This is a genomic window from Streptomyces sp. SID10853, from assembly GCF_010548145.1.
Classification (GTDB): Bacteria; Actinomycetota; Actinomycetes; order Streptomycetales; family Streptomycetaceae; genus Streptomyces.
Window position 1 is genome coordinate 1 of sequence record NZ_JAAGLN010000003.1, and the last position, 56,743, is coordinate 56,743.

Below are 56,743 nucleotides of genomic sequence, written 5' to 3' on the forward strand. Positions count from 1 at the left end.
GTCCACCGGCTCGCCCGCAGGCTCGCACCCGGCCACCCGGCGGTCACCGGGCTCAGCACCGCCCGCACGCCGTCCCTGCGCCCCCTGCGGCCGGTCACCCTGGGCGCACTCGGCGCGGTGCTCGACGTGTCGGACGAGGAGCTGGCGTACGGCGTCGTCTACGACGAGCTCCAGACGATCGCGGCCGCCGCGCTGAAACTGCTGCCCGGCGACCCGCTCGACTCGGTGGCGTGGATCCTCGCCGCTGAGCCCGGGGCGGCCGCGGCGGTGGCCGAGGCCGTCGCCGTACGGACACCGGACGGACTGCCCGCCAGGGCGGGCCTGCTCACCGAAGGGTGGGCCCTCGAACACGACCGACGAGAACGGAGACTCTTCCTTGCCTGAGAACGCCCCCAGGTCCCTGCCTTCCCTGCCTCCCCTGTCGGAGAACGCCCCCGGGACCCAGCCGCTCAACCAGCACTTCAACGAACCGCTCAACCAGCCGCGTGCCCTGCGCCTCGGCGTCGCGGGCCCGGTCGGCACCGGTAAGAGCTCGATCCTGGCGACCCTCTGCCGTGCGCTCGCCGGTGAACTCTCCATGGCTGTGGTCACCAACGACATCTACACCGACGAGGACGCCCGCTTCCTGCGTTCTGCGGGTGTCCTGCCCACCGAGCGGATCCGCGCCGTGGAGACCGGCGCCTGCCCGCACACCGCGATACGCGACGACGTCAGCGCCAACCTCGACGCGGTCGAGGACCTCGAAGAGGCGTACGGGCCGCTCGACCTGGTGCTCATCGAGAGCGGCGGCGACAACCTCACCGCCACGTTCAGCCCGGCACTCGCCGACGCCCAGCTCTTCTGCATCGATGTGGCGGGCGGCGGCGACGTGGCCCGCAAGGGCGGCCCCGGCATCACCGGGGCCGACCTGCTCGTCATCAACAAGACCGACCTCGCGCCGCACGTGGAGGTCGATGTCGCGGCCATGGTCGCCGACGCGGAGGCCGCACGCGACGGCCTCCGGGTCCTCGCGCTGTCCAAGCACGACGCGGCGTCCGTGGCCGAACTCGCCGACTGGGTCAGGGCGTTGCTCGTACGCCACCGCTCCGGCACCCATGTGCCGACCGACCCGGGCCCGATGGCCCCGCACAGCCACGGCCCCGGCCCCGGCCCCGGTGACGGCGAAGGCCACAGCCACCCATGACCGGATCCGACGACGGCGGCGCCGACCCCACGGCCGTCGCCGTCGAGCGCGACGCCGATGGCCGCCATATCGCCCGCGAACTGCGCCCCGGCGCCTTTCTCGCGCCCCGCCCGCTGAGTCCGGCGTCCGACGGACTGCACCTCGCCCTGGTCGGCACCCGCGCCGGGCTCCTGGCGGGCGACGCGCTGACCCTGCACCTCTCGGTCGGCCCCGGCGCCCGGCTGCACATCGTCGAACCCGCCGGGCTCGTCGCCTACGACCACCGCGGCGGCGCATCGGCCTGGCGCGCCACCGTCGACATCGCCGAGGGCGGCGAGCTGACCTGGGACGCACAGCCCTTCGTGGTCGCGTCAGGGGCGAACGTCCGGCGCACCATGGACATCGCGCTGGCCGCAGGCGCCCGGATGCTCTGGCGCGACACCCTGGTCCTGGGGCGCTCAGGGGAACGGGGCGGCAGCATACGGGCGACGACCCGTGCCACGTACGACGGCCAGGACCTGCTGGCCGAGGACCTGGACCTGCGCGATCCGGAGATCCGGGAGCTGCCGGGCATCCTCGGCGCCCACCGGGTCATCGGCTCGGTCACCGCCCTCGGCGCCACCCCCGGCGGCCCCCGCCACCCGTACCGCACGGACCTGGCGGGCCCTGGAGCGCAGGTACGGCTCCTCGACACGGTGGCCCCGGCGATCGAAGCGGAGCTCACCGGGGTGTGGGAGCAGTGGCGCGGCGAGCGGAGTCCCGGCGCGTGACCCGGGGCTCCCTGCGTACCGGGCCCGGCGCGTACGGGACAATGGACCCCATGAGTCTTTTCCGTGACGACGGGGTCGTCCTGCGGACTCAGAAGCTGGGTGAGGCCGACCGCATCATCACGCTGCTGACCCGGGGCCACGGGCGGGTGCGCGCCGTCGCCCGTGGCGTGCGGCGTACGAAGTCCAAGTTCGGGGCGCGGCTCGAACCGTTCTCCCACGTCGACGTGCAGTTCTTCGCACGCGGCAGCGAGCTCATCGGACGCGGCCTCCCGCTGTGCACCCAGAGCGAGACCATCGCTCCGTACGGTGGCGGGATCGTCAGCGACTACGCCCGCTACACGGCCGGCACGGCCATGCTGGAGACGGCGGAGCGCTTCACCGACCACGAGGGCGAGCCGTCCGTCCAGCAGTATCTGCTGCTCATCGGCGGGCTGCGCACCCTCGCCCGCGGAGAGCACGCCCCGAATCTGATCCTCGACGCGTTCCTGCTGCGCTCGCTCGCCGTCAACGGCTACGCGCCTAGCTTCGAGGACTGTGCGAAGTGCGGCATGGAAGGGCCGAACCGGTTCTTCTCCGTGGCGGGCGGCGGGGCGGTGTGCGGCGACTGCCGGGTGCCCGGCAGCGTCGTACCCTCTGCGGAGGCCGTCGGGCTGCTCAGCGCACTGCTGACGGGGGACTGGACGACGGCCGACGCGGCCGAGCCGCGGCACGTCAGGGAGGGCAGCGGGCTCGTATCGGCCTATCTGCACTGGCACTTGGAGCGCGGGCTGCGCTCGTTGCGGTACGTAGAGAAGTAGTGAGAGGGAGACGAGCACATGGCACGACGCGGGATTCTGGGGCGTAACAAGCAGGAGTACAAAACCCCCGAACTGCACCCGTCGGGCGCCCGCCCGCCGAAGATTCCGGGCGAGCTGGTGCCGAACCACGTGGCGATCGTCATGGACGGCAACGGCCGCTGGGCCAAGGACCGCGGGCTGCCGCGCACCGAGGGCCACAAGGTCGGCGAGTCCACCGTGCTCGAAGTGCTCAACGGCTGTATCGAGATGGGCGTCAAGAATCTCTCGCTGTACGCCTTCTCGACCGAGAACTGGAAGCGCTCGCCCGAAGAGGTGCGCTTCCTGATGAACTTCAACCGTGACGTCATCAGGCGGCGCCGGGACGAGATGGACGAGCTGGGGATCCGGATCCGCTGGGTGGGCCGGATGCCCAAGCTGTGGAAGTCGGTCGTCGAGGAACTCCAGGTCGCCCAGGAGCAGACCAAGGACAACGACGCCATGACGCTGTACTTCTGCGTCAACTACGGCGGGCGCGCGGAGATCGCCGACGCGGCGCAGGCCATCGCCCGCGATGTGGCGGACGGCAAGCTGGACCCGTCGAAGGTCAACGAGAAGACCTTCGCGAAGTACATCTACTACCCGGACATGCCGGACGTCGACCTGTTCCTGCGCCCCAGCGGCGAGCAGCGCACGTCCAACTACCTGATCTGGCAGAGCGCGTACGCCGAGATGGTCTTCCAGGACGTCCTGTGGCCGGACTTCGACCGCCGTGACCTGTGGCGGGCCTGTCTCGAATTCGCCCAGCGGGACCGGCGGTTCGGCGGCGCGATCGAGGAGACGACCGGCTGAGGGAAGGCCGACCGGCCCTGCGCCGAGCGGCCGCCGGCGCAGGGCCCCGGCAGCGCAGGGCCCCGGCAGCGCAGGGCCCAGGCAGCGCAGGGCCCAGGCATGCGCAGGGCCCCGGCACCGCAAGGTCCAGGCATGCGCAGGGCCCCGACGACCCAGGGCCCCGACAACCCAGGGCCCCGGACGCGCTGGGCGTTCCGGGGCCGGGGTCTCAGCTCTCCGCGGCGGATGCCGCGCACTCCGCGCAGGTCCCGAAGACCTCCACCGTGTGCGCGACGTTCACATAACCGTGCTGTGCCGCGATGGACTCCGCCCACTTCTCCACCGCGGGCCCCTCCACCTCGACGGCCTTGCCGCAGGTGCGGCAGACCAGATGGTGGTGGTGCTCACCGGTCGAACACCGCCGGTACACCGACTCGCCGTCGCCCGTGCGCAGCACGTCGACCTCGCCCGCGTCGGCCAGCGACTGGAGCGTGCGGTAGACGGTGGTCAGCCCGACCGAGTCGCCCCGGTGCTTGAGCACGTCGTGCAGCTCCTGGGCACTGCGGAACTCGTCCACCTCGTCGAGCGCCGCGGCCACCGCGGCCCGCTGCCGTGTCGACCGGCCTCGTACTGGTGCTCCCGCAGTCACAGGTGCCTCCTCGCCGTGCGTCGCCCGCCCATGTGTCGGGCCATTGTGCCAGCTCCGTCAGGCGCCGGCCGATTCCGCGGGCCGCCGCGCCGCCGGAAGGCCGGGCCCGCACTCCGCCTCGGCCGCCTCCGCGGCCCGTGCCCGCCGCCTCGCCAGCGGTGCGGCGAGCGCGGTCAGCGCCACGAAGACCGCGATGGCCAGCAGAACAATGGTCGCTCCGGGCGGCACGTCCTGGTAGTAGGACGTGACCGTACCGGCGAGCGTCACCGCGGTGCCGATCACCACGGCCACCACGAAGGTGACCGCGAACGACTTCGTCAGCTGCTGCGCCGCCGCGACCGGGACCACCATCAGCGCGCTCACCAGGAGCAGCCCGACCACCCGCATGGCGACGGTGACGGTGACGGCGGCCGTGACCGCGATGAGCAGGTTCAGCACCCGCACCGGCAGCCCGGTGACCCGGGCGAACTCCTCGTCCTGGCTGACCGCGAAGAGCTGCCTGCGCAGCCCGAGCGTCACCAGGACCACGAAAGCGGCCAGGATGCAGATCGCGGTGACATCGCTCTGCGAGACGGTCGCGAGCGAGCCGAAGAGGTACGACGAGAGGTTGGCGTTGGAGCCGGTGGGGGAGAGGTTGATCAGCAGCACCCCGCCCGACATACCGCCGTAGAAGAGCATCGCCAGCGCCACGTCCCCGCGCATCCGGCCGTAGCTGCGGATCAGCTCCATCGAGACGGCGCCGACGACCGAGACCAGCGTCGCCATCCACACAGGGCTGGAATTGAGCAGAAAGCCGAGGCCGACCCCGGTCATGGCGATGTGGCCGATGCCGTCTCCCATCAGTGCCTGGCGGCGCTGGACGAGGTAGATGCCGATGGCGGGTGCGGTGATGCCGACCAGGACGGCGGCGAGCAGGGCCCGCTGCATCAGGGCGCTCTGGAGAAGTTCCATGGTCAGCTCAGCAGTCCTGTCCTGGCCGGCTCGGCCGGCGCGTGCGGGTGTACGTGGTCGTGGCCTGGCAGGGAATGCTGGCCCAGCGCCTCGGGAGGCGGCCCGTCGTGTGTGACGCAGCCGTCGCGCAGCACGACGGCGCGGTCGATCAGCGGCTCCAGCGGCCCCAGCTCGTGCAGCACCAGCAGCACGGTCGTCCGGGCGGCCACCTGCTCGCGCAGGGTCGAGGCGAGGATCTCCTGGCTGGCCAGGTCGACCCCGGCCATCGGCTCGTCCATGATCAGCAGTTCCGGTTCGGACGCCAGCGCCCGGGCGATCAGCACCCGCTGGTGCTGGCCGCCGGAGAGCGCGCTCACCGAGTCGCCCGCGCGGTCGCTGAGCCCGACCAGCTCGATGGCGCGGGCGACGGCCGCCCGGTCGGCCTTCGACGGCCACCGCAGCTTCGTACGGGCGAGCCTCCCGGACGAGACGATCTCGCGCACCGTCGCCGGCACTCCGCCCGCCGCCGTGGTGCGCTGCGGTACGTAACCGATGCGTGCCCACTGCCGGAACCGGCCCAGCGGGCTGCCGAAGAGTTCGATCGAGCCGCCGGTGAGGGGGACCTGGCCGATCACCGCGCGTACGGCGGTCGACTTGCCCGAGCCGTTGGCGCCGAGCAGGGCGACGACCTCGCCCCGGCCGACCCGGAGGTCGATACCGCGCAGCACGGGGCGCGAGCCGAGCGCGGCGGTGGCGCCGCGCACCGAGATGACGGGTTCCTGTTCCATGTCCATGGCGCGTGCCTCCGGTGCGGTCGCAGGTGCGGTCTCAGATGCGGACGGGCCTGTGCGGGGTGCGGTCACTTCGCGCCGAGGGCCTTCTGGAGCGCGACGAGGTTGGACCGCATGACCTGGATGTAGTCGCGGCCCCTGGACTTGTCCGTGATCCCTTCCAGCGGGTCCAGGACGTCGGTCTTCACATGCAGGTCGCCGGCGAGGGTCTTGGCCGTGTCGGGGTTCGCGATGGTCTCGAAGAAGACCGTGTTGACGTGGTGCTTCGCGGCGAGGCTGTGCAGGTCCTTCATGCGCGAGACGCTGGGCTCGCTCTCCGGGTCGATCCCGCTGATGGCCTCCTCGGTGAGGCCGTACCGCTCGGCGAGGTAGCCGAAGGCGGCGTGCGTGGTGACGAAGGTGTCGGACGTGCGGTGCTTCAGCCCGTCCGCGTACTGCTTGTTGAGGGCGTCGAGCTTCTTCACCAAGGCGTCGGTGTTCCTGCGGTAGTCCGCCTTGTGCTTCGGGTCCGCCGCGGCGAGCGTCTTGTCCACGCCCTTGGCGACCTGGGCGTAGCGCACCGGGTCGAGCCAGATGTGCGGGTCGAGTCCGGCTTCGCTCTCCGAGTGGGAGTCGTTGTCACCGGTCGTGTGGTGCCGGCCGTCGACCTCGGTGCCGTGCTTTTCGAGCGTGGTCATCGAGGCGGCGTCGGCGGTGTACTTCACACCGGACTGCTTGATCGCCTCGTCGACGGCGGGCTGGAGGCCCTTCAGATAGACGATCGCGTCCACGTCGGAGAGGGCGACGGTCTGCTTCGGGCTGAGTTCCAGGTCGTGCGGCTCGACGCCGGGCTTCGTCAGGTTGGTGACGGAGACATGGTCGCCGCCTATCTGCTGCGTCAGGTACTGGAGTGGATAGAACGACGCCACGACACGCAGCTTTCCGTCCTTGTGGTCGGCTGCGGAGGAGGAGGCGGAGCAGGCGGAGAGGGCGACCAGTCCGGCGGCGACCGCTGCGGAGACAGCTGTGGCGGGTATGAGGCGTCGTACGTTCATGACAGTCATTTTCAACGAAAGTGGAAACCATTGTCAACAACGGTTCGGTGTGACCCTCCGGAACGGCTCGGTGCGACCCCTCCGGCGACCCCGCCGCCCGGCCGTCGTGAAGGGGATCTCCGGCCCATCCCGGCAGGAACCGGTAACCGATTTGATCCGGGGGGCCCAGCCGCCGGTAACCTGAGGTATTCCGCTGTTCGCAATCGTCGTAATGAAGAGAGCACCGTGGCCGCCGACAAGATCGACACCATCGTCAGCCTGAGCAAGCGCCGTGGCTTCGTCTACCCCTCCAGTGAGATCTACGGTGGTCAGCGTGCCGCCTGGGACTACGGGCCGCTGGGTGTCGAGCTGAAGGAGAACCTGAAGCGCCAGTGGTGGCGTTACATGGTCACCGCGCGCGAGGACGTGGTCGGTCTCGACTCGTCGGTCATCCTGGCCTCGGAGACCTGGGAGGCGTCCGGTCACGTCGCGACCTTCTCCGACCCGCTGACCGAGTGCACCTCCTGCCACAAGCGCTTCCGCGCGGACCACCTGGAGGAGGCGTACGAGGAGAAGCACGGCCACGCGCCCGCGAACGGCCTCGCCGACCTCAACTGCCCCAACTGCGGCAACAAGGGCACCTTCACCGAGCCCAAGAACTTCTCGGGCCTGCTCTCCACCCACCTCGGCCCGACCCAGGACAGCGGCTCCATCGCCTACCTGCGGCCCGAGACGGCCCAGGGCATCTTCACCAACTTCGGCCAGGTGCAGCAGACTTCGCGCAAGAAGCCGCCGTTCGGCATCGCGCAGATGGGCAAGTCCTTCCGGAACGAGATCACTCCGGGCAACTTCATCTTCCGCACCCGCGAGTTCGAGCAGATGGAGATGGAGTTCTTCGTCAAGCCGGGCGAGGACGAGCAGTGGCAGGAATACTGGATGGAGCAGCGCTGGAACTGGTACCGCGACCTCGGTATGCGCGAGGAGAACATGCGCTGGTTCGAGCACCCGAAGGAGAAGCTGTCCCACTACTCGAAGCGCACCGCCGACATCGAGTACCGCTTCCGCTTCGGCGGCAGTGAGTGGGGCGAGCTGGAGGGCGTCGCCAACCGCACGGACTACGACCTCGGCGCGCACTCCAAGGCATCCGGCACCGACCTCTCCTACTTCGACCAGGAGAAGGGCGAGCGCTGGACGCCGTACGTCATCGAGCCCGCGGCGGGTGTCGGCCGGGCCATGCTGGCCTTCATGCTCGACGCGTACATCGAGGACGAGGCGCCCAACGCCAAGGGCGTCATGGAGAAGCGCACCGTGATGCGCCTCGACCCGCGCCTCGCGCCGGTCAAGGTCGCGGTCCTGCCGCTCTCCCGCAACCCGCAGCTGTCGCCGAAGGCCAAGGGCCTGGCGACCGACCTGCGCCGCAACTGGAACATCGAGTTCGACGACGCGGGCGCCATCGGCCGCCGCTACCGCCGCCAGGACGAGATCGGTACGCCCTTCTGCGTCACGGTGGACTTCGACACCCTCGACGACAACGCGGTGACGGTCCGCGAGCGCGACACGATGAAGCAGGAGCGTGTCTCGCTGGACCAGATCCAGTCGTACCTCGGCGGCCGGCTGCTGGGCTGCTGACCCGGCGCGGTTACTGCTCCACCCCCGCGTCGTTCTGACGCGACAGGGCCCCGGTCCCGCTTCGGCGGGGGCGGGGCCCTTCTGTTCTGCCCTGAATGTTCTGTGCTCTGTTCCGCGCTCTCTTTCCGCGCTGCGGTCGGCTCCGGCGGCCGGACGCCGGAGCGCCATGAGGAACCGCTCATTCCCTCTCGCGGTGCCGACCCATTGACGCGAAATCCTTGCGCGCCCTACGCTGTTCGAGATTACAGACCACGTCCGAAATCTCGAACAGGACTTCCATGGACAACACTCGAAGCTTTCTGCGGCAGCGCGGCCTGCTGCTGTCCGACGACGTGACGTTGCCGGCGAGCGAGGTGCGCTTCCCGGACGGCGGCCAGTACCGAGTCGAGATCCCGAGCGTCGAGGGGCCTGACGTCATGGCCGCCGTCATCGAGGAGGCGCAGCGGCGCGGCGTACCGCTGCACCGGCTCTCCCAGGGCAGCGGCGGTCTGCTGACCACCCAGGGCGAACTCGCCGACTTGGCCGGCATGGGGGCAGCACACTCGGTCGAGGTCTCCCTGTTCGTACGCCCGCTGGCCGGATGGGGGATCGGGGCCGGCGCCCTCGCACCCCTGGGGACGAGCGCGGCTCAGGCGCGGGGAGCGGATCAGCTCGTACACAACCTGGAAGACCTCCGCCGTATGACCGACGCCGGTCTCAGGGGGGCTCTGATCACCGACCTCGGTGTGCTGGAGGCCGCGGCGCTGATGCGCAGCGAAGGCGAACTGCCGCCGCGCGTGCGGTTCAAGGGCAGCGTCCAGATGGGCCTGTCCAATCCGGTGTCGATCGGCATGGGCGCACGCTGTGGTCTGGACAGCTACAACGTCCCGCCGGATCTGACCGTCGCTCATCTCGCCGAGATCCGCGCCAGGACCGACATGCCACTGGACATCTACATCGAGTCCCCGGACGACGTCGGCGGCTTCGTGCGCTACTACGAGATAGCGGAGATCGTGCGCGTCGCGGCCCCCGTCTACCTCAAGTTCGGCGTCCGCAACGCACCCGGCCTGTACCCCAGCGGCGCACATCTGCGGGACACCGCGGTCGCGCTCGGGCGCGAGCGGGTCAGGCGGGCGGACATCGGCCTGGAATTCCTGCGGCGTTACTACCCGGACGCGGTCGCGTCGGCGCCGGGAGCGCCGGATCTCGGGATTCCCGAGATCAGCGAGCGGGCGGTGGTCGCGTGAACCCGGCTGCACGGCTGACCCCCGAACGACTGCTGGCCGAAGGCGAATTGATTCTGCCCGCGGCGCCGGCGCCGTCCGGCCGCTACCGCCCGGCCAGACGGACGGGCGCGTTCCTCGATATCTCCGGGCAGGTTCCGCACCGTGACGGAGTGCTGACACGGACCGGCCGGGTGGGAGAGGACATCCACACCGACGAGGCCATCGCGCTGGCGCAGCTCTCCTGTCTGAACGCACTCGCGGTAGCACGCGCCGAGAACGGCACGCTGGACGGCGTCTTTGTCCACCGCGTCCGGGTGTTCGTGGCCTGCACGCCCGACTACGACGAGCAGCATCTCGTGGCGAACGGCGCGAGCGAGTTGCTGCTGGCGGTCTTCGGCGATGCGGGTGAACACGCCCGCACCGCGATAGGTGTCTGCGCGCTGCCGCTCGGTGCTCCGGTCGAAGTCGAGATCACGCTGGCTCTCGACGAGGTGAGCGCGGCGGAAGGCGCGGCGGCTTTATGAGGCGTACCGGTGCCGGAATTTCTTGCAAACCTCTGAACGCGTCGCACCACAGCCACGCCGGACCGGCTGCGCACAGCGTTGTCACACTCCTCGGAGAGCAGCATGAAAACAGACCCCACGCTCTACAGCGATGACTTGGCACCTGCGACCGACCGCAAGTGGAAGACTTTCGACCTGAGTTCGATGTGGATGTCCGTCATCCACAACCTGGGCACGTACACCCTTGCGGCCGGGCTCTACGTACTCGGCCTGACACCGGTGGAGATCTTCTTCGCGTACGTCGTCGCCTTCGCCATCACGCTGGTCGCGTGCAATGCGACCGGCCTCATCGGCCAGCGGCTCGGTGTGCCCTTCCCTGTCATCGCCAGGCTGAGTTTCGGGGTGTACGGGGCCCGGATCCCGGCGATGGTCCGTGGCGTCATCGCCATATTCTGGTACGGAATCCAGACGTATCTCGCCGCGATGGCATTGATATCCGTGCTGAAGGTGATGTCTCCCGGTATCAGCGGGTGGGAGGAGCGCACACCGTCGTTCCTCGGTCTTTCGCTCCTCGGCTGGATCTGCTTTCTCGGGGTGTGGGGGGTCCAGCTGTTCGTGGTCACCCATGGCATCGAGCGCATCCGTAAGTTCCAGAATCTCGCCGGCCCCGCGATCTGGATCGTGATGCTCGCGCTTTCGATCACGCTGCTGGTTCAGGCCGGAGGCCGGATCTCGTGGACCGGGACGACCGTGCCCGGACAGAGCGCGGGCGCGACTGTCAAGCTGTTCATGGTGGCTGTCTTCACCATCGTGGCATCACTGTCCACCCTCATTGTGAACGTCAGCGACTTCACGCGGTTCGCAGCGGACGAACGTTCCGTGAAGCGGGGTAACTTCTGGGGGCTGCCGATCAACGGCGCCATGTTCGGCGTCGTATCGGCCATGTGTACCGCGGGTGCGATCGCCGTGTACGGAAAGGTGTTCACCGACCCCGCCCAGCTCATAGCTCAGCAGAACAACAAGATCCTGCTCGTCGTCGGCGCCGTGCTGTTCCTCGGCGCCACCATGGGAACCAATATCTCGGCCAATGTCGTATCGGCGGCCTACGACCTGGCCAATATGTTTCCGAAACGCCTCAACTTCACTCGTGGTGCACTGGTGGCGTCCGGTATCGCCGTCGTGGTCCTGCCGTGGAAGATGTACTCGACCCCGGCGATCATCGTGTACTCGCTCGGAGGGATAGGTGCCTTTCTGGGCCCGCTCGTCGGAATCATTCTGTGGGATTACTACCGAGTGCGGAAAGGGGCGGTGGTCGTCGACGAGCTGTATGTGAGCGACGGTTCGTCCAGGTACCACTACAGCTCCGGCTACAACTGGGTGGCGCTCACGGCCTTCGCGGGAACATCCGCGGTCACGGCAGTCATCGCTCTGGTCCCCTTCTTCGATGCTGTCTCCGCCTATTCCTGGCCTATGGGAGTGGTGCTCGGCGCCTGTGTCTATGCGGCAGCGCTCACGCTTCTCGATCGCCGTACGGGTGTTTCGGAGGAGAGAGCAGAAGAGGTCCCGGGCGGGACGCATGCGAAAACCCTGTAGGTCTGTCCCTCTGTCCCTGAGATCTTCCACTGTAGTAACGGCGATTGGCAGGTAACCCCGTGGCGCGGAAACTGATGGTGGCGGCGGCTCAGATGGGGCCCGTCCCGCTCAGCGAGAAGAAAGAGGAAACCGTCGGCCGGCTGATCGGCATGCTGGTCGAGGCCGCCGCACGCGGCGCCAGGCTCGTGGTCTTTCCGGAAGCCGCGCTGACTCCCTTCTTCCCGCACTGGCTGATCGATGACGAGGCCGAGCTCGACAGTTACTACGAGACAGCCATGCCGAGTCCGGTGGTCGCCCCGCTGTTCGAGATGGCACGCGAGCTGCGGGTCGGCTTCTATCTGGGGTTCGCGGAACTCACCCCGGACGGCAGGCGGTTCAACACATCGATCCTGGTTTCGGAGCAGGGCGAAATCATAGGGAAGTACCGCAAGATCCATCTGCCGGGATATGCGACCCCCCGGCCGCACGAGCCGGTCCAGAATCTGGAGAAGCGGTACTTCGAGGTGGGCGACCTGGGATTTCCCGTATGGGACGGATTCGGCGGCAGAGTCGGTATGTGTATCTGCAACGACAGGCGATGGCCGGAAACCTACCGGGTGATGGGGCTGCAAGGGGTGGAACTCGTCATGGTGGGCTACAACAGCCTGCTGAATGTCCCCGCCATGGCGGAAGTGGATCACCTGCAGTCGTTCCACAACCATCTGTCGATGCAGTCCAACGCCTATTTCAACGGCACCTGGGTGGTGGCGTCGGCACGGGCCGGTGTGGAGGAGGGAATTCCCCAGCTCGGCCAGAGCGTCATCATCGCCCCGTCCGGTGAGATCACCGCGCAGGCGTACACGAATGGCGACGAGGTGATCGTCGGGTCGATCGACCTGGACGCGTGCAACATATTCAAGCGCTACATGTTCAATTTCAGGCAGCACAGGCGCCCCGAGCACTACGGGCTGATCAGCGCGCCGGTCGAGCAGTCCTGGGATTCAGGCCCTTTGCTCGGAGACTGATCCCTCGCATCTGCACCTGCCATGACGGCAGAGAAGCACACCGCACATGACTGGAAGCAAGTGGAGGACAACAATGGGCAGCTTGTTGCTCAAGGGCGGCACGGTCTGGACGTCCGAATCCGTCGTCGAGGCCGACGTCTTCGTCGACGGGGGAATCGTACGGGCCATCGGCAGCGGGCTCTCCCAGCAGGCCGACAGGGAGATAGACGTAGCGGGCCGGATCCTGATTCCCGGCGGTGTGGACGTACATACACATCTGGACGCGCCGGTCGGCGGCACCACAACGGCCGACGACTTCGAAAGCGGCACGACAGCCGCCGCCTGCGGCGGAACCACCACTATTGTCGACTTCGCGACGCAGGCGAAAGGGCAGACCCTCCAGGAGACCGTCGACACATGGCACCGTAAAGCCACCGGAAAAGCCGTTGTGGATTTCGGGTTCCACTTGTCCATCACCGATCTCTACCGGGACGCGATCGCGGATCTCGGCACTGTTGTGCGCGGTGGTATCACCAGCTTCAAGGTGTTCATGGGCTATCCGGGAACACTCATGCTGAACGACGGTGAGATCTACCGTGTGATGCAGGCGGGTGCACGTCACGGGGCTCAGGTGTGCGTCCACGCGGAGAACGGGTTCATCATCGACCGGATGGCCGAGGACCTGATGGCACAGGGCAAGCGGGGCCCCGAGTCGCACGCCCTGTCGCGGCCTCCGTCGACCGAGGCCGAAGCGGTCAGCCGCGCGATCCGTATCGCCCGCATGGCCGACGCACCGCTGTACTTCGTGCACCTGTCGACCGAGAGCGCGGCGCTGGCGCTCAGCGAGGCTCAGGCCACCGGGATGCCCGTGGCGGGCGAGACCTGCACCCACTACCTCACCCTGGACGAGAGCCTGTACCGCGCACCGGGCTTCGAGGGGGGCAAGGCAGTGCTCACCCCGCCGCTGCGGGGAGCCGTCGACCGGGACGCTCTCTGGCGCGGTCTGCGGACCGGGTCGCTGAGCGTGGTCAGCTCGGACCACTGCCCGTTCTGCTTCGCCCAGAAGAAGGCCGGCATCGACGACTTCAGACTGATCCCCAACGGGGGACCGGGTATTGAGCACCGTCTGCAGCTCATGTACGCGGAAGGCGTCGTCAAGAAGCGGCTGACGCCACAGCAGTTCGTCCATCTGACGTCGACATCGCCGGCCAAGGCATTCGGTCTGTACCCGGAGAAGGGCACCATCGCTGTCGGGTCGCATGCCGACATCACCGTGCTGGACCCGGACGGCAGCACCGGTATCTCACGGGACACACACAACATGAACGTCGACTACAGCCTGTGGGAAGGCTGGAACCTGCCCGGACGCGTCGACCGGGTGTTCCTCCGGGGCGACGAGATCGTCCGGGACGGGAAATTCCGGGGCCGCGCCGGAAGCGGACAGTACCTGAGCCGGAAGACGGTGTAGACGGATGAGGATTCTGGTGGTCAATCCGAACACATCACCGTCGATGAGCGCCGCCATCGCGACGGAGTGCCGGGGAGCGGCGCGTGCGTCGACAACCGTCGATGTGCTGAACCCGCGCCGTGGCCCGCGCTCGATCGAGTCCTACACCGAGGACTGCCTCGCCTCTGCCGCGACCGTCGAACTGGTCATGGAGCACCGCGACGCGTACGACGGCTATGTCGTGGCCTGTTTCGACGACCCGGCGGTGCGTGCGCTGCGCGAGCTGGTACGGGGCCCGGTGATCGGTATCGCTGAGGCGGCGGCCCACATGGCGTCGCTGGTCGCGGCGAAGTTCTCCGTCGTCACGGTGATGCGGCGCTCCAAGCCGCGCCTGGCCGAGTCCATCGAGCGGGCGGGGCTGGCCGGCCGGTGTGGTTCCGTACGGGCGGTCGACCTGTCGGTGCTGCAGATCGAGGAGGACCTCGACGCGACGAGGGCGATCATCGCGGCGGAGGCGCGGCGGGCCATGGAGGAGGACGACGCGGAGGCCATCTGTCTGGGCTGCGCGGGGCTCGGGCCACTCGACAAGTCCCTGCAGGCGGAGCTGGGAATCCCCGTTCTTGACGGTTGCGGATGCGCGGTCAAGCTGGTCGAGGCGTGTGTCGAATACGGCATCACGACCAGCAAGTACCTGTCCTACGCGGCCCCGCCGGAGAAGGAGTACGTGGACTGGCCGGTCTTCGACACGGCCGGGGCGGGGCAGCACTGACCGGACCGCGTTGACGGGACCGCACTGACGGGGCAGCACTGACGGGGCCGGGCCCGCCGTGACCCGCTGACGCGACTTGCTGACGCGGCCCGCCGAAGTGGCCCGCCGAAGGGCCCGCCGGAGTGGCCTGCTGGGCAATCAAGTGACCTCAGGGTCGGAACGGAATGGCGATCATGCAGGAATTCGAGGCCGGCGGCATGGGCGACGACCCGTGGGCAAGGGGCCGGGACGAGGCAGGCACCCTCGACGACTGGCGGGACCGCGGGCTGAACGTGACAGCCGGGGACCTCGGCTTCCCGGCTCTCGTGCTCAAGCGCAGGGAAGTCCTGCACAACATCGCCGCCATGGCGAAGTACTGCACCGCACAGGGCGTTTCGCTGAGCCCGCACGGCAAGACATCGATGATGCCCTGGCTGTTCCGCCGCCAGCTGGAGGCTGGGGCCTGGGCGATGACCGCGGCGACCCCGGCCCACTGCAGGACGTACCGGAGGTTCGGGATACCGCGGATACTGCTGGCCAACGTGCTCGTCGACAAGGACGCGATCGCATGGGTGGCGGCCGAACTGGACCGGGACCCGGATTTCGGATTCCTCTGCTACGCCGACAGTGTGGAAGCGGTCCACCTCATGGAGCGCGTACTCGCCGAGGTGAAGCCCCGCCGTCCGGTCGAGGTCCTGGTCGAAATCGGTTACAGAGGAGGCAGGACAGGCTGCCGGTCGCTCGACGACGCGCTGGCGGTCGGATCCGCGGTCAACGAGGCACGGTTCCTGCGTCTCACCGGAGTCTCCGGCTTCGAGGGGTTCTTGTCCGGCGACGCGTCGGTGGACGTGACCGACCAGTGCCGGAGCTATCTGGGTGAGGTGGCCGACGCCGTGCGCGCCCTGCGGGCGAAGGACTTGTTCGAGTCCGCGGAAACCATTGTCTCGGCGGGCGGCAGCGCGTATTTCGACACCGTGGTGGAGGTGCTGGGCCCCGACCGGTTCGACTTCCCCGTGCGCACCGTGCTGCGCAGCGGATGCTATGTGGCACACGACGAGGAGATGTACGGACCGACATCGCCGCTGGCCGGCCGGAGCGACCGGGCGCCCGAAGACCGGCTGGCCCCCGCCCTGGAGCTGTGGGCGACCGTCTGGTCACGGCCTGAACCCGGCCTCGTGATAGCCGGTTTCGGCCGGCGCGACGCACCGTACGATTTCCGGCTGCCCCAGGTGAAATCGGTCCACAGCGCGGCGGGCCCGCCCCGGGACGTCACGGGGCGTTTCCAGGTGACCGCCCTGAACGACCAGCACGCGTACGTACGGGTTCCCGAGGACGACTCCGTAGCGGTGGGCGACCAGTTGGTGTGCGGGATCAGCCATCCGTGCGGGGCGTTCGACCGCTGGCGCTGGATCCCCCTCGTCGATGACCGTTACGACGTGCTGGAAGGGCTCGGCACGTACTTCTAGGCCCGACAGCGGCATTGATACCTGATGACGGAGGGGAAGAATGACGACCGTAGTGTCCACCGATGCGCGCACCGGCGCGGTGACCCGGCTGGAAGTGACGGAGACCGGGGTGGGCGAGGTGGCATCGCTGACCGCCGCGGCGGCCCGCGCGCTGCCCTGGCTGGCCGAGCAGGGGCGGACGGGACGAGCCGCGCTGCTCGACGCCATCGCGGACGGGCTGGAGGCCGACGCGGAGCGGATCACTGCCGCCGCCGACCGGGAGTCCGGCCTCGGGCTGCCCCGGCTGACCGGTGAACTGGCCAGAACCGCCTACCAGTTGCGGTTCCTGGGTGACGTCGTCAGGGACGGCGGGTATCTGGATGCCGTCATCGACCGACCGGTGGCGGAGACCCCGGCCGGCCCCCGCCCCGACCTGCGCCGGATGCTTGTCCCGCTCGGCCCGGTGGCGGTCTTCGGCGCGAGCAACTTCCCGCTGGCCTTCGGGGTGGCGGGTGGCGACACCGCGTCGGCACTGGCCGTGGGAGCCCCGGTCGTGGCCAAGGCGCATCCGGCGCACCCCGAGACCTGCCGGCTGGTGGGCGCGGTGATCGCCGCGGCGGTACGCGAACGCGGCGGCCCCGCCGGTGTGTTCAGCCTGGTGTTCGGCCGGGACGAGGGAACCGCACTGGTCACCGACCCACGTATCACCGCGGTCGGGTTCACCGGCTCACTGCGCGGTGGCCGCGCCCTGTACGACCTGGCCTGCGCGCGTGAGACACCCGTACCGTTCTACGGGGAGCTGGGCGGGGTCAATCCGCTGGTCGTCACAGCGGCTGCGGCCGCTGAACGCGGGCCGGAAATCGGCGGCGGACTGGCCGGCAGTGTGTTGCTGGGGCAGGGCCAGTTCTGCACCAAGCCCGGGCTGATCCTGTTGCCTGCGGGCGCGGACGGCACGGAGGCCGTCACGGCGCTCGCGGCGGCGGTACGGGCGGCGCGCCCCGGCCACCTGCTCACCGCGTCGATCGCGGCCGCCTTCGCCCGTGAGACGAAGGGCATCGGTGAACTGCCCGGGGTGACCGTACTGGCGGCGACCGAAGGCGCGGACGGCACGACGGGCGCGCTGGTGGTGGAGGCGGATCCGGAAGCGCTGCTGTCCGGTGGGTCCGAAGCCCTGCTCGCGGAGCACTTCGGGCCGTTTGCCGTGGTCGTCCGGTACGCCGACCAGGCGCAGCTGGCCGCCGTGCTGGCCGCTGTCCCGGCCGCGCTGACCGGGACGGTGCACGGCGCCACCGAGGCCACCGACCCGGACTTCGCGGCGGCATTCCGGATGCTGGCGGCGCGGTCGGGCCGGGTCGTGGTGAACGGCTACCCCACCGGCGTCGCGGTGAGCTGGGCGATGCACCACGGAGGCGGCTACCCGGCGACCACGGCTCCGGGCGAGACCTCGGTCGGCGCGGCGTCGGTACGCCGCTGGCTGCGGCCGGTGACCTTTCAGGACGCGCCACAGGCCCTGCTGCCTGCCGAACTCGCGGACGGGCCGGTGCCGGGGCTGCCCCGCCGCATCGACGGGGTGCTCACCATCGACGGGTGCTGACCATCGGTGGGAGCTGACCAGCGACGGGGTGCTGCCCGTGTGGAATCCGGTGTTCTCCGAGGACATCGGGGGCCCGGACTCCGGCACCGGCCCTGCGGCGTTCAGAACGCCAGCCGGCTCCGTACGGTGGCTGCCAGCTCCCTGTCGGGCGGCAGGGGATGGTCCCGCAGCCCGGATTCAGCGACCTGGTCCAGGAGTCTGTCGAAGCCGAACAGGAACGACCTGTTTCCCAGGACCCGGTCGAACTTCTCCGCATTGGCGATGGACGCGTCGAACAAATCCCCCGATGCGAGGTCGATCCGGGGGAACTCCGGATTGGCCTGGTCCTGCGAGAGCCATTCGATGTGGGTGTGCAGATGGCCCTGCCTGACGAATGACTCCATATAGGAATCGGACACATTCACTTCGGACTGTGTCGTATGTACGCGCACCCGCTCGTCCAACAGCTGGAGTACGTGGAGGTTCTTCAGAGCGAGGTGCGCGGAGTCCATCACCGGCCACGGCAGCCCCGAGTTCTTGATGAACGGCACCATGGAGAGGAACGCGATGTGATCGCACACGCACTCCTCGATGAGCGGGCTGGACGGTGTCAGCCCGTCCACGAATCCGCTCAGGTCGAAGAAGGAGGGGGTGTCGGCGGATCCCGCGGAGAACCTTCCTGCCCATTCCCGTACGACGTCGAGCGAGTCCTTGCTGCTCCAGCCCGGCCCGGCCTTTTCCCTCTCGTTGCGCAGCAGGATATGGCACACCTCGTGCGCGATGGTGAACAGCTCCTGCGCGAGCGCAAGGGTCCAGGTGGCCTTCGACGGCGCGGGGACGGGAGCGCAGCGGTCGCGCAGGATGTTCTGGGCGATGGAGATGTAGTACGCCGAGTCGAGATGGCCGGTGAGGTAGAGCCGGTGGCCCGTCAGCCGGTACAGACAGGCCAGGACCTGGTCGGGCTCCGCCTCGTTGAGCGCCAGGTTGGTCAGGGCGCTGAAGATCCGGCCGAGTTGCTGGTCGTAGACCACGTACTCCCCGGACGGGCTCACGAAGTGGGACGGCCGGGCGTGAAAGGAATCGACGACCACGAAGGGAGGCGCAGTGCTGTCCACCTGCAGCAGGTTTGCTTCTTCCTCCCAGAACAGATGGAAGTAGTTCTCGTAATTCTCCGACCAGGCGGGCAGCACCCTGTCGAAGCAGTCCGCCCCGTACAGGGTCTTCAGATAGGCGCTATCCATCATGGCCGGGCGCCCCTTCGGGGATCTCGGCGATTTTCCCCTGCACGCGGTCCAGGATCCGGTTCACTTCTTTCTCCGTGTAGCCGCTGAGTTCCAGGCCGTCGACCACGACTTTGGTCTCTTTCCGCTGATCGGCGCGTGAGCGGATCCACGTCCTGAAGTACGGGAAAGTGGCCACGCTCAGCGCGATGAGCATCTGGAGAGCCGCCTCGCCGTCGAACGGCCGCTGCTCCGTCCGTTCCCCAGCCGTGGTGATGCCGTGGGCAAGCACTTCGAGCTCGTCCGCGGCCTGCGGCTCATTGCTGTTGATGGCTACAATGATGTGGATCGGCATGGATCCCTTCCGGGTGCGTTCGCGTCGGAGGTGACGTCAAGTCGGCGCCTGGGCAGGGTGGTTGGGCGCCGCAGCCAGAGTAGGCAGGTACGGGCCTCCGGGGCCGCGTCAGGCCGGGCCGTTCCCCCGCAGAGGTGAATCGGCGGCGAATTCGCGTGCGGGGCAAGGGCGGTGACCGAGCAGCGGAAAAGGGGGCGCCGCTTCGGCTCAGGGCTCAGCGGTCGAGTGTTCCGCGGCCGATGCCGGTGGTGCGGAGCGCGATGACGGAGAACGTCACGTACAGCAGGGCCAGGCAGAGCGGGAAGACCCGGTCGCGGCCCAGGGAGTCGATTTCGTTGTGCAGGGACAACAGCGAGGTCGATGCCGCCACAGCGCCGATGAACGCCGGTCCGGCCATGGTGGCCCGCAGCCGGGCCGGTACCGCCTCCGCCAGGGCCGCCACCGCGCCGGGAAAGAGGACAGCGACCAGGACCGCATCGGCGCACCGCAGCACCATGGCCACCTGGTACGACGCAGGCGTGGTGAGGGACACGGCCACTTCCAGTGCGGCGAAGGCGCCGCCGCACACGGCGAGTACGACGGGCCTTCGGCGGTCGGAGAGCCGTCCCAGCAGGGGAAACAGCAGGACCGCGAGCCCGGCGGGCAGCGAGGAGTGCCTGAGTTCTCCGGTGGAGGTGCGCATGGTGGCGTCCAGCCCTGAGCTGACTGTCCATCCGGCTCCCAGGGCGAGGAACCCGACCAGGACCGACAGCCGCTGGTGGTGGCGGAACGGCTCGTAGAGTGCGCGCGGCGGCGCATCGGACTGCTCCGCGCTACGCGGCTCCCACAGCCTCCGCCGTAACGCCAGCCCCAACAGAGCCAGCACCACGGCGGCCACGGCCGGTGCATCCCGCAGACCGGTGCCCCGGGCTTCGGCTCCGGCGACGCCGGACAGCGCCTCCGCCGCGTACAGGCCGCCGAAGTACCAGCCGAACAGCGCGGCCCTTCGGCCGGGCGCCGCCGTCTCCGCCAACAGCGTCACGGTCACGCCGAGTTCACCCCCGACGGCCAGGGACATCAGTAATCCCGAGGGGATCAGGACAACGAGCCCGGCCCCGGCCGTGAGCGGCAGAGCGGCGAGGGCGAGGAGCCCGGCCGTCAGCAGACCGGCCGGGCGACGACCCCAGCGGTCCGCGGCCGCGCCCGCGAGAACCGCACCCGACAACTGTGCGGGGATGCTCAGTTGCCACGGATATCCCGGCCCGTCTCCCGGCGCGGCGGGAGCGGCCGGGAGCAGCACGAGCATCAGCCCTTGCAGGGAACCGCACAGCAGGGCGGCCGCCAGTGCGCGCGCCCGCATCCGCCGGGTGGGCGACGATTCCTCGTCCGAGTGGAGCCCCAGCCGGGTGAGGACCGCGCGGAACCGCGTGTACAGCTGGAGCCTGATGTCCTCGCCGCCCCTGTCATGGAACCGGCCCGCGGTCTTCCTGAGATCCAGGGGGAGGAGGGAAGGCGTCCAGTCGTCGGCGAAGACCACCAGGGCCCGCAGGGGGTAGCCGTCGGCGTCCGTGCCCCGGCCCCGGCCCTCCGGCCCGGCCAGGTCGGGCAGGCGACGCCCTCCCGGCAGCAGGTGGTCGGCGACCTTGCGGAACTCGGCGTACTCCGCGGGGCTGGAGTAGACCAGCAGGACCAGTTCGGCCGGGTCCCGGCAGCACACCGCCTGTCCGAACTCCCAGAGCGTGCCGCGGGCCGGCCCGGTGCCCAGGACGACAAGCCGGGCCTGCCGCAGCAGAGCCAGGACGGTCGGCTCCCAGTTGTTCCACGGCAGATAGACCCGGTCGGCACCGGGCGGCGGGAGCGCTTCCTCCGGGTGCCCGACCGCCAGCAGGCGACCGGCGTGCCGCACCGACCAGGACAGCAACTCCTCGACGGTCAGGGTCGATCCGGTCAGATTGAGATAGCGGGGCTTACGAGCGAGACCGACGGGATAGGACGCGATCGGATCGTCCTTCCCGAACGGGCGGAGATAGAGCACATACGGCTCGCCCAGGCAGGCGGACAGCGAGTCGGGGACACCCACCCGATGGCGCCGCCCGCGCCTCAGGAAGAACGGCGCGGCCGTCTGCGCACCGGCCGCGAGCAGCAGAAGCCCGGTCGCCTGCACCGCAGCCCCGACATCGGTGCCGAGACGGTACTGGGCCTGGAGCACCACCTGGGCCACCCGTCCGAGCCCCGCCGTGTACGCCGAGACCGCGAGGACATTCCACCCGACACCGGCGACGATGAGCGCTCTCCCCAGGACCGGCCGCTGCCGGCGCCCCGGCCTCCCGAAGGCCGGGGTGTCACCGGCCGGGACAGCGAGGTCCGGCAGCTCGGGTGCGACGGGTGCGGGACCGGACGGGCGCACGACCGACATCACGTGACGGCGGTCGGCCCACCAGCCCACGTACCGCACGGCCAGGGCCACCGTCAGAGCACACACCGCGCCGAGTGCGGCGCGGGCCGGTAACGCCGCGGTGGCAGAGGTGGAGTCCAGGACCCTTCCGGTGCCGAGCGACCGTCGGGTGACCGGGTCGAGCAGCGGGGCGGTGACCGCGCCGATGAAGATGTCCGTCACGCATACCACCCAGCAGCTCCACCGGATCAACCGCAGGACCACTCCGACGCCGAGCCACCCGGTCACAACCCCCATGGCTCCTCGATACTCCGGGCACGGCACGACGTCCAGCCCCGGGGCGGGGGGAGGACAACGGCGACCAATTTTCAATCACTGATTGAGAATTGTCGTGAGCTGTGCTGTCATGCGGTGCCATGGCGACTGACACCACCCGGGCGCGACTGCTGGACGAAGCCGAACGGCTCTTCCTCGAACGGGGCTACGAGCTGGTCTCGATGCGCGCGGTCAACGCCGCCGCAGGCATGAATCCCGCCGCGGTCCACTACCACTTCGGCTCCAAGGAGGACCTGGTCGTGGCCCTGTTGCAGAGCCGTCTCGGTCCGCTGTGGGCCGACCGTCTCGCCGTCCTGACACGGCGCAGGGACGCCGGCTGGACCCCCGGCGCGGCCGAACTCGTCGACGTCGTCGTCCGCCCGCTGGCCGAACTGGCCGCCCGCCCCGAAGGGCGCATGCTGCTCCACCTGCTGGCCCGCACGGTGCTCCGCGACCGCGACCTGCCGTTCGACGACCCGTGGTTCCGGCACCAGCCCTATCGCGATCTGCTCGCCGCGGCCCGGCCTGACCTGCCGGCCCAACAGGTCGCCGACCGCTGGCGCCTCGCCTTCGATCTGCTGCTGCAGCTGTACGGAGAGCCCGCGGCGAACGTCGCCGACCTCGGCGCGGCACAGCCCCCGCCGGTCACCACGGTGATCGCGTTCATCACCGCCGGCCTGGACGCCCCGTCGGCCGGTCCCGAACCTCACGAAGGGTGATCCCCATGGCCAAGCCCCTTCCCCACCAGGCGCCGGACGTTCTCGCCCCGGCCGAGCTCGGTCCGCTCACGTTACGCAACCGGATCATCAAGGCGGCCACCTTCGAGGGCTGCACCCCCGACGCCCTGGTCACCGACGAGTTGATCGAGTACCACCGTCGGCCGGCCGCAGGCGGCGTCGGCATGACGACGGTCGCCTACTGCGCCGTGGCGCCTGAGGGGCGCACCGAACGTGGCCAGATCTGGATGCGGCCGGAAGCGATACCGGGGCTGCGGAGGCTGACCGACGCGGTCCACGCCGAAGGCGCGGCCGTCTCCGCCCAGATGGGCCACGCCGGACCGGTCGCCGACGCCAAGTCCACCGGGCTGCCCGCGCTGGCGCCCGGCCGCCTGTTCAATCCGCTCAGCATGCGGATGACCAGGCCCGCGACCCCGCACGACATCGACCGCGTGACCCGGGCCCACGCCGAGGCCGCGCGTATCGCCGTCGAGTCCGGCTTCGACGCCGTGGAGATCCACTTCGGCCACAACTACCTGGCCAGTTCCTTCCTCAGCCCGAAGATCAACCGGCGCAAGGACGATTACGGCGGCAGCCTCGACCACCGGGCCAGGGTGGCTTGGGGCATCGCACGGGCCGTACGCGACGAGGTCGGCGACCGGATCGCGATCACCGCCAAGCTCAACATGAAGGACGGCGTCCGCGGCGGCTTCGGCATCGAGGAGAGCATTCAGGTCGCCCGGCGGCTCCAGGACGACGGCTCTGTCGACGCGCTCCAGCTCACCGCGGGCAGCTCGCTGCTGAACCCGATGTACCTCTTCCGCGGCGACGCCCCGGTCAAGGAGTTCGCGGCGCAGTTCCCGCAGCCGCAGCGGCTGGGCATTCGGCTGGCCGGCAAACAGGTCCTGCGCGCCTACCCGTACCGGGAGGCGTACCTGCTGGAGTTCGCCCAGCGCTTCCGTGCCGCCCTCGACCTGCCGCTGATCCTGCTCGGCGGCATCACCCACCGGGAGACGATGGACCTGGCCATGGCCGAGGGCTTCCAGTTCGTCGCCATGGCCCGGGCCCTGCTGCGCGAGCCGGACCTGATCGCCCGGATCACGGCCGCCCCCGACACCGCCTCGCAGTGCACCCACTGCAACCTCTGCATGCCCACCATCTACACGGGTACGCACTGCCCGTTGGTGCCCTGACCCGGCTGCCTGTCGGGTCAGGCAGCCGCAGGCGTATCCCGGTGGACCGCGACCTCCAGATGCTTCAGGCCCCGCAGCCCGTTGTTGATCAGTGGTGTCGAGCTGAGGGTCTCGAAGCGGGCCACCTGGTCGGCAAGGCGCTCCAGGAGCGTGCTGAGTTCGAGCCGCGCCAGGTGCATGCCGACGCACACGTGCTCTCCGCGTCCGAAGGCCAGGTGGTCAGAGGGGCGGCGGGTGATGTCGAACCGGGCCGGGTCGGGATAGTGGCGCCCGTCGCGGTTGGCAGAGCCGTAGAGCAGGGCGACCCGGGAGCCTGCCGCGAGAGGGATCCCGTCTATCTCGTGGTTCTCCGTGAGCACCCGGCTGAACTGCGGGACCGGGGACTCAAGGCGCAAGGATTCGTTGATCGCGTGCGGGATCAACGACCGGTCGGCCCGCAGCAGCCCCCACTGGTCAGGGTGTTCCGCGAAGAGCGCGATCATGTTCGTGATCGCCAGGATCGTCGTGTCGAGGCTCGGAGTGACGTAGTCGAGCATCAGCGCCGGGCACGTCTCCTTGGATATCTCACCACGGTCGGCGGCCTGATAGAGATGAGCGGCCCAGCCGCCGGGGTCAATTTTCCCCGGCACCGCGTCATTCGCGGCGAACGCGAGGAACTCCTCGACCACCGGCATCGCTTCCGTGAACCGTGTGTTGGCCGGCCCCTGCACGTTCCAGATGGCCGCGGCCCACTCCAGCATCTTGGTGCGCCCCCGGTCGGGGAGACCGACCAGGTCGGACACGACGGTCATCGGCAGATGCTCGGCCAACTCCGTGGCGGCGTCGAACCGTCCGCGCTCCACCAGTTCTGTGACGACGCGGTCGGCCTCCGCCTCAAGCCGTGGCGTGACGTCGCGCATACGGTCCTGACGCAGGGGCCGGCCCAGTACCGACCGCAGCGCCGTGTGGTCGGGAGGGTCGCTGCACAGCGTGATGCCTTCGAGTTGGGCATTCATCAGCGGGTCGACGAATACGCTCCGCGCCGACGAGAAGGTCTGCCAGTTCGTGAGAGCCGCCCGCACGTCGTCGTAACGCGGCAGCGCGTAGAGGTCGTAGCGGGGCAGGTACACCACCGCTCCCGTCTCGCGGAGTTCCTCGTATATCGGGTACGGATCAACGCGCGCCTCTTCGGTATAGAGGTCGACATCACTGACTGGCATCGCGGACAAGGCATCTCCTGGGTACGGTCGGCTCCGAGGCCGGAGGCGACGGTTTCTCGGCTGTCTCGGCTGTCTCCGGTTTGATGACATCCGCGGTGTGTTGGTTCACCGGCAAGGGGGCGGCGGCGGATCGGCGGTCTGCCGAGCCGCGATGCCGTCCCAGGCGACCTCGTAGTACTTGACCCGCTCGTCCTGCCCGGTCAGCGTCATGCCGACGGCAGTCATCACGCGGTGGGACGCGGCGTTCTCGTGGTCGGCGTCCCCCTTCACTCGGGTGAAGCCCCTTGCTCGGGCGGAGTTGAGCACCGCCCGGACCGCCTCGGACGCGTACCCCTTGCCCTGCGCGGCCGGGACCAGGCCGTACCCGATGGTCAGGCTGCCCTCTTCGTCGGGCGGGCCGTGGAAATCCACACCTCCGATCGCGTATGCGTCGCCGCGCCGCCGGATCTCGTACGCGCCCGGGTGCGGAGCCCCACCCGCCGCGCAGGCGGCGAGGAACCGCCGGGCCGCGGAGATGTCCCCTGCCGTGGGGTATGCGGCTGCCCACCGGTCGCCCTCGGCCGCTCTGCCCGCCACCAGCCGCTCGGCTTCGTCGACGGTCAGCGGATGCAGCACGAGCCGCGCCGTCACAAGGTCCCCGGTGGAGGGGGACACACCGCCGTGACGGTCGAGTTCAGCGGCTGCCATCGGCCTTCATTGCCGCGAGGAAGGCGGTCCAGGCGGTGGGGGAGTGGTACGTGGTGCCGTACGCGGGGCGTTTGCTGTCCCGGACGGCGCGGCTGCCGTCGAGCGCCCCGGCCGCCTCCGCGCACTCTTGCCCGTCCGTGGACGAGCGGAAGGAGCACGTCCTGACAGGTGTCGCGATTCGCTTGTCGGCCATGGCGTTTCGGCTTCCTCGGGGATGCTGTTCAGCCTCTTCCGCGCGAATTCTATGGTCTGCGCGGGAGCCGGAGCAGTGGAACGGTGGAACGGTGGAACGGTGGAACGGAGAGTCTCGAACGGTTCCGGTGAACCTTGGCGGACGGCATGGGGCCGGTGGGCGCGGATTCCCGCATCACCGCAGCGAAGCGGGTCCTGGCACCCGGAGAGCTTCTCGCATCGGTGATCGATCCCGTGGCTACCCACCAGCCCCGACCGCGCGCCGGCAGCCCCGGGCCTGGAGCAGGGGCCGCAGGGAAGTAAGGTAACCCTAACTGGCTGGTCAGTGTCCCGCTGTGGCAGCCCTCTCACGGTACGGAGCACCCCCTTGTCGTACGTCGCGTCCCCGCCCGCCTCGCAGGCAGCGGTCCCCACCGCCTCGCCGGCCGCCGGCCGCACCGCCCTGGATTCGCTCGCCGGGGCCGTGCCCGTGCGGTCGGCCGATGAGCTGCGCGGCATCCTCGGTGTGCCCCACCCCATCGTCATCGACAAGGTGCACGACCGGCTCATCGACGAGGATCTGGACCTGCTGGCGCGTTCGCCCCTCTGCGCCCTCTCCACCTGCGACGCGGCGGGGAACTGCGATGTCTCCCCGCGCGGTGACGCCGCCGGTTTCACCCACGTACTCGACGACCGCACTCTCGTCCTGCCCGACCGCCCGGGCAACCGGCGGGGCGACAGCTTCCACAACGTCCTGTCCAACCCGCATGTGGGCCTGCTCTATCTGATACCCGGCGTGATGGACGTCCTGCGCGTCAACGGCCGCGCCCAACTCCTCAGGGACGCGCCGTTCTTCGACGCGATGACCGTGAAGGGGCGGCGGCCCGAACTCGCGCTGGTGGTCGAGATCGAGGAGATCTTCCGGCACTGCCCGGCATCGCTCCGCCGCTCGGGCGTGTGGTCGCCGGAGACCTGGGAGCGCGCCACCGGGACCGCGTCCGACTGACGCCCGCCCCTCTACCTGACGCGCCCCCCTCGCGCCGCTACCCCCTCGCCGCCGTTCCCCCGCTACCTCTCCCCCCTCGCCCGCCACAGCAGCCACCCGAAGTACGGGGCGCCGATCACCGCGGTGACGACCCCCACGGGGATCTGCGCGGGCGCGATCACCGTGCGGCCGACCATGTCCGCCACCACCACCAGCAGGGCGCCCATCAGCGCGGCCACCGGAAGGACCCGGGCGTGCCGCTGGCCCACCAGGGCGCGTGCCGCGTGCGGGGCCACGAGGCCGACGAAACCGATGACACCGACCGCGGCCACCGCCGCCGCGGTGAGCACCACGGACACCCCGAGCAGCGCCAGGCGCGTGGTGCCGAGCCGGATCCCGAGCAGGCGCGGTGTGTCGCCGTCCAGACCGATGATGTCGAGGTCGCGCCGCAGCACCGCGAGGACCGGCAGGCAGACGACGAGAGCGCCGAGCACCGGAAGGACCTCGGGGAACGTACGCCCGTACGTCGAGCCGGAGAGCCACACGAGCGCCTTGGTCCCGTTGTTCGGATCGGTCAGCACGATCAGCAGGCTGACCAGCGCGGCGGCCCCCGCGGACACCCCGATACCGATCAGCACCAGCCGGTTCTGCTCCAGGCCGTGCCGGGCCGCGAGCCCGAAGACCAGCGCGGTGGCGGCCGCAGCCCCGGCCAGCGCGGACCCGCTGATCAGCCAGAAGCTCGCGAGCGGCACGGCCGTCAGCGTGATGACGGCGCCCACCCCGGCCCCGCCGACCACGCCGAGGATGCCCGGTTCGGCGAGCGGGTTGCGCGAGACGGCCTGCACCACTGTGCCCGCCGTGGCGAGCGCGGCCCCGGCGAGCAGCGCCGCGGCGATCCGCGGCACCCGGGTGTCGAGCACGAACGTGACGAGCCGTCCGGACCGGCCGGTGAGCCAGTTCCCCACGTCGCCGAGCAGCAGGGTGGTGTCGCCGACGAGGGTCGCCGCGACCACCGCGGCGACGAGAGCGACGGCCGTCACCGCGAGGGTCAGGACGAAGGCGCGGCGGCCGCGCAGCCGGGCGAAGGCCGCGTCGGGACGGGTGGAGCCGCCGTCCCGGGACCGGTACGCCAGGAAGACGAGCACCACGGCGCCGAAGAAGCTGGTCACGATGCCGGTCGGTACGGCCGTGCCCGCCTGGGCCCCGAAGAGGGCGCGCAGCAGGACATCCGCGCCGAGCACGACGAATACGCCCGCCAGCGCGGACGCGGGGATGAACACCCGGTGGCGCAGGAGCGCCGGTACGCGGGCACCGATGAGCCGTACGATCGCGGGCGCGCACAGCCCGACGAAGCCGATGGGCCCGGCGACGGTGACCGAGACGGCGGAGAGGACCACGGCGAGGACGACGGCGACGGTCCTGGTCAGGCGCGGGTTGACGCCGACCACTTGGGCCTCGTCGTCACCGAGCCCGAGGATGTCGAGCCGCCTGCCGAGCGCGATCAGCCCGAGCAGCGCCACGAGTGCGACCGGGGTGAGCGGGCCGATGGTCTGCATACCGATCTGCGCGAGCGAGCCGTTGCCCCACGCGTAGAGGCCGCTGGTCTGCTGGGTGCGCAGCAGGAGCAGCATCTGGCTCAGACCGCTGAACCCGAGCGTGAGGGCCGAGCCCGCCAGGACGAGCCGGGTGGAGCCGGTCCCTGTCCGGGCGAGGCCCAGCACGATGGCCGCCGCGAGCAGCCCGCCGACCAGCGCCGTCCCGCCCGCCGGGAAGGCGGGCAGGGTGACACCGAACGCGGCCACGGCGACGACCGCCAGATACGCGCCCGCGTTCACGGCGAGCGTGTCGGGCGAGGCCAGGACGTTGCGCGACACCGACTGCAGTACGGCTCCGGCGGCCCCCAGGGTGCAGCCCACGACCAGCCCGGCGGCGAGCCGCGGCAGCCGGGAGGCCACCAGCACGGCGTCCGCCCGGTCCGTACTGCCGTTGCCGGTCCACAGGGTGGTGACGGCGTGCCAGAGGGCGTCGGGCCCGACGGCCGCCGTGCCCTGACCGATGTGCACGACCGCCAGGGCGAGCAGCGCGAGGAGTGCCCCGAGCGCGAGCAGGACGAGAGTGCCCCGGTGCGCGGGCCGTCGGCCGGTCCCGGGGGATGACGGCTCCTGCACCGGGGCGCTCGACGGCGTACGTACGGTCTCCGCCGGGCGAGTGGACACGTTCACTTGGTCAGCGCGTGCACGACGGCGTCGACGTACTGCGTCATCGACGCCGTACCGCCGAACATCCAGATGCCGTCCGGGAGGCGGTGGACGTCGCCCTTCTTGACGAAGGGCAGTGACTTCCACACCGCGTTGTCCTTGAGCCCGTCCGCGAACGGGTCCTCGCCGTCAGTGGTGTTGGTGATGTAGAGGAACTGGGCGTCGCCGATCCTGGTGAGGCCCTCCACGTCCGTCGCCGCCAGGCCGTAGCCCTTGTCGCCCTTCATGGTCCACGGGCTGACCAGGCCGAGTTCGGTGTTGATGTCGGTGAGCAGCGAGCCCTTCACATAGGGGCGCACCGAGACCTGGCTGCCTTCCTTCCACCCGTCGGCGAAGGCGACCTTCTCGCCCTTGAGCCCGGCGGCGGCGAGTTCCTTGCGGCCCGCGGCGATCTTGCCGCGGAAGGCGGCGAGTTCTGTCCTGGCCCGGTCCTCGGTCCCGGTGGCCTTGGCGATGAGGTTGACGTTGTCGGTCAGCTGGTCGATCTGGCGGCTCGCGTCCGCAGCCCGTACCACGATGAGGGGTGCCACCTTGGAGAGCTGCTTGATGGCCGAGTCCGACAGGTCGTTCGTCGCGACGATCAGGTCGGGTTTGAGGGCGGCGACGGTGTCCACGCTGGGCTCGCCGCGGGTGCCTATGTCCTTGACGCCGCTGGGCAGCGGCGCGGCGGTGTCGTACGCCTTGTACCCCTTCACATCGGCGGCGCCGACCGGGGCGACCCCCAGCGAGACGAGCGATTCGACGACGTCCCATTCGGTGCCGACGACGCGCTTGGCCGGTCCGTCGAGTGTCACCTTCTTGCCGCGTGAGTCGGTGAGCGTCAGCTTGGCGGCGGACGCGGACTCCTTCTTGGGCGCCTCGGATGTGCCGCAGCCGACGAGGGAGATCGCAGCGGTCCCGACGAGCAGGGACCATGCCCAGCGCTTTGCTGTCGGGGGCTTGGTCGCCAGGGGCTCGGCCGTTGTGGGCTTGGTCGTCATGAGGTGTTTCAGGGCCTTTCGGGGCGAAGGTGGTGTCTTCCCACCGCGCGGGTGCGGGGGATACCGGTGGCGGGGTCGGGTTCGACCTCGATACGGATGCCGTAGGTGTCGGTGAGCAACTCGGCGTCGTACACCTGGGCTGGGGTCCCGGCCGCGGCGACGCGGCCCGAGGAGAGCAGGACGACCTGGTCCGCCACGGCGGCTGCCTGGTCCAGGTCGTGCAGGACGACGCCGATGGTCACGCCGTGCGTGTCGGCGAGTTCCCGGACGAGGTCCAGGATCTCCACCTGGTAGCGCAGGTCGAGATAGGTCGTCGGTTCGTCGAGGAGCAGCACCTCGGTGTCCTGCGCCAGGCAGCAGGCGAACCAGACGCGTTGGAGCTGTCCTCCGGAGAGGCTCTCGACGCCCCGGTCGGCGAGTTCGGTGGTGTTGGTGACGGCCAGGGCGTGCTCGACGAGCCGCGCGCCGTCCGGGTCGCTTCCCCGCAGCCGGCTGCGGTACGGATGCCGCCCGAAGCCGACCACTTCGCGGACGCTGAGACCGGCCGGGGTGGTACGGCTCTGGGCGAGCAGCGTGATGCGCCGGGCGAAGTCCGTACGGGAGAGGGCGAGCGCGTCGATGCCGGTCTCGCTGTCGGCGCCCAGGGCCACCTGACCGGCGCGGGCCCGGTGCAGGCGGGCGACGGCCCTCAACAGGGTTGACTTTCCACTGCCGTTCGGGCCGATGAGCGCGGTGACCCGGCCGGGCGGCAGGCGGAGGTCCGCTCCGTGTACGACATCGGCGCCGTCGTAGGCGACCGTGATGCCGGTGGCGGCGAGGCCGGACGGCGTGCGGGTGCCTTCAGTGCGCACGGCGGACGTGGCGCTCTCGGCGCTCTCGGCGGGCGTGGCGGAACTCTCGGCAGACGTGGCAGACGTGGCGCGGGCATCTGCCGTGGCGCGTCGGGGCCGTTGGGTGTCTTCTCGGTCGGGTGCAGTCGCGGTCACCCGGTGAAGGTTAGCCTAACCTAAGTGATGGTCGACAGTCGGCCCCGATCCAGGCGCGATGGCCGGAAATAGACCCGGTGGGAAGGCGGACTCGCCTTCCCACCGGGTGCGCCGCGCCCCGGCCGACGGGCGCAGGGCGCGCGCTCAGGGTGCGCGCTCAGAGCGCGTGCGCAGGGCGCGTGTGCCGAGCGCGTGCTCAGGTTGCATGTTCAGGTTGCACGTTCAGAGTGCGGGCTCCGTGTTCGGCCGGGGCTCCGGGGTGGTGGCCGGCGGTGCGGTCGGCAGATCGCGGGAGCGGCGGATCGGGGAGAACCAGAGGAGTGAGGCGGCGAGGGGGATCCCGGCGATGGTGATCCACAGGGCGGTACGCGTCCCGAGCCCCTCGCCGAGCGCGCCGCCGATGACCGCCCCGAGCGGGATGGTGCCGTAGTTGAGAAACGCGGCCGAGGCGGAGATCCGGCCGAGCATCTCCTTGGGGCAGTACTGCTGGCGGAAGGTCGAGGCGAGGATGTTCCCGGCGATCACCCCGAAGGACACCGAGGTGTAGCCGGTCACGAAGAGCACGAGGCCGAACCCGGCCGTGGTCAGCGGGATCAGGAGTGCGAGCGAGGGCACTGCCACCTGGAAGAAGATCAGGGCGCGGGCGCTGCCCATCCGGGCGGCCACCCGGCGGGCCGCGAAGGCGCCGATGATGCCGCCGATGCCGCCTCCGGTCATCAGCGCGCCGATGACCCCCGACGAGAGGTGAACCTCGCGGACCAGGAAGACCACGAGGATCGACTGATACGCCATCAGCGCCAGATTGGAGGCGCCGCCCGCGACGGCCATGGCGCGCAGATACGGGTCGCCGAAGGTCAGCCGCAGGCCCGTACGGATCTCCCGGCCGAGCGCTCCGCGCGAACGCACCGTCACCGGGCCGCGCTCCTCGCGGTGGGTGATGCGCAGGACGCAGAGGAAGGACACCGCGAACGTCGCCGCGTTCACGAACAGCCCGTTGGCCGCGCCGAGCGCCTGCACCAGGAAGCCGCCCGAGCCGTTGCCGGCGAGCTGGGCCGCCGACTCGCTGCCGTGGAGCTTGGAGTTGCCCTCGGCCTGGTCCTCGGGGGCGACGAGGTGCGGGAGCAGCGCGGTGTACGCGGTCTGGAAGAAGACGGACGCCGTGCCGGCCAGCACCGCTGTGACCAGCAGATAGCCGATCGAGAGCAGCCCCAGCCAGGCGGCGACCGGTACCCCGGCGAAGAGCAGCAGCGCGGCGGCGTCGGCGGTGAGCATCACCGGGCGGCGCGGCAGCCGGTCCACCCAGGCACCCGCGGGCAGGCCGATGAGCAGCCAGGGCAGCCAGCTCGCGGCGGTGAGCAGGCCCACCTGGAGAGTGGAGGCGTGCAGCAGGGTGACCGCGAGCAGAGGCAGGGCGACGGAGGTGACCGAGGCCCCGTACTTCCCGGTGGTCGACCCCGTCCAGAGGAGGCGGAAGTCGCGGTTGCGCAGCAGGAGGCTGCGAGGGGTGGAGCGCGCTGGCGTACCCGGAGTCGGCATGCGTATGAAGATAGCTTGCAGAGAACTCTCTGCAAAGGGGTTTGCAGAGAGTTCTCTGCAATATGAAGAGCTGCTGGGGGCCGCGCTTACGGCCTCAACTCCTGCCCTCGTGGCGGGCGAAGGACTGGAGCTGCACGCTGACCGGCAGCGATCCCGGTGCGGCGGCCTCGCCCTCCGCCGGGTAGTACTTGTCGATCACGGCCATCAGCTCGTCGTTCAGCTCCCGCAGCCGCGTGGGAGTCAGCCGCAGATCGTCCCAGTTGGCGATGGTGCCCGCGCTCTCCCACTCGGCGGGCCACTCCTGCGCGGCGTACGCGGACGCCCGCTGGAAGTAGAGCTGGATGAGCTCCTGGACATACGCGTCCACGGCGACCCGCGCCGAGGGGTCCTCCTTGCTCAACTGCGCGGTGTGCAGCACCTGTCGGTCCTCCACTGCCCGCCACCAGCGCTCCCGCTTGGTGCCCCGCTCCACGTCCTCCTCGATGAAACGGTGCTCGGCGAGCTGCCGCAGATGCCAGCTCACGGTGCCGGTGCTCTCGCCGAACTCCCCGGCCAGCGTGGTGGACGTCGCGGGTCCGTCGCGGCGCAGCGACTCCATGATGCGCACCCGCAGCGGGTGCGCGAGGGCGCGCAGACTTCGGGCGTCGATGGTCCGTACGGGCTTGTGGCTGGCCATACCGGCAGCGTAACCGGCCCGGCGCGCGGCCCTGCCGGGTGCTGGGTGGCGCCGCAACCGCCGTCGCCCTCGCGGCCCCCGCCCAAGGAGGCGGGCCTCTCGGCGGGCCCCTCGGTGAGCACCTTGCTGAGCCGCTCGATGAGCCCCTCGATGAGAACTTCGGCGGGTTCCCTCGGAGAGCCGGCGAGCTTCGCTCAGCGGGCCCTGAGTCCGCTCAGCAGCAGGTTTCGTACGGCGGCGAAGTCGTCCTCGATGCCGGGGCGGCCCCACTCCGTCGCGTACGCCGGGTCGTGGAAGCGGCCCGTGGCCTGGAAGACCGCGCGGGCAGTCGTCGTGAAGTCGGTTGCGGGCGGGGTGAATTCGCCCTGGCCGCAGCCGTCCTCGATGATCCGGGCGAGTTGTGCGGTCAGTGCCTCGATGTGGCTGTCGACGACTCCGCTGTTCTCCTCGGCCAGCACGTCGAAGGTCGCGAACAGCTCGGGGTCGTCGCCCGCCTTGTGGCGCTTCGCCGAGAAGAGGGCGGCGAGCCAGTCCTCGAGACGGGCGGTCGCGGAGCCGGCCCGGTCGTCGGCGAACCGGGCCAGCTCGGTCTCCGACCGGTCAAGCCAGCGCTGGGTGACGGCCTCGCGCAGCGCCGCCTTGGTGCGGAAGTGGCGGTAGACGCTGCCGTGGCTGACCCCGAGCACCCGTGCCACGTCGACCACCGTGGCCTTGGCCGGCCCGTACCGGCGCAGCACGTCCTCGGTCGCCTCAAGAATGCGCTCGGGTGTCAGGGCTTCGGGCGTCATCGCGTCTGCGCTGCCTTTCGGTGCTGCGCTGCCTTTCGGAGGACGCGCTGCCGTGCGGGGGAGTGGAGCGCCCCCGACGGTACCGGGGAGTCAGCGCTCGCTGTCCAGGTGGGCCATCTGATCGGCCGCGTAGCGCTCGCCCGCGGCGGATCCGGCCGGGACGGCCTCCTCGATGGCGGCGATGTCGGCTGCGTCCAGCGTGACATCGAGGGACCCGATGGCCTCGGCCAGCCGGTCGCGGGTACGGGCGCCGATCAGCGGGACGATGTCGTCGCCCTGTGCCGACACCCAGGCGATCGCGGTCTGAGCGACGGTGGCGCCCTTCTGGGCGGCGACCTTCCGCAGTGCGTCGGTCAGTTCGAGGTTGTGCCGGAGGTTGTCGCCCTGGAAGCGGGGGCTCATGCTCCGGAAGTCGCCGGGGCCCAGCTCCTGGTCCCGGGTGAAGTGCCCGCCGAGCAGACCGCGGGAGAGCACCCCGTACGCGGTGATACCGATGCCCAGCTCGCGGGTGGTGGGCAGGATCTTCGACTCGATGCCCCGGGAGATCAGCGAGTACTCGATCTGGAGGTCCGTGACCGGCGCGGTGGCGGCGGCCCTGCGGATGGTCTCGGCGCCCACTTCGGAGAGCCCCACATACCGCACATGGCCCGCTTCGATCAGTTCGGCGATGGCGCCGACGGTCTCCTCGATCGGCACGTCCGGGTCGACACGGGCGATCCGGTAGATGTCGATGTGGTCGGTGCCGAGCCGCTGGAGTGAGTACGCGGCGAAGTTCTTGACCGCGTCCGGGCGGCCGTCGTAACCGGTGAAGGCCCCCTCGGGAGTCCGCAGCGCGCCGAACTTGACGCTGGTGAGGGCCTGTTCGCGGCAGGAGGCGGGGGCAGTGCGCAGGGCTTCGCCGATCAGCAGCTCGTTGTGGCCCATGCCGTAGAAGTCGCCGGTGTCGAGCAGAGTGACCCCGGCGTCGAGGGCCGCGTGGATGGTCGCGATCGACTCGGCGCGGTCGGGGGTGCCGTACACCGGGGACATCCCCATGCAGCCGAGGCCGAGGGTGGAGGTCAGCGGTCCTGCGGTGCCCAGCGTGCGGGCGGGAACGGGAGTGGCGGCCATTGAGGGCTCCTTCGCCGGAAACGGAAGCTGGCTGACGGAAGTCGGCGCACGGCGACTATGGCATGACGAATGACAGATTTCAACATCTGTCATTCGTCATGCGTTCGTCCGTCGTGGTCGCTTCCGGCCTCCTCCGGCTTCCGGCCTCCTCCGGTACTTCCCGTGCTTCCGGCACCTCTCGTCCCGGGCGGTGCGGCCTAAGTGGGTGAGCCCGAGCTGAACCGGCGTACCAGCGGCGACAGTACGAGGACGGACTTGGTGCGTTCGACGAACGGCTCGCCCGCGATGCGCTCCAGCACCCGCTCGAAATGGCGTACGTCCTCGGCGTAGATCTGGATGACCGCGTCCGCGTCGCCGGTGACGGTCGACGCGGACGCCACCTCCGGATACCGCGCCATGCCGCGGCGGATGTCGTCGGGTGAGGTGTTGTGGCGGCAGTGGATCTCGACGAACGCCTCGGTCTCCCAGCCCAGTGCGGCGGGATCCACCCGCACGGTGAAGCCGGTGATGGCGCCGGATGCGAGGAGCCGGTCGACTCGGCGTTTGACGGCGGGCGCGGACAGGCCGACCCGGGTGCCGATGTCGGCGTAGGAGCGGCGGGCGTCCTCGGCGAGGGCGTGGACGATGCGTTCGTCGAGATCGTTCAGTCGCAAGGCGGGTGGATCACACTTCTTCTCGGGCGGTCACTTGGCGGGCGGCCACTTGTCTGGCGGTCACTTCTCCGGCGGGCACTTCTCCGGCGGTCGCTCCGTGGTCAGTTCTCCGCGGTCGCTTTCCCGTGGTCACTTCTCCGCGGTCACTTCTCCGCCGGCGAGGCTTCGCGGGCGAGCTGGGAGCGGCGCATGCCGTAGCCGAAGTACAGCACGAGCCCGGCGGCCATCCAGATACCGAACCACACCCATGTCTGCGGGCCGAGGCTCGTCATCATCCACAGGCACAGCGCGAAGCCGATGGCAGGAGTCACCGGCGAGAACGCCACCCGGAAGTTCCGCGGCATGTCTGGCCGGGTCCGGCGGAGCACGATGACCGCCACATTGACCAGGGCGAACGCGAAGAGGGTGCCGATGCTGGTGGCGTTGGCCAGCTCGCCCAGCGGGACGACAGCCGCGAGGACCCCGCAGAACAGCGAGACGATCAGCGTGTTGGCGACCGGGGCGCCGGTCCGCGGGCCGACCTTGGCGAACACCTTGGGCACCAGCCCGTCGCGGGCCATCGAGAACAGGATGCGGGTCTGCCCGTAGAGCACCGTCAGCACCACACTGGCGATGGCGATGACCGCCCCGGCGGCGAGCAGCACGGCCCAGAAGCTCTGGCCGGTGACGTCGCGCATGATCTGGGCGAGGGCGGCGTCCGCGTTGTGGAAGTCCTGCCACGGCATCGCGCCGACGGCGATCAGGGCCACCAGGCAGTAGAGGGCGGTGACGATCAGCAGTGACAGCATGATCGCGCGCGGCATGTCGCGCTTGGGGTTGCTGGCCTCCTCGCCGGCGGTGGAGGCCGCGTCGAAGCCGATGTACGAGAAGAAGAGGCTGGCGCCGGCCGCGCTCACGCCGGTCATGCCGAGCGGCATGAACGGCTTGTAGTTGCCCGCCTTGATGCCCGAGGCCGCCACCGCGCAGAACAGGATCAGCGAGGCGATCTTGACGACCACCATGATCGTGTTGGCGCGGGCGCTCTCCTTGGCGCCGCCCAGCAGGAAGGCCATCGCCAGCAGGACGACGAGCAGCGCGGGGATGTTGACGATGCCGCCGTCGCCGGGTGGCGCGGACAGCGCGGTGGGGATCGTGACCCCGATCGTGCCGTCCAGGAACTCGTTGAGGTACTGGCCCCAGCCGACGGCCACCGCCGCCACGGACACGCCGTACTCCAGCATCAGACACCAGCCGCAGATCCAGGCGACGAATTCGCCCATCGTGGCGTAGGTGTACGAGTACGAGGAGCCGGCGACCGGAATGGTGCCCGCCAGTTCCGCGTACGACAGCGCGGAGAAGAGGGCGGTGAGCCCGGCGATCACGAAGGAGATGACGACGGCGGGCCCGGCCTTGGGGACCGCCTCGCCGAGCACCACGAAAATGCCGGTGCCCAGGGTGGCCCCGATGCTGATCATGGTCAGCTGCCACATGCCCAGCGAACGCCTGAGCCGGCCGCCCTCGCCCTGCCCGCCCTCGGCGATCAGCCGCTCGACGGGCTTGCGGCGCATCAGCCGGGAGCCGATACCGGGACCGACACCCCCGCCGCCGCCCTTGCCCCCGCCACCGCCGGACCCGGGACCGCCGCCCGGGCCGGCCCGGTCCCGGGTGTTCGGCGCTGCGTCAGGTCGTGCCACGGTGAGGCTCCTTCATCGCTGCCTGCTCCGGTGGCGGGGACCCGCGCGGACGGCACCGTTCCGCGCGTGCGCGTCCCGGCGCACAGCAGGAGGGGACCGCCGAGCCTGGGGTCTCCACCGCTCCACGTACAGGGCAGAACACTACGAGGCGCGCGTAGCGGCCCGTAATGCAGGTTCCTTGTCCATCTGCGGCGATTCATTGCGCGCATCGAGGGGGAACGGTTGATCGTGTACGCGTCGGCTGCGCGCCCCGTACGCACCCCGTACGCGTCGGCCGTAGCCCGGAGCGCCCCGAAAACCCGCTGCACCCGCAGCGACGCGCCCGGTACTCTGACCGGCATGGCAAAGAGTCGCAACAACCTTCTTGGCGTGGGCGGGCAGCGCAAGAAGATGCCCCGCTCCGGAGCACAGAGTTCGGCCGCCGCAGGCGCCGAGGACCGCAGGTCGGCAGCGGACCAGAAGCAGGAGCTGCTGCAGAAGATGCGTGAGCGGGCGGCGGGGACCGAAGCCGCCGGAACCCCCGACGCCGAGGGCTGACACCCGACGGGCGGACCAGAGCAAGAGCGCGACCCGGCAGAGCAAGAGCGCGACCCGGCGCACAGCATGTACGCAGTCCGGCACAGCAACCGCGCGCGCAAACCGCGCGCACCGCACGCAGCACGGTGGGCCCGGACCGTCTCCCTCACGAGACGGTCCGGGCCCACCGCCATGTCCGGGCCCCCGGGGCCCGCCTACCGCACCGTGCGGGGCAGCCGCAGGCTGAGCAGTGCCGTCACGGCGACCGCGGCCAGCTGCAGCAGCAGGGTCACCGCCAGCGCCTCCCGCATCCCCAGGGACGTGGTCAGTGACAGGAAGAGCGTGCCCAGTGTGGCCACCCCCAGCGCGAGCGACGCCTGCTGCGTCGTGGTCATCACGCCGCCGCCGACCCCGGCCCGCTCCGCCGGTACGTCGGAGAGCACGATCCGGAACAGCACCGGCAACTGGAGCCCCTGGCCGAACCCGGCCAGCGCGGTACCGGGCGCGAGGGCCGCGATGCCGAGCCCGTGCCAGCCCCACCACACGGTCGCCGCGAGCACCGCGACACCCACGGCCTGGATCACGCCGCCCGCGGTCACGACCCGGCTCGCGTACCGGCCGACCAGCCGGGGCCCGGCCAGGGACGCGGTGAAGAACGCCGCCGCCATCGGTACGAGCGCGAGCCCCGCCGTCACCGGGCCCATCCGCAGCCCCTGCTGGAGCGCGACCGCGATGACGAACATGAATCCGCCGAAGCCGATCGAGAACGGCACCACCAGCGTGAGCCCGCGCCGCAGCGAGTCGAGCCGCAGCAGACTCGGCGGCACCAGCGGCACGTCGCCCCTGCGGTCGGCCGCCCGCTCCGTGAGGTAGAAGGCCGCCGCGGCGAACGGGAAGACCGCCAGCGAGACCCAGGTCCACAGTGGCCACCCGGCGGCCCGTCCCTCGGTCAGCGGCGCGAGGAGCGTCACCAGCGAGAGGGCGAGCAGCAGGGTGCCGGGTATGTCGACGGGGGCGGGCTTCTCCGACCGGGTCTCCGGCACGGAGCGGACCGCCAGCACCAGGCCGAGCAGCGCCACCGGCACATTGACCAGGAAGATCGACCGCCAGCCGGTGCCTGCCACATCGGCCGCTACCAGGACCCCGCCGAGGATCTGCCCGGCCACCATGGAGAGCCCGGCCGTCGCCCCGTAGAGCCCCATCGCCTTCGCCCGCCGCGGCCCCGCCGTGGTGGCCTGGATGGTGGCGAGCACCTGCGGGAGCATCAGCGCCGACGAAGCGCCCTGCGCCACCCGCGCGCCGACCAGCGTCCAGGCGTCGGGCGAGAGCCCGCAGGCCAGCGAGGTCAGGCCGAAAGCGGCCATGCCGAGCAGGAAGAGCTTGCGCCGCCCGGCCATGTCCCCGAGCCGCCCGCCGAGTACGAGCAGCACCGCGTAGGCGACGCCGTACCCCGCGACGACCAGCTCCAGCATCGCGGGGCCCGCGGCCAGGTCGTGGTCGATGGTGGGCAGGGCGACGTTCACGATGAAGAAGTCGATCAGCGGCAGGGCCGCCCCCAGCAGCACCGTGAACAGCCCCAGCGTGCCGAGCACCGGGGTGGGGTGGTCGTGCCGGTGGACCGTACCGGGGAGGGCGGACGGAGTCCGTACCGTCGTAGCCGTCATGGCCGTCGTGACTTTCGTGCCTGTCGTATCGCTCACGGAGTTACTTACGGAACTACTCACGGAATTGCTCACGGAGTCGAGAGTCCTCCGCCGCTCAGCCTGGTACCAGAGTCTCCTTATCCTGGTACTAGGAGTACCTGGCAATGGGCTGCCCGGTACGGCACTCTGGAAGCATGACCACAGTGGCGCCGGAGACCGACGTACGCCGACACGAACTGGCCGACTTCCTGCGCAGCCGCCGCGAGCGCATCACACCCGAGCAGGCGGGGCTGCCGCGCGGGGCCAGACGCCGGACTCCGGGGCTGCGCCGCGAGGAGGTCGCCCAGCTCTCCGCGGTGGGCGTCACCTGGTACACGTGGCTGGAGCAGGCCCGCGACATCACCGTCTCCCCGCAGGTGCTCGACGCCATCGCCCGCACGCTCCTGCTCGATCTGCACGAGCGCGCGCACCTCTTCTCGCTGGCCGGTGCGGTCGACCCGTCGCCCGGCGCGATCTGCCCCTCCATCACCCCGGCGCTCTCGTCGCTGATCGAGCAGCTGGACCCGTTCCCGGCCTGCATCCAGAACAGCCGCTACGACATCCTCGCGTACAACAGGACGTACGGGCGGCTGCTCTGCGACCTCGACGCCGTAGCCCCCGAGGACCGCAACTGCATGCTGCTCTCCTACACGAACGAGGACTGGCGGTCGTCGGTCGTCGACCTCGACGCCATGTGCCGGGTGATGGCCGCCAAGTTCCGCGCATCGATGGCCGGGCACCTCGCAGAGCCCGCCTGGAAGACGCTGCTCAAGCGGCTGGAAGCGGCTTCGCCCGAGTTCCGCGAGATCTGGGCACGGCACGAGATCGTCGGCCCCGGCAGCCGGACGAAGCGGTTCCACAACCGGCACGTCGGGGCGCTGCTCCTGGACCACACCGACCTCTGGCTCGGCCCGGCGGCCGGCCCCCGCCTGGTCTCGTACGTACCGGCCAACGACGAGTCCAGGGAACGGCTTGAGCAGCTCTACGCGTTGGCGTCCGCCACCGTCTGAGCCGTCTCGGGTGCGTCGAGCCGCTCCGCGGTACGCCGCGCCGAGCGCTGCGCCCACTTCCCGCTGGTCAGCAGCCCGAAGACGAGGACGGCCAGCCCGCAGCCCGTGATGATCCACCAGGCGGTACGGCTGGCTGCGGCGAAGCCCGCCGTGTGCGTGGAGCCGCTCACTCCCGAGGCCAGCACGGCGCCGATCACGGCGACCCCGAGCGTCGAGCCGATCTGCCGGCTGGTCGACGCGACGGCCGCCGCCACCCCGGCCTGTGCGCGGGGCATCCCGGAGACGGCGGTGTTGGTGATCGGCGCGTTCACCATGCCGAAGCCGATACCGAACAGCACATAGCCGGCGAAGAGCAGCGCCGTGTGCTTCTCCGCGTCGAGCACCGCGAAGACCAGACCGCTCAGCGCCATCGCCACACCCGCGACCAGCAGCGAGATCCGCGGACCGCGGTTGCCCACCAGCCGTCCCGACAGCGGGGCGCAGAGGAAGGTCAGCACCGCCATCGGCAGCATGTACAGACCGGCGTGCAGCGCGGACAGACCGCGGACGTCCTGGAGGTAGAGCGTGTTCAGGAAGAGGAAGCCGCCGAGCGCAGCGAAGCCGCACACCGCGATGACGGTGGCCCCGCTGAAGGGCGCGCTGCGGAAGAAGCGCAGGTCGATCAGTGGTTCGGCGCGCCTGGGTTCGTACAGCAGCAGTCCCGCGAGCGCCAGCAGGGCCACCCCGGCGAAGGAGAGGATCAGCGGTGAGGTCCACCCGGACGACGGCGCCTCGATGATCGCGTACGTCACCGAGCCGAGCAGCGCGATGACGAGCAGCTGGCCGACCGGGTCCGGCCTGCGGCCCTTCGGGGCCCGCGACTCCGGTACGTAACGCCAGGTGAGCAGCAGCGCGGCCAGGCCCACCGGCAGATTGATCCAGAAGATCGAGCGCCAGCCGACCGAGTCCACCAGGAGACCGCCGACGATCGGCCCCGCCGCCATCGAGATCCCGACGACGCCGCCCCAGACACCGATGGCGCGGGCGCGTTCCCGCGGCTCGGTGAAGGTGTTGGTGATGATCGACATCGCCACCGGGTTGAGCATCGAGCCGCCGATGGCCTGCACCATCCGGAAGACGACCAGCGACTCCAGATTCGGCGCGATGGAGCAGAGCGCGGAGCCGAGGGTGAATATCACCAGCCCCGCCATGAAGACTCTGCGCCGGCCGATCCGGTCGGCCGTCGACCCGGCGAGCATCAGCAGCGAGGCCAGGACCAGGGTGTAGGCGTCGATCGTCCACTGGAGTCCGGAGACCGACGCGTGCAGCTCCTTCTGCATCGAAGGGAGGGCGACGTTCAGGACGGTGTTGTCGAGGCTGACGATCAGCAGACTCATGCAGCAGATCGCGAGCACCAGCATCCGCCGGCGGTGGTTGAGCTCGGGCATATATGAATAGTACGGTTAACTAACGACTTCGGTGTACGCGGCAAGCTGTCCAGGGCGAGTCGTACGCGACAATGGGTCCATGACCACGCTCTCCATCGGCCCGCACTCCGTGCAGCCGCCCGTCGTGCTCGCCCCCATGGCGGGTATCACCAACGCCCCCTTCCGTACGCTCTGCCGTGAATTCAGCGGTGGGAAGGGCCTGTTCGTGAGCGAGATGATCACGACACGGGCGCTGGTGGAGCGCAACGCCAAGACCATGCAGCTGATCCACTTCGACAAGACCGAGACGCCGCGCTCGATCCAGCTGTACGGAGTGGATCCGGTCACGGTCGGCAAGGCCGTCCGCATGATCGTGGACGAGGACCTCGCCGACCACATCGACCTGAACTTCGGTTGCCCGGTCCCCAAGGTCACCCGCAAGGGCGGCGGCTCGGCGCTCCCGTTCAAGCGGCCGCTGCTGCGCGCGATCCTGCACGAGGCGGTCTCCAACGCGGGCGCGCTCCCCGTCACCATCAAGATGCGCAAGGGCATCAACGACGACCACCTCACCTATCTCGACGCGGGCCGGATAGCGGTGGACGAGGGCGTCACTGCCGTCGCACTGCACGGCAGGACCGCGGCCCAGCACTACGGCGGGACGGCCGACTGGGACGCCATCGCCCGGCTCAAGGAGCACGTCCCGGAGATCCCCGTCCTCGGCAACGGCGACATCTGGTGCGCGGACGACGCGCTGCGGATGATGCGCGAGACCGGCTGCGACGGTGTGGTCGTGGGGCGCGGCTGCCTGGGCCGGCCCTGGCTCTTCGCCGACCTGGTGAGCGGCTTCGAGGGGACACCGGTCCGGCAGGCGCCGCCGCTGCGCGAGGTCGCGGCGGTCATGCTGCGGCACGCGACGCTGCTGGGGGAGTGGATCGGCGACGAGAAGCGTGGCGTGATCGACTTCCGCAAGCATGTGGCCTGGTATCTGAAGGGGTTCTCGGTCGGCTCCGAGATGCGCAAGCGGCTCGCCGTCACCTCCTCGCTGGACGAGCTGGGCAGCCAGCTGGACGAGCTGAACCTGGACCAGCCGTGGCCGGACGGCGCGGACGGGCCGCGCGGGCGGACTTCGGGCAACAACCGGGTCGTGCTTCCCGACGGCTGGCTGAAGGACCCGTACGACTGCTCGGGCGTGAGCGCGGACGCCGAACTCGACACGTCGGGCGGCTGAGGCCGCCGGCTCACCACTGCATCTCCTGCATCTCCTGGATCTCCGCCCCTCGCCCCTCCCGCTCATAAGAGCACGGGCGAGGGGCGGAGGTCTTTTCCCAGCGGAGAGCGCGAATCCGCGGCCTGTGCCCCGATGCAGGCGCGGCACTGAGTGCACGCTGCGCCGTTTTCCGGTGAGGTGTGTCCGCCTGGCGGTGCGGAGGGGTCCGCATAGTGGCCTCAGGACCGGGCGAGTGGCGTGATTCTCGCCACCTCTGATCGCGGTGTTGCTCAGATGAGCGATTAAACCCGGGGTGTACTTCTCAAAGGCTGGCACTGGGTGCCAGTCGTCAATCGTTCCCGCAGTGAACCCGATATCGCCAAGCGTGGCCGAAACTGTGCACAAGCGGCTACATACAGCTGTGATGCCTTCAAGAGTTGAACTAACGGCCTGTTGAAGGCACCTCTCGCGATCGCTTTCGATCTGCTGGCAGACGAGTGGTTACGGCCGTACGACGACCAGGTGGACGTACCCAGGAGCCTTCGATCTGGGTATGTTCCTCGCCGTCAGGGCAGCCAGTCCGCGAGGAGTCGAGTCCCGTGCCGGAATCGAAGAACGCAGAACCCCACGTAACTCAGGCGCAAGCGCCGCAGAAGTTCGTTTATGACTTCACCGAAGGCAACCGCAACCTCAAGGACCTGCTCGGCGGGAAGGGTGCGAACCTCGCCGAGATGACCAACCTCGGTCTGCCCGTCCCTCCGGGCTTCACCATCACCACCGAGGCGTGCAAGACCTACCTCGACAGCGGTGACGAGCCCGTCGAACTCCGCGACGAGGTCAGTGCGCACCTCGCCGCCCTGGAGAAGACGATGGGCAAGAAGCTCGGCCAGGCCGACAACCCGCTGCTCGTCTCGGTCCGTTCGGGCGCCAAGTTCTCCATGCCCGGCATGATGGACACCGTTCTGAACATCGGCCTCTCGGACAAGTCCGTGACCGGTCTCACCAAGCAGTCCGGCGACGAGCGCTTCGCCTGGGACTCCTACCGCCGCCTCATCCAGATGTTCGGCAAGACCGTCCTCGACGTCGACGGCGAACTCTTCGAGGAGGCCCTGGAGGCCGCGAAGAAGGCCAAGAAGGTCAGTGTCGACACCGACCTGGAAGCCGGCGACCTGAAGAAGCTGGTCACCCGCTTCAAGAAGATCGTCAAGGAGTCCGCCGGCCGGGACTTCCCGCAGGACCCCCGCGAGCAGATGGACCTCGCCATAAGGGCCGTCTTCGAGTCGTGGAACACCGACCGCGCCAAGCTCTACCGTCGCCAGGAGCGCATCCCCGGTGACCTCGGCACCGCGGTCAACATCTGCTCGATGGTCTTCGGCAACCTCGGCCCCGACTCCGGTACGGGGGTCGCCTTCACCCGCGACCCGGCCAGCGGGCACCAGGGCGTCTACGGCGACTACCTGCAGAACGCGCAGGGCGAGGACGTCGTCGCGGGGATCCGCAACACCGTGGCCCTCGCCGATCTGGAGCAGATCGACAAGAAGTCGTACGCCCAGCTCATGCAGATCATGGAGACCCTGGAGACCCACTACAAGGATCTCTGCGACATCGAATTCACCATTGAGCGCGGGCAGTTGTGGATGCTCCAGACCCGGGTCGGCAAGCGCACCGCGGGCGCCGCGTTCCGGATCGCCACCCAGCTCGTCGACCAGGGACTCATCGACGAGGCCGAGGCGCTCCAGCGGGTCAACGGGGCGCAGCTCGCCCAGCTGATGTTCCCGCGCTTCGACGACACCGCGAAGGTCGACAGGATCGGGCGCGGCATCGCGGCGTCGCCGGGCGCGGCCGTCGGCAAGGCGGTCTTCGACTCGTACACCGCGATCAAGTGGTCGCGCTCGGGCGAGAAGGTCATCCTGATCCGCCGCGAGACCAACCCGGACGACCTCGACGGCATGATCGCGGCCGAGGGCATCCTCACCTCGCGCGGCGGCAAGACGTCGCACGCGGCCGTGGTGGCGCGCGGCATGGGCAAGACCTGTGTCTGCGGCGCCGAGGAGATCGAGGTCGACACCAAGCGCCGCCGCCTGACCGCGCCGAACGGTGTGGTCATCGAGGAGGGCGACGTCGTCTCGATCGACGGCTCGTCGGGCAAGGTGTACGCGGGCGAGGTGCCGGTCGTCCCGTCGCCGGTCGTCGAGTACTTCGAGGGCCGGATGCACGCGGGCGCCGACGACGCGGACGAACTGGTCGAGGCCGTCCACCGGATCATGGCGTACGCGGACCGGCGCCGCCGGCTGCGGGTGCGGGCCAACGCGGACAACGCCGAGGACGCCCTGCGCGCCCGGCGGTTCGGCGCCCAGGGCATCGGGCTCTGCCGCACCGAGCACATGTTCCTCGGCGAGCGCCGTGAGCTGGTCGAGCGACTGATCCTGGCCGACACGGACGACGAGCGCGAGAAGGCGCTCGGCGCGCTGCTGCCGCTCCAGAAGAAGGACTTCATCGAGCTGTTCGAGGCGATGGACGGGCTCCCCGTCACGGTCCGGCTCCTCGACCCGCCGCTGCACGAGTTCCTCCCGGACATCACCGAACTGTCGGTGCGCGTCGCCCTCGCCGAGTCCCGCAAGGACGCCAACGAGAACGACCTGCGCCTCCTCCAGGCCGTGCACAAACTCCACGAGCAGAACCCGATGCTGGGGCTGCGCGGGGTGCGTCTCGGCCTGGTCATCCCGGGTCTGTTCGCCATGCAGGTACGGGCCATCGCCGAGGCGGCGGCCGCCCGCAAGGCGGCCAAGGGCGACCCGCGCGCGGAGATCATGATTCCGCTGGTGGGCACGGTCCAGGAGCTGGAGATCGTCCGCGAGGAGGCCGACCGGGTCATCGCGGAGGTGGAGGCCGCCACGGGCACGGAGCTGATACTGACCATCGGCACCATGATCGAACTGCCGCGTGCCGCACTGACGGCGGGTCAGATCGCCGAGGCCGCGCAGTTCTTCTCGTTCGGCACGAACGACCTCACCCAGACGGTCTGGGGCTTCTCACGCGACGACGTGGAGGCGTCGTTCTTCACCGCGTACCTGGAGAAGGGCATCTTCGGTGTCTCCCCGTTCGAGACGATCGACCGTGACGGTGTCGGCTCCCTGGTCCGCAGCGCCTGCGAAGCGGGCCGTGCGACCCGCCCCGACCTCAAACTGGGGGTCTGCGGCGAACACGGCGGCGACCCGGAGTCGGTGCACTTCTTCCACCAGGTGGGCCTGGACTACGTCTCGTGCTCACCGTTCCGCATCCCGGTGGCGAGGCTGGAAGCGGGCCGGGCCGCGGCCCAGTCGGACGGCAGCGACAGCCGCTGAACCCCCCAGGCCGCCGTCGGGTTCACCCTGACCCTCACCGACCCCGCCGACGGCCCGGGCGCAACAACGGAAGGGGCGGCACCCGTGCGGGGATGCCGCCCCTTCTGGGGTGTGCGGGGCACGCGTGTCAGAGGTCGTCGCAGTCGGCCTCAGCGGGCTCAGCTCCGTAGGCGGCGAGCCTGCGACCCCGGCTCTCGGCGACCCGGAGGACGTCGCGGAGCGATTCAGTCAGCCGGGCGGCCAGGTAGCGGAACTCGTCGGCGGATACGCCCTGTTCGGCGACCAAGGCGCGTGCGTGGCCGAGGAGCGGCTTCCTCTGTATTGCCCCATTGCCCCATTGCCCCGCAGAGGGTGACGCCTGTTCGGTTGTACGTGCGGATCAGCTGTCGAAGTCGTACTGGAGCACGTACGCCGCGGTGTCCAGCAGCATCCGGTTCAGTTCCACGGGGCGGTGCGCCGCGTCCCTGGCAGTGCGGCAGATCTCGACGACCGGTGTGCCCGTGAGCAGCGCCAGCTGCTCCGCTTCCTCCGGGGTGGGCATCCGTGCGCGCAGCTCCTCGGTGAACTCGGCGGGGCCGGCCCCGATCTCCGCGAGCCGGGCGTACGTTCCCCCAGGGCCCGGGTCCGGTTGCGCGATGCGCGTTTCTCGTACGAGCTCGGCCGGAAGGTAGGACGTGGCGAGCTGGACCGGCTTCTCGTCCACGAAATACCGGCGGCTGCGCACCAGTACCGCCGCGCCATCGTCCAGGTTCAGGCCCTGGGAGACCCATCGAGGTGCCGGAATCTCGTACACCTCGATGTCGCGGACCTCTGCCGTGCGACCGGTCGTCTCGGCTGCCCAGACGGACTGCCCCGAGGCCCAACCGGGGCGGGACAGCCGCTGGTTCGCCACGCGGCGGATCGGCTGAAAGTCCCGCACGTACGTACCGGATCCGGGGCGTGCGTAGGCGATGCCCTCCGCGATCAACAGCTTCAGTGCGCCTCCTGCGGTCATTTTGGCAACGCCGTACTGCTGGACAAGAGCAGGCTCTCCCGGCAACCGGGAACCGGCCCCGAACTCCCCGGAGCTGATGCGTGCCCGCAGGTCGTCAGCGATCTGGCGGGCTGTCTGGGGCATCGCGCGTTCTCCGGTATCTCCCTGGGGTGTCTACGCCCAGACACCCTAACTTCCGGCCCGCTACTCCGGCCGGCGTCCCTGCACACCCCACGGTGGAAAGGTCTGATCGGTCGGCGCGACGGAGCGACGTCAGCCGTGCGCCTTCGCCATCGCCGCGACCGCCTTGATGACCACATCCGGGCGGTCGGTCGGGATCTCGTGTGAGCTGCCCTTCGCGACGGTGTACGTCCGGTTGGCGGCGGCCTTCGCGAACCGGGTCTGGGCGTTCCGCCACAGCTGGGCGTCCTCGGGGGTGTCGAAGGGGGTCTTCGACGACGCGATCACCGTTGCGGGGACGCTCTCCGGCCAGGAGATCCGGTGGTAGGCGTGGTGCATCGGGCCGTAGTTGTCCGCCGTGGCCAACAGCTGGCGGACGGGCTTCGTCGAGACCTGGCCGTCCAGCTGGGCCACCTGCGCCTGGTTGGCGGCCTCGATCCGCGCCGTTTCGCTGTCCGTGTAGAAGTCCGGCAGGCTGGCGTCGACCAGGACGGCGCCCGCGAGCCACTTCGGGTGCTTCTTCGCGAAGTACGTGGCGACCTCGCCCGCCTGGGAGTGCGAGACGAGAACCACGTCATGGGTGGCGCCCAGCTTGGTGAGGCCGGCCTCCAGGTCGGAAGCGGCGTTCTCCGCGTTCCAGGCGCCGACGACCTCGTCGCTCTTCCCGATGCCGGCCCGGTCGTACGTGATGATCTCGGATCCGGTCTTCTTGGCCAGGGCAGGCGCGATCTTCTGCCACTGCGACGAGTCCTCACCGCCGCCCGCATCCAGGACGATGGCCGGCAGGTGGCCGGGCGTGACGTGGAAGGCCAGCTTGTGGCCGTTGTTCGTAATCATGTGGAGCGAAGAACCCGCGGCGGCGGTGGCCGCCGGCCGGCTCGACGCGGTCGGCGCGTCCGCGGCGGAGGCGGTGGAGTTCCCGCAGGCCACCAGGGCTCCGGTCACGACCGTGGCCAGGGCCGCTGTCGCGAACACTGCCGTACGGCGGCGCGGTGTCGTGCGTGCACTCATGAGCTGGCTCCTGAAGGGTGAGTACCGTGCGCCGGCCGGCTCGGCACCGGCTATCGGCTCTTTCGGCGGGTTCTGGTGAACGCCTTCAGTCTTGTCGGACCCCCGCCGCCGGGCGATGGGGCTGCCGGGTGAGTGCGGGTGTACCTGGACCCGGAACACAGGTGGTGCTGGCCCCCCGGCGGAGGGGGCCGGAACCGCCCGGTCAGTCGTCGATCCCCGACCGCTCCACGCCCGCCACGATGTGCCGCTGGAGCAGCAGGAACACCAGCAGCAGCGGCACGATCGACACCGCTGCCGCGATGAACAGCTCGTGGATATTGACCACTTGACCGGTCGTGAATGTCGAAAGCGCCACCTGCACCGTCCACGCGCTCTTGTCCTGGCCGATGACCAGCGGCCAGAGGAAGGCGTTCCACGCGCCGATGAAGACGATCGTGCCGACCGCCGCGAAGACCGGGGCCGAGTTCGGGACGACGATGCGCCAGTACGTACGCCAGTAGCCGAGGCCGTCGACCTTCGCCGCGTCCTCCAGCTCCTGCGGGAAGCCCAGGAAGTACTGGCGGAAGATGAAGCACGCGAACGCCGAGAACAGCGTCGGGATGATCAGGCCGCGCAGGGTGGAGATCCAGCCGAGCGTGGAGACCAGGACGAAGCTCGGTACGAACGTCACCGCCGCCGGGACCATCAGGGTGCCCAGGATCGCGTAGAACACCTTGTTCGCGTGGCGGTACGGGATACGGGCCAGGCCGTACCCGGCCAGTGACGCCAGCAGGACCGTGCCGAGGGTGGTGGTCACCGCGATCAGGGCCGAGTTCAGCAGGGAGCGGGCCATCGGGACCGCCGGGTCGTCGAACAGCTCGCGGAGGTTCGACCACTGGAGGTGGGACGGGAAGAACGTCCACGCGGGTGAGGTGATGTCCTGCTCGGTGGAGAGCCCGTTGCGCAGCAGCAGATAGAACGGGATGAGGAAGAGCGCCGCCAGCGCGATCAGCAGCACGGTGCGCAGCGCGCGCCCCGCCCTGACCAGGGCATCGTCGCGGCGGGTCGTTCGGGCCGTGCCGGTGCGGATGCGGGCGCCTGCTCCGGTGCCGGTGCGGCGGGACGTACCTGTGCTGGTGCCGGTGCCGGTGCCAGTCCCTGCTCCGGTGTCTGCGCCGGTTCGGGTGCGGGGCATGTCAGTCCTCCGTCCTGCCGAGCCCGAACCACCGGGCCTGGACGATCGTCACCACCGCGATGATCAGGGCGAGAATGACCGCCCCCGCACTGCCCAGACCGAGGTTCTGGCCCTGCCCGAGCGCCGTGTAGTAGAGGTACACGAGCGGTGGCCGCGCGTACGGCGGATAGCCCCTGGCATCACTCAGCAGGTTGTAGAACTCGTCGAACGCCTGGAACGCGTTGATCACGAGCAGCAGCACCACCGCGACCGATGTCGCCCGCAGCTGTGGGAACGTGATGTGCCGGAAGACCTGCCAGCCCGGCCGCGCACCGTCGACGGCGGCAGCCTCGTACAACTGCGGTGCGATCCGCTGGAGTCCGGCGAGGAACAGCACCATGTAGAAGCCCGCCTGGAGCCAGAGCCGCAGGGTCACGATCACCAGCCAGTACCAGGGCGGATGGGTGGTCGAGAGCCATGCGGTCTGGTCGGTGCCGAACCAGCCGAGCACGGTGTTGGCCAGCCCGAACCTGACCCCGTTGAAGACCGAGAGCTTCCAGATCATCGACGCCACCACATACGAGCAGGCGGCCGGGAGGAAGAAGACCGAGCGGAAGAAGGACTGCGCGAACCGCAGCCGGTTCACCATCAGGGCCAGGGCGAGCGACAGCGCGTACGTCGCCGGGACGATGAACAGTGAGAAGACCGCGAACGTCCACAGGCTGGAGGTGAACGCGCCGTCGGTCAGCATCGACGTGTAGTTGTCGAGACCCACGAAGTCCGTCGGCGAGACCGTGTTGTGGGCGTCGAAGAAGCTCAGATAGAGGCTCCACAGCAACGGTACGTACGTGAAGAGCGCGAGGCCGGCGGCGAAGGGGCCGACGAAGACCCAGAACCAGAGCGTGCGGTGTCTCACTGATCCCTCACGACTTCTTCTGTACCCGCTGGAGTTCGCTGTTGGTCTTGCGTACGACCGCCCTCACCTCGGTCTCCGCGTTGGCGCCGTCCTTGATGATCCGGTTGAGGGCGTCCTGGTACGCGACCTGGCAGGCGGGCGTCCACAGCAGCGGCTGGGCCCAGCCGCTGTCGGTCGCGTACCTGACCGCGTCCGCCGCCGCCCCCTCCCGCAGCTTCGCCGCCTTCTTCGCGAGGGAGATCCGGGCCGGGATGTGGAACCCGTAGGACAGCGCGAAGTCCTCCTGGTACGCGGTCCGGTCGATCCACAGCCACTTGGCGAACGCCTTGGCGTCGGCGCGGTGCTTGCTGCGCGCGCTGACCGCCGAGCTGTACGCCCCGACCGGGACCGATGGCTTGCCGGCCGCGCCGTCCTTCGGGAAGGGCAGGACACCGAAGTCGTCGCCCAGCGCCTTCTTGACCGCCGGGAGCGCCCACAGGCCGCACCACTGCATGGCGGTGAGGCCCTGGACGAGCGCCGACGGGTCGGACCAGTCGGCCGGCGCGCCGAGCAGCAGTGACTTGTCGGCGTACAACCGGTGGAACTTGGCCAGGGTGCGGGCCGCCGCCGGGTCGTCGAAGCCGGTCTTCCCGTCCTCGGTGACAAGGCTGAGCCCGGCCGCGTAGAGCGGGGTGCCGCCGAGGACGCCCGCGCCGCCGTCGTTGCCGAGGAACAGGCCCTTGACCTTCTTGTCGGTCAACGCCTTCGCCGTGTCGACCAGTTCGTCGAGGGTGCGAGGCGGCTGGACGTTCGCGTCCTTGAGCAGGCTCTTGCGGTAGTAGAGGAGCTGGGTGTCGATGGTCTGCGGGATGCCCCAGATCTTCCCGCCGTACGTCTTCGGCGCGAGCACCGCCTGGTTGAAGTCGGCCTTCACCCCGTCGAAGAGGTCGGTCAGATCGGTGACCTGGCCGCCCTGGATCTGGTCCAGGGTGGGGCCGTTGACCTCGAAGACGTCCGGGCCCGACGAGGACAGCAGCGCGGCGGCGGTCTGCTGGTCGTAATTGCCGGGCCGCCACTGGATCTTGACGGTCGCCTTGCGGTAGGCGTCCGCGTACCGCCGTACGGCCTGCTCGGTCCCGGCCTCGCCGTACTGGTGGTACCACTGCTGGAGTGTGGGCCCGCTGCCGCCCGAAGCCCCGCCGTCCCGGCCGGTGTTGGATCCGCACGCGGCGGCGAGCGCCCCGGTCAGTGCGAGGCTGCCACTGGTGGCGAGCAGTCGCCTGCGGCTGATGGTCATGGTGGGTCCCCCTGGCTCCGGTCGGGCGTCGTTCGTCGGATCTCCCGTTGTACGCCCCAACGATCAACCATGGTGCGGGATTGCGACAGGGGTGTTGCGCGGGGATGTCGGCCCGGCCGGGGCGGTTTTCCGTACGGCTTTCCGTACGGTTCGCCGTGGGCCCCTCCGCGCGCCCCCGTGCGCCCCTCCCGTACGCCCGTCCGTACGCCCCCCCGTGCGACTTTCCGTGCGGCCGATGAGTTCGCGGTCGGCCGGACGTCTACACCTCCGAAGGGCGCGCCGTAGGGCGGGCCACCGGACCGCTACGAGAGAAGAGCCCGTAATGCCTCAGATGATCTTCGTCAATCTGCCGGTCAAGGACCTTGAGGTCTCCAAGTCTTTCTTCACCGCGCTCGGCTACACGATCAACCCGCAGTTCACCGATGAGAACGCGGCCTGTGTCGTGATCAGCGACTCGATCTTCGCGATGCTGATCACGGAACCGTTCTTCAAGCAGTTCACCAGGAAGGAGATCGCCGACGCGAGCAGGACCACCGAGGTGCTGGTCTGTCTCAGCGCCGAGAGCAGAGAGGATGTCGACCGGCTGGTCGACACCGCGCTGGCCTCCGGCGGCTCGCCCGCGAACGAGCCCCAGGACCAGGGCCCGATGTACGGGCGCTCCTTCCAGGACCCGGACGGCCACATCTGGGAGGTCATGTGGATGGACCCGGCCGCGATCCAGGGCTGACGGACGCGGACAGCGGACGACGGGGCCTGACCGCGCCCGGACGGCGGGGCCTGACCGCGCCCGGGGGAGGGGCGACGGGCGGCGGAGGCGGGGGGCGACGGGCGGAGGTGGGGGGGAAGAGGCCGCGGTCAGGCTCCGCCGCCCCCTGTTGCGCCCGCGCCCAGGGTGTCGAGGCCCGCGTACGTCACGCCGGTGAGCTGCTCGGACGCCGTCCAGAGCCGCTCGCCCGCCACATCGTTCGTCGTCCACTTCGCCCGCCAGGAAGGCCCCGGGCCCCCGCGCCAGCCGAGGAACCTGGGGCCGGTGAAGGAGTCGGGCAGGACGCAGGGTGCGGTGGCCGCGTAGAGCGTGGGCAGCGCACCTGTCTCGGCGGACTGGGCGAACACGCGGTTCCCCAGCTCCACCGCCCGCTCCGCCCCCGTGCGGCCCTCCATCCGCACCCCCGCCGTCTGGAGATTGGTGGCCGCGTAACCGGGGTGCGAAGCGGCCGCGACCAGGCCGGACCCCGCGGTGACGAGGCGCCGCGTCAGCTCATGGACGAAGAGCAGATTCGCGGTCTTGGAGCGGCCGTAGGCGACCCAACGGCGGTAGTTCCGCTCGCTGTTGAGGTCGTTGATGTCGATATTGGAGATGACGTGGAGCCCGCTGGACACACTCACCACCCGGGCGTCCGGGGTGTTCAGCAGCTTCGGGACGAGCAGCCCGGTCAGGGCGAAGTGCCCGAGGTGGTTCACGCCGAACTGTGTCTCGAACCCGTCGGCGGTCGTGCCGTACGGCAGGGCCATGACGCCCGCGTTGTTGATGAGCAGATCGAGCCGCTCGGCCCGGACGGCCGACACGAACTCCCGCACGGACGACAGGTCCGCGAGATCCAGCCGTACGAACTCGACGTCCGCGTCGGGTACGTCGGCCCGGATCGTGGCTTCCGCCTCTCTGCCCCGGGTCTCACTGCGGCAGGCGAGGATCACCCGGGCACCGCGCCGGGCCAGCTCGCGGGCGGTCACGAGGCCGATGCCGCTGTTGGCCCCGGTGACCACTGCCGTACGCCCGCTCTGATCGGGAATGTCGCTCGTGTTCCAGATCTTGGTCATGGTTCCAGCGTACGACCGGAGGCGAGGGGCGGGGCCGGCCTGCGTACATGCCTGCGCACCTGTCCGCGTACGACCGGAGCGGCGTCAGGCGGCCGCGCCTCCGCCTACGCCGGCGGGGCGACCAGCGTGGCCGACTGGTGTGCGCGCCGCAGTGCGTCCGCGACGAATCCGCGGGCCTTCAGCTCCTCGACGAGGCCGCGCAGGAACCGGACCGTCTCCGGCCCGCGGGTCCTGGTCGTGCCCACCGCCTGCCTGATCTCCATGAACCGGTCCTCGATCAGCCGGACTTCGGGGTGGCCCGCGACGTATTCGGTCATCGGCTGCCTGATGCCGGCCGCTGCCTCCAGGTCCTGGGCGCGGAACGTGTCGACCCCTTCGTCTCCCCGTACGACGCCCGCGTGCCGGAGGGTCCTGGTGAGGAAGAGGTCGTAGGCGGAGCCGCGCTTCACGCCGATACGCACGCCCGCCCGGTCGACGTCGGCGGGGGTGACCAGAGGCGAATCGCGCGGTACGGCGAAGACGCCCTCGATCACGACGTACGGGGCGGTGAAGGCGACTTCGGCCTCCCTGGCGGGTTCCACGGCCAGGAAACAGATGTCGGCGTGGCCCGCAGCCATCGCCTCGTACGACTTCCGCGCCGCGTCAAAGCAGAGCAGCTCCACCGGCACGCCGAGCCGGGCGCCGATCTCCCGCGCGATGTCCACCGTGACCCCGGACGGCGCGGCCGGCAGGCCCTGGGCCAGTACCGGATTGCCCAGATTGATCGAGGCCCGCAGGGTGCCGGTGGGCGCCAGGTCCCGGGTGACGGCAGCGGTGGCGATGGTCATGCGGCGGAGTGTAGGGCACGTCCGCCGGAACCCACGCTTGACCTCAACCGCGCTTGATGTATGACGCTCTGGCCATGGACATCACCACGCACCCCTTGAAACTGACCGTCGTCATCGCCAGCAACCGCACCGGCCGTTTCGGCCCCACCGTCGCCGACTGGTTCCTCTCCCGCGCCCGGCTCCGTACCGACCTCGCCGTCGATGTGGTCGACCTCGCCGAAGTCGAACTGCCCACCGCGCTCTCCTACGATCCGCCGCCCGCGGTGCGCGAAGTGCTCGGCCAGGTCACCCCGCGGCTGGACTCGGCCGACGCCTTCGTCGTCCTGACCCCCGAGTACAACCACTCCTTCCCCGCGGCGCTCAAGAACCTCATCGACTGGCACTACGGCCAGTGGCAGGCCAAGCCCGTCGCGTTCGTCTCGTACGGCGGGATCTCCGGCGGGCTGCGCGCGGTCGAGCAGCTGCGGCAGGTGTTCGCCGAGCTCCACGCGGTCACCGTCCGCGACACGGTGAGCTTCCACAACGCGCACGGCCACTTCGACGAGGACGGTACGCACAAGGACCCCGAAGCGCCGGACGGGGCGGCCAAGGTCATGCTCGACCAGCTCGTCTGGTGGGGGCTGGCACTGCGGGAGGCGAAGACGGTCCGCCCGTACGGCGGCTGACCCGGGCGGTCCGCCGGTGGGGGCCGCGCCGGCGGGCGGGTGCCGAGCGTGTACCGGCCGTCGGCGCGGTCGCGGTCGCCGGCCGGTTCTGTCAGCGGTCGCCCAGGGCCCGCGCGACGCCGTTCTCGTGGGGGCCGAGGAAGTGCGGGTCCGGCTTGAACACGGCGTCCAGGGCCGCCTTCCCGGCCGCCAGGACTTCGCGGGCGCCGCCGTAGTACCAGGTCACATCGTGGGTGTCGGTCGCGCCGACGCCGTACGACTCGATACCGGCCGACCGGCAGAGCGCGATGGCCCTGCGGATGTGGAAACCCTGGCTGACCAGGACGGCCCGGCGTACCCCGAACACCTTCCTGGCCCGTACGCACGAGTCCCAGGTGTCGAAGCCGGCGTAGTCGCTGACCACTCCGGCGTCCGGCACCCCGTGCCGGACGAGGTAGGCCCGCATCGCGTCCGGCTCGTCGTAACCGGTCCGGCTGTTGTCGCCGGTCACCAGCACCACCTTCACCGTGCCCGCCCGGTACAGGCCGGCGGCCGTGTCGAGCCGGTGCGCCAGATACGGGGACGGCTTGCCCTGCCACAGGCCCGCGCCGAAGACCACGGCCACATCGGCGGCCGGGACATCGGCCGTCGTCCGTATCCGGTCACCCGCGACGGCGAACATCCAGGTCGCGGGGGTGAGCGCCAGTACACAGCCGAGCATGACGGCCTGCACGGCGAGGCGCCGGCCGCGCCGGGTCCTGGGCAGCCGCGGCTTCGACAGCGGCCACCTCGACAGCGGCCACCTCGGCAGCCGCACCTGTGGAAGCCGCGGCCGCACCCGTCGTGGGCGGGGCAGCGCG

The 56,743-nt window shown here is 70.0% G+C and carries 53 protein-coding genes; 23 read left to right on the top strand and 30 right to left on the bottom strand.

Annotated elements, in window-relative coordinates; genetic code table 11:
* The 5 genes from G3I19_RS01565 to G3I19_RS01585 all read left to right on the top strand — a co-directional run.
* Window positions 1-384 (top strand): urease accessory UreF family protein (locus tag G3I19_RS01565; RefSeq protein WP_343234953.1); only part of this gene is annotated, 384 nt, incomplete at its 5' end.
* Window positions 385-490: 106 nt separating this feature from the next.
* Complete coding sequence (gene ureG, locus G3I19_RS01570; RefSeq protein ID WP_239073898.1) at window positions 491-1,183, top strand: urease accessory protein UreG; 693 nt, start codon at window positions 491-493, stop codon at window positions 1,181-1,183.
* Window positions 1,180-1,932, top strand: a complete 753-nt coding sequence (locus G3I19_RS01575) for an urease accessory protein UreD (RefSeq protein ID WP_164258619.1) — start codon at window positions 1,180-1,182, stop codon at window positions 1,930-1,932. Before ureG ends, G3I19_RS01575 begins: the two co-directional genes overlap by 4 nt.
* A gap of 50 nt (window positions 1,933-1,982) precedes the next feature.
* Window positions 1,983-2,729 carry a DNA repair protein RecO gene (gene recO, locus G3I19_RS01580; RefSeq protein WP_164258621.1) on the top strand — a complete coding sequence of 249 codons (747 nt, stop codon included), beginning with the start codon at window positions 1,983-1,985 and terminating at the stop codon, window positions 2,727-2,729.
* 18 nt (window positions 2,730-2,747) lie between these two features.
* Window positions 2,748-3,557, top strand: coding sequence for an isoprenyl transferase (locus G3I19_RS01585; protein WP_164258623.1), 810 nt, complete (start codon window positions 2,748-2,750; stop codon window positions 3,555-3,557).
* 208 nt (window positions 3,558-3,765) lie between these two features.
* On the opposite strand, the gene G3I19_RS01590 is transcribed toward G3I19_RS01585, so the two are convergent.
* The 4 genes from G3I19_RS01590 to G3I19_RS01605 form a co-directional block, all read right to left on the bottom strand.
* The gene (locus tag G3I19_RS01590; RefSeq protein ID WP_164258625.1) at window positions 3,766-4,185 is read right to left on the bottom strand and encodes a transcriptional repressor; all 420 of its coding nucleotides are present in this window, start codon (window positions 4,183-4,185) and stop codon (window positions 3,766-3,768) included.
* A gap of 57 nt (window positions 4,186-4,242) precedes the next feature.
* A complete protein-coding gene (locus tag G3I19_RS01595) occupies window positions 4,243-5,136 on the bottom strand; it encodes a metal ABC transporter permease (protein WP_164258627.1) in 894 nt (297 codons plus the stop codon).
* A 2-nt stretch (window positions 5,137-5,138) separates the two neighbouring features.
* Complete coding sequence (locus G3I19_RS01600; protein ID WP_164258628.1) at window positions 5,139-5,909, bottom strand: metal ABC transporter ATP-binding protein; 771 nt, start codon at window positions 5,907-5,909, stop codon at window positions 5,139-5,141.
* A gap of 65 nt (window positions 5,910-5,974) precedes the next feature.
* Window positions 5,975-6,940 carry a metal ABC transporter substrate-binding protein gene (locus G3I19_RS01605; protein ID WP_164258631.1) on the bottom strand — a complete coding sequence of 322 codons (966 nt, stop codon included), beginning with the start codon at window positions 6,938-6,940 and terminating at the stop codon, window positions 5,975-5,977.
* A gap of 225 nt (window positions 6,941-7,165) precedes the next feature.
* On the opposite strand from G3I19_RS01605, the gene G3I19_RS01610 reads away from it, so the two are divergent.
* From G3I19_RS01610 to G3I19_RS01650, 9 genes are all read left to right on the top strand, one after another.
* Window positions 7,166-8,548: a glycine--tRNA ligase gene (locus G3I19_RS01610; protein WP_164258633.1), complete on the top strand. Its 1,383-nt coding sequence runs from the start codon at window positions 7,166-7,168 to the stop codon at window positions 8,546-8,548.
* Window positions 8,549-8,826: 278 nt separating this feature from the next.
* Window positions 8,827-9,774 carry a U32 family peptidase gene (locus G3I19_RS01615; protein ID WP_164258634.1) on the top strand — a complete coding sequence of 316 codons (948 nt, stop codon included), beginning with the start codon at window positions 8,827-8,829 and terminating at the stop codon, window positions 9,772-9,774.
* Window positions 9,771-10,277 (top strand): RidA family protein, encoded by a 507-nt coding sequence (locus tag G3I19_RS01620; protein ID WP_164258636.1) that lies wholly within the window; start codon window positions 9,771-9,773, stop codon window positions 10,275-10,277. Before G3I19_RS01615 ends, G3I19_RS01620 begins: the two co-directional genes overlap by 4 nt.
* A gap of 102 nt (window positions 10,278-10,379) precedes the next feature.
* Window positions 10,380-11,849: an NCS1 family nucleobase:cation symporter-1 gene (locus G3I19_RS01625; RefSeq protein ID WP_164258638.1), complete on the top strand. Its 1,470-nt coding sequence runs from the start codon at window positions 10,380-10,382 to the stop codon at window positions 11,847-11,849.
* A 59-nt stretch (window positions 11,850-11,908) separates the two neighbouring features.
* Window positions 11,909-12,853, top strand: coding sequence for an N-carbamoyl-D-amino-acid hydrolase (locus G3I19_RS01630; RefSeq protein ID WP_164258640.1), 945 nt, complete (start codon window positions 11,909-11,911; stop codon window positions 12,851-12,853).
* 73 nt (window positions 12,854-12,926) lie between these two features.
* A complete protein-coding gene (gene hydA, locus G3I19_RS01635) occupies window positions 12,927-14,300 on the top strand; it encodes a dihydropyrimidinase (protein ID WP_164258642.1) in 1,374 nt (457 codons plus the stop codon).
* 4 nt (window positions 14,301-14,304) lie between these two features.
* Window positions 14,305-15,048 (top strand): aspartate/glutamate racemase family protein, encoded by a 744-nt coding sequence (locus tag G3I19_RS01640; protein ID WP_164258644.1) that lies wholly within the window; start codon window positions 14,305-14,307, stop codon window positions 15,046-15,048.
* A gap of 173 nt (window positions 15,049-15,221) precedes the next feature.
* The gene (locus tag G3I19_RS01645; protein ID WP_164258646.1) at window positions 15,222-16,493 is read left to right on the top strand and encodes an alanine racemase; all 1,272 of its coding nucleotides are present in this window, start codon (window positions 15,222-15,224) and stop codon (window positions 16,491-16,493) included.
* A 40-nt stretch (window positions 16,494-16,533) separates the two neighbouring features.
* A complete protein-coding gene (locus G3I19_RS01650; RefSeq protein WP_164258648.1) occupies window positions 16,534-18,066 on the top strand; it encodes an aldehyde dehydrogenase family protein in 1,533 nt (510 codons plus the stop codon).
* Window positions 18,067-18,167: 101 nt separating this feature from the next.
* Here G3I19_RS01650 and G3I19_RS01655 read toward each other — a convergent pair whose 3' ends face one another.
* From G3I19_RS01655 to G3I19_RS01665, 3 genes are all read right to left on the bottom strand, one after another.
* The gene (locus G3I19_RS01655; protein ID WP_164258650.1) at window positions 18,168-19,289 is read right to left on the bottom strand and encodes a hypothetical protein; all 1,122 of its coding nucleotides are present in this window, start codon (window positions 19,287-19,289) and stop codon (window positions 18,168-18,170) included.
* Window positions 19,279-19,620, bottom strand: coding sequence for a hypothetical protein (locus G3I19_RS01660; protein ID WP_164258652.1), 342 nt, complete (start codon window positions 19,618-19,620; stop codon window positions 19,279-19,281). The genes G3I19_RS01655 and G3I19_RS01660 overlap by 11 nt, the downstream gene beginning before the upstream one ends.
* A 214-nt stretch (window positions 19,621-19,834) precedes the next feature.
* On the bottom strand, window positions 19,835-22,216 hold the full coding sequence (locus G3I19_RS01665) for an MFS transporter (protein ID WP_164258654.1): 2,382 nt from the start codon (window positions 22,214-22,216) through the stop codon (window positions 19,835-19,837).
* Between the two features lie 194 nt (window positions 22,217-22,410).
* Here G3I19_RS01665 and G3I19_RS01670 point away from each other — a divergent pair, with 194 nt between their 5' ends.
* Window positions 22,411-23,028, top strand: coding sequence for a TetR/AcrR family transcriptional regulator (locus G3I19_RS01670; protein WP_164258656.1), 618 nt, complete (start codon window positions 22,411-22,413; stop codon window positions 23,026-23,028).
* Between the two features lie 5 nt (window positions 23,029-23,033).
* A complete protein-coding gene (locus G3I19_RS01675; protein ID WP_164258658.1) occupies window positions 23,034-24,218 on the top strand; it encodes an NADH:flavin oxidoreductase in 1,185 nt (394 codons plus the stop codon).
* Between the two features lie 17 nt (window positions 24,219-24,235).
* On the opposite strand, the gene G3I19_RS01680 is transcribed toward G3I19_RS01675, so the two are convergent.
* From G3I19_RS01680 to G3I19_RS01690, 3 genes are all read right to left on the bottom strand, one after another.
* Window positions 24,236-25,417 carry a cytochrome P450 gene (locus G3I19_RS01680; RefSeq protein WP_164258660.1) on the bottom strand — a complete coding sequence of 394 codons (1,182 nt, stop codon included), beginning with the start codon at window positions 25,415-25,417 and terminating at the stop codon, window positions 24,236-24,238.
* Window positions 25,418-25,522: 105 nt separating this feature from the next.
* The gene (locus G3I19_RS01685) at window positions 25,523-26,104 is read right to left on the bottom strand and encodes a GNAT family N-acetyltransferase (RefSeq protein WP_164258662.1); all 582 of its coding nucleotides are present in this window, start codon (window positions 26,102-26,104) and stop codon (window positions 25,523-25,525) included.
* The gene (locus G3I19_RS01690; protein ID WP_164258664.1) at window positions 26,091-26,297 is read right to left on the bottom strand and encodes a DUF397 domain-containing protein; all 207 of its coding nucleotides are present in this window, start codon (window positions 26,295-26,297) and stop codon (window positions 26,091-26,093) included. The genes G3I19_RS01685 and G3I19_RS01690 overlap by 14 nt, the downstream gene beginning before the upstream one ends.
* A 441-nt stretch (window positions 26,298-26,738) precedes the next feature.
* On the opposite strand from G3I19_RS01690, the gene G3I19_RS01695 reads away from it, so the two are divergent.
* Window positions 26,739-27,281, top strand: coding sequence for an MSMEG_1061 family FMN-dependent PPOX-type flavoprotein (locus tag G3I19_RS01695; RefSeq protein ID WP_203599029.1), 543 nt, complete (start codon window positions 26,739-26,741; stop codon window positions 27,279-27,281).
* Window positions 27,282-27,343: 62 nt separating this feature from the next.
* Here G3I19_RS01695 and G3I19_RS01700 read toward each other — a convergent pair whose 3' ends face one another.
* The 9 genes from G3I19_RS01700 to G3I19_RS01740 form a co-directional block, all read right to left on the bottom strand.
* A complete protein-coding gene (locus tag G3I19_RS01700) occupies window positions 27,344-29,476 on the bottom strand; it encodes an iron ABC transporter permease (RefSeq protein ID WP_164258668.1) in 2,133 nt (710 codons plus the stop codon).
* Between the two features lie 2 nt (window positions 29,477-29,478).
* Window positions 29,479-30,498 carry an iron-siderophore ABC transporter substrate-binding protein gene (locus tag G3I19_RS01705; protein WP_164258670.1) on the bottom strand — a complete coding sequence of 340 codons (1,020 nt, stop codon included), beginning with the start codon at window positions 30,496-30,498 and terminating at the stop codon, window positions 29,479-29,481.
* Between the two features lie 8 nt (window positions 30,499-30,506).
* Window positions 30,507-31,301 carry an ABC transporter ATP-binding protein gene (locus tag G3I19_RS01710; protein WP_164258791.1) on the bottom strand — a complete coding sequence of 265 codons (795 nt, stop codon included), beginning with the start codon at window positions 31,299-31,301 and terminating at the stop codon, window positions 30,507-30,509.
* A gap of 405 nt (window positions 31,302-31,706) precedes the next feature.
* Window positions 31,707-33,020 (bottom strand): MFS transporter, encoded by a 1,314-nt coding sequence (locus tag G3I19_RS01715; protein ID WP_164258672.1) that lies wholly within the window; start codon window positions 33,018-33,020, stop codon window positions 31,707-31,709.
* A gap of 94 nt (window positions 33,021-33,114) precedes the next feature.
* Window positions 33,115-33,696: a winged helix-turn-helix domain-containing protein gene (locus G3I19_RS01720; protein WP_164258674.1), complete on the bottom strand. Its 582-nt coding sequence runs from the start codon at window positions 33,694-33,696 to the stop codon at window positions 33,115-33,117.
* 194 nt (window positions 33,697-33,890) lie between these two features.
* Window positions 33,891-34,484: a TetR family transcriptional regulator gene (locus G3I19_RS01725; RefSeq protein ID WP_164258676.1), complete on the bottom strand. Its 594-nt coding sequence runs from the start codon at window positions 34,482-34,484 to the stop codon at window positions 33,891-33,893.
* Window positions 34,485-34,574: 90 nt separating this feature from the next.
* A complete protein-coding gene (locus G3I19_RS01730; protein WP_164258677.1) occupies window positions 34,575-35,594 on the bottom strand; it encodes an aldo/keto reductase in 1,020 nt (339 codons plus the stop codon).
* 197 nt (window positions 35,595-35,791) lie between these two features.
* Window positions 35,792-36,247, bottom strand: coding sequence for an Lrp/AsnC family transcriptional regulator (locus G3I19_RS01735; RefSeq protein WP_164258679.1), 456 nt, complete (start codon window positions 36,245-36,247; stop codon window positions 35,792-35,794).
* A 143-nt stretch (window positions 36,248-36,390) separates the two neighbouring features.
* Entirely contained in the window at window positions 36,391-37,809 is a 1,419-nt protein-coding gene (locus G3I19_RS01740) for an amino acid permease (protein ID WP_343234955.1), read from the bottom strand.
* A gap of 450 nt (window positions 37,810-38,259) precedes the next feature.
* Between G3I19_RS01740 and G3I19_RS01745 the strand changes: the two genes are divergently transcribed.
* Complete coding sequence (locus tag G3I19_RS01745; RefSeq protein ID WP_164258681.1) at window positions 38,260-38,457, top strand: DUF6243 family protein; 198 nt, start codon at window positions 38,260-38,262, stop codon at window positions 38,455-38,457.
* Window positions 38,458-38,651: 194 nt separating this feature from the next.
* Here the strand turns inward: G3I19_RS01745 and G3I19_RS01750 are convergent, their stop codons facing one another.
* Complete coding sequence (locus G3I19_RS01750; protein WP_164258683.1) at window positions 38,652-40,100, bottom strand: MFS transporter; 1,449 nt, start codon at window positions 40,098-40,100, stop codon at window positions 38,652-38,654.
* A gap of 173 nt (window positions 40,101-40,273) precedes the next feature.
* On the opposite strand from G3I19_RS01750, the gene G3I19_RS01755 reads away from it, so the two are divergent.
* Entirely contained in the window at window positions 40,274-41,128 is an 855-nt protein-coding gene (locus tag G3I19_RS01755) for a helix-turn-helix transcriptional regulator (protein ID WP_164258685.1), read from the top strand.
* Here the strand turns inward: G3I19_RS01755 and G3I19_RS01760 are convergent.
* On the bottom strand, window positions 41,101-42,555 hold the full coding sequence (locus tag G3I19_RS01760) for an MFS transporter (RefSeq protein WP_164258687.1): 1,455 nt from the start codon (window positions 42,553-42,555) through the stop codon (window positions 41,101-41,103). The two genes, G3I19_RS01755 and G3I19_RS01760, sit on opposite strands and share 28 nt — an antisense overlap.
* 79 nt (window positions 42,556-42,634) lie before the next feature.
* Between G3I19_RS01760 and dusB the strand changes: the two genes are divergently transcribed.
* Window positions 42,635-43,762, top strand: a complete 1,128-nt coding sequence (gene dusB / locus G3I19_RS01765) for a tRNA dihydrouridine synthase DusB (protein WP_164258689.1) — start codon at window positions 42,635-42,637, stop codon at window positions 43,760-43,762.
* Window positions 43,763-44,340: 578 nt separating this feature from the next.
* On the top strand, window positions 44,341-47,085 hold the full coding sequence (gene ppdK, locus G3I19_RS01770; protein ID WP_164258691.1) for a pyruvate, phosphate dikinase: 2,745 nt from the start codon (window positions 44,341-44,343) through the stop codon (window positions 47,083-47,085).
* 127 nt (window positions 47,086-47,212) lie between these two features.
* Here the strand turns inward: ppdK and G3I19_RS01775 are convergent, their stop codons facing one another.
* From G3I19_RS01775 to G3I19_RS01800, 6 genes are all read right to left on the bottom strand, one after another.
* Window positions 47,213-47,371, bottom strand: coding sequence for a hypothetical protein (locus G3I19_RS01775; protein ID WP_203599018.1), 159 nt, complete (start codon window positions 47,369-47,371; stop codon window positions 47,213-47,215).
* Between the two features lie 93 nt (window positions 47,372-47,464).
* Window positions 47,465-48,202, bottom strand: coding sequence for a GntR family transcriptional regulator (locus G3I19_RS01780; protein WP_164258693.1), 738 nt, complete (start codon window positions 48,200-48,202; stop codon window positions 47,465-47,467).
* 129 nt (window positions 48,203-48,331) lie between these two features.
* On the bottom strand, window positions 48,332-49,249 hold the full coding sequence (locus G3I19_RS01785) for an alpha/beta hydrolase (RefSeq protein WP_164258695.1): 918 nt from the start codon (window positions 49,247-49,249) through the stop codon (window positions 48,332-48,334).
* Window positions 49,250-49,451: 202 nt separating this feature from the next.
* Complete coding sequence (locus tag G3I19_RS01790) at window positions 49,452-50,423, bottom strand: carbohydrate ABC transporter permease (RefSeq protein ID WP_164258697.1); 972 nt, start codon at window positions 50,421-50,423, stop codon at window positions 49,452-49,454.
* 1 nt (window position 50,424) lies between these two features.
* Window positions 50,425-51,318, bottom strand: coding sequence for a sugar ABC transporter permease (locus G3I19_RS01795; RefSeq protein WP_164258699.1), 894 nt, complete (start codon window positions 51,316-51,318; stop codon window positions 50,425-50,427).
* A 7-nt stretch (window positions 51,319-51,325) separates the two neighbouring features.
* On the bottom strand, window positions 51,326-52,594 hold the full coding sequence (locus tag G3I19_RS01800) for a sugar ABC transporter substrate-binding protein (RefSeq protein ID WP_164258701.1): 1,269 nt from the start codon (window positions 52,592-52,594) through the stop codon (window positions 51,326-51,328).
* A gap of 322 nt (window positions 52,595-52,916) precedes the next feature.
* Between G3I19_RS01800 and G3I19_RS01805 the strand changes: the two genes are divergently transcribed.
* Window positions 52,917-53,321: a VOC family protein gene (locus tag G3I19_RS01805; protein WP_164258703.1), complete on the top strand. Its 405-nt coding sequence runs from the start codon at window positions 52,917-52,919 to the stop codon at window positions 53,319-53,321.
* Window positions 53,322-53,449: 128 nt separating this feature from the next.
* Here G3I19_RS01805 and G3I19_RS01810 read toward each other — a convergent pair whose 3' ends face one another.
* A complete protein-coding gene (locus tag G3I19_RS01810) occupies window positions 53,450-54,412 on the bottom strand; it encodes an oxidoreductase (protein ID WP_164258705.1) in 963 nt (320 codons plus the stop codon).
* Between the two features lie 104 nt (window positions 54,413-54,516).
* Entirely contained in the window at window positions 54,517-55,239 is a 723-nt protein-coding gene (locus G3I19_RS01815; protein WP_164258707.1) for a transporter substrate-binding domain-containing protein, read from the bottom strand.
* Between the two features lie 74 nt (window positions 55,240-55,313).
* Between G3I19_RS01815 and G3I19_RS01820 the strand changes: the two genes are divergently transcribed.
* Window positions 55,314-55,904 carry an NAD(P)H-dependent oxidoreductase gene (locus tag G3I19_RS01820; protein ID WP_239073896.1) on the top strand — a complete coding sequence of 197 codons (591 nt, stop codon included), beginning with the start codon at window positions 55,314-55,316 and terminating at the stop codon, window positions 55,902-55,904.
* A 91-nt stretch (window positions 55,905-55,995) separates the two neighbouring features.
* Here G3I19_RS01820 and G3I19_RS01825 read toward each other — a convergent pair whose 3' ends face one another.
* Complete coding sequence (locus G3I19_RS01825) at window positions 55,996-56,679, bottom strand: ElyC/SanA/YdcF family protein (protein WP_164258794.1); 684 nt, start codon at window positions 56,677-56,679, stop codon at window positions 55,996-55,998.
* Between the last annotated feature and the right edge of the window lie 64 nt (window positions 56,680-56,743).

Excerpts from the sequence above, each read along its gene's own strand:
- G3I19_RS01645 (WP_164258646.1), top strand. The coding sequence starts at position 15,222 with ATGCAGGAATTCGAGGCCGGCGGCATGGGCGACGACCCGTGGGCAAGG.
- dusB (WP_164258689.1), top strand. The coding sequence starts at position 42,635 with ATGACCACGCTCTCCATCGGCCCGCACTCCGTGCAGCCGCCCGTCGTG.
- G3I19_RS01720 (WP_164258674.1), bottom strand. The coding sequence starts at position 33,696 with ATGGCCAGCCACAAGCCCGTACGGACCATCGACGCCCGAAGTCTGCGC.
- G3I19_RS01575 (WP_164258619.1), top strand. The coding sequence starts at position 1,180 with ATGACCGGATCCGACGACGGCGGCGCCGACCCCACGGCCGTCGCCGTC.
- hydA (WP_164258642.1), top strand. The coding sequence starts at position 12,927 with ATGGGCAGCTTGTTGCTCAAGGGCGGCACGGTCTGGACGTCCGAATCC.
- G3I19_RS01810 (WP_164258705.1), bottom strand. The coding sequence starts at position 54,412 with ATGACCAAGATCTGGAACACGAGCGACATTCCCGATCAGAGCGGGCGT.
- G3I19_RS01690 (WP_164258664.1), bottom strand. The coding sequence starts at position 26,297 with ATGGCCGACAAGCGAATCGCGACACCTGTCAGGACGTGCTCCTTCCGC.
- G3I19_RS01780 (WP_164258693.1), bottom strand. The coding sequence starts at position 48,202 with ATGCCCCAGACAGCCCGCCAGATCGCTGACGACCTGCGGGCACGCATC.
- G3I19_RS01745 (WP_164258681.1), top strand. The coding sequence starts at position 38,260 with ATGGCAAAGAGTCGCAACAACCTTCTTGGCGTGGGCGGGCAGCGCAAG.
- G3I19_RS01680 (WP_164258660.1), bottom strand. The coding sequence starts at position 25,417 with ATGCCAGTCAGTGATGTCGACCTCTATACCGAAGAGGCGCGCGTTGAT.
- G3I19_RS01660 (WP_164258652.1), bottom strand. The coding sequence starts at position 19,620 with ATGCCGATCCACATCATTGTAGCCATCAACAGCAATGAGCCGCAGGCC.
- G3I19_RS01625 (WP_164258638.1), top strand. The coding sequence starts at position 10,380 with ATGAAAACAGACCCCACGCTCTACAGCGATGACTTGGCACCTGCGACC.
- G3I19_RS01705 (WP_164258670.1), bottom strand. The coding sequence starts at position 30,498 with ATGACGACCAAGCCCACAACGGCCGAGCCCCTGGCGACCAAGCCCCCG.
- G3I19_RS01785 (WP_164258695.1), bottom strand. The coding sequence starts at position 49,249 with ATGAGTGCACGCACGACACCGCGCCGCCGTACGGCAGTGTTCGCGACA.
- G3I19_RS01640 (WP_164258644.1), top strand. The coding sequence starts at position 14,305 with ATGAGGATTCTGGTGGTCAATCCGAACACATCACCGTCGATGAGCGCC.
- G3I19_RS01715 (WP_164258672.1), bottom strand. The coding sequence starts at position 33,020 with ATGCCGACTCCGGGTACGCCAGCGCGCTCCACCCCTCGCAGCCTCCTG.
- G3I19_RS01675 (WP_164258658.1), top strand. The coding sequence starts at position 23,034 with ATGGCCAAGCCCCTTCCCCACCAGGCGCCGGACGTTCTCGCCCCGGCC.
- G3I19_RS01790 (WP_164258697.1), bottom strand. The coding sequence starts at position 50,423 with ATGCCCCGCACCCGAACCGGCGCAGACACCGGAGCAGGGACTGGCACC.
- G3I19_RS01730 (WP_164258677.1), bottom strand. The coding sequence starts at position 35,594 with ATGGCCGCCACTCCCGTTCCCGCCCGCACGCTGGGCACCGCAGGACCG.
- G3I19_RS01650 (WP_164258648.1), top strand. The coding sequence starts at position 16,534 with ATGACGACCGTAGTGTCCACCGATGCGCGCACCGGCGCGGTGACCCGG.
- G3I19_RS01760 (WP_164258687.1), bottom strand. The coding sequence starts at position 42,555 with ATGCCCGAGCTCAACCACCGCCGGCGGATGCTGGTGCTCGCGATCTGC.
- G3I19_RS01815 (WP_164258707.1), bottom strand. The coding sequence starts at position 55,239 with ATGACCATCGCCACCGCTGCCGTCACCCGGGACCTGGCGCCCACCGGC.
- G3I19_RS01600 (WP_164258628.1), bottom strand. The coding sequence starts at position 5,909 with ATGGACATGGAACAGGAACCCGTCATCTCGGTGCGCGGCGCCACCGCC.
- G3I19_RS01800 (WP_164258701.1), bottom strand. The coding sequence starts at position 52,594 with ATGACCATCAGCCGCAGGCGACTGCTCGCCACCAGTGGCAGCCTCGCA.
- G3I19_RS01595 (WP_164258627.1), bottom strand. The coding sequence starts at position 5,136 with ATGGAACTTCTCCAGAGCGCCCTGATGCAGCGGGCCCTGCTCGCCGCC.
- G3I19_RS01820 (WP_239073896.1), top strand. The coding sequence starts at position 55,314 with ATGGACATCACCACGCACCCCTTGAAACTGACCGTCGTCATCGCCAGC.
- G3I19_RS01725 (WP_164258676.1), bottom strand. The coding sequence starts at position 34,484 with ATGACGCCCGAAGCCCTGACACCCGAGCGCATTCTTGAGGCGACCGAG.
- recO (WP_164258621.1), top strand. The coding sequence starts at position 1,983 with ATGAGTCTTTTCCGTGACGACGGGGTCGTCCTGCGGACTCAGAAGCTG.
- G3I19_RS01685 (WP_164258662.1), bottom strand. The coding sequence starts at position 26,104 with ATGGCAGCCGCTGAACTCGACCGTCACGGCGGTGTGTCCCCCTCCACC.
- G3I19_RS01605 (WP_164258631.1), bottom strand. The coding sequence starts at position 6,940 with ATGAACGTACGACGCCTCATACCCGCCACAGCTGTCTCCGCAGCGGTC.
- G3I19_RS01670 (WP_164258656.1), top strand. The coding sequence starts at position 22,411 with ATGGCGACTGACACCACCCGGGCGCGACTGCTGGACGAAGCCGAACGG.
- G3I19_RS01755 (WP_164258685.1), top strand. The coding sequence starts at position 40,274 with ATGACCACAGTGGCGCCGGAGACCGACGTACGCCGACACGAACTGGCC.
- G3I19_RS01805 (WP_164258703.1), top strand. The coding sequence starts at position 52,917 with ATGCCTCAGATGATCTTCGTCAATCTGCCGGTCAAGGACCTTGAGGTC.
- G3I19_RS01750 (WP_164258683.1), bottom strand. The coding sequence starts at position 40,100 with ATGACGGCTACGACGGTACGGACTCCGTCCGCCCTCCCCGGTACGGTC.
- G3I19_RS01655 (WP_164258650.1), bottom strand. The coding sequence starts at position 19,289 with ATGATGGATAGCGCCTATCTGAAGACCCTGTACGGGGCGGACTGCTTC.
- G3I19_RS01585 (WP_164258623.1), top strand. The coding sequence starts at position 2,748 with ATGGCACGACGCGGGATTCTGGGGCGTAACAAGCAGGAGTACAAAACC.
- G3I19_RS01615 (WP_164258634.1), top strand. The coding sequence starts at position 8,827 with ATGGACAACACTCGAAGCTTTCTGCGGCAGCGCGGCCTGCTGCTGTCC.